The sequence below is a fragment of the Butyrivibrio sp. ob235 genome, from assembly GCF_900109475.1.
Lineage (GTDB): Bacteria > Bacillota > Clostridia > Lachnospirales > Lachnospiraceae > Butyrivibrio.
Genome location: NZ_FOBE01000003.1, coordinates 115,343 through 173,013, shown reverse-complemented (window position 1 = coordinate 173,013; position 57,671 = coordinate 115,343). Strand labels below are relative to the sequence as shown.

Genomic DNA, 57,671 nt, shown 5'->3' with positions numbered 1-57,671 from the left:
GACACTCAAAAAATCAAATATAAATGAGATTTTGTGATACTACATAATTGTATCAAGTTTTAATCATTTTGTGTTATAGCACATTGACGAATATTTCTACATAAATTGTCTAATTTGACGGATAATTAAAACTAATATAGAGAAAACGTAATTATTCACTTGTTTTAATCAAATATTTATAGCAAAATAAGGATAGTAGCGACAATAACAATATGAGTGAATATTCATGGATAAAACTATAACTCTGGAGAAATTTGTTCAAATACTTTCCGGTACGGAAAATACCATGGAGGCATGCGGTGATGCCTTTTCTCTTATTGCTCCCGCTCTTCAGATTTCCCGAATCACTCTGGATATGAATATTCCGGAAACCAGGCAGACTCCAACCGGTGAAGTCAGACATTTGACCATTTACTCAGGCGAAATGCTTTCGGATGAGGAAACGGAAATTGTGTGGCTGGAAGAATCCCAGCGCACTTTTGAAAACGGAATGATAACTGCCCGTGTGTATGCTCCAATCGAGACAAACTGGAGCCCGGATGAAAGGCAGTTTATTTTGTCTGCCATCAGAATATTCCTCATACATATCGGCAGATTCAGACTGGTTGAACTCGTTCAGAAAAGCGCTCTCACTCAGTATCTTACAGGCCTTCCGAATTCAGGAGGGTTTCTGGCTTTTGCCACAAGAAAAGTCATTTCCGGTGAGATAACAAAATATAACTCCTATTATTTTAATTTGAAAGGCTTTGGGCTTATAAACAGACGCTTCGGCGCTGATGAAACAGATAATATTGTCCGCAGATATGCAAGAGCACTTTTGGAATTCTGTGAAGAAGACGAAGTAGTCGGTCACCTCGGCGGAGATAATTTTGTTGCGCTTATTCGCAAGGAACGCACCGGCGACTTTCTGAACCTGCTTCAAAAAACAACCGTATACGGAATACGCGACGGCGAACAGGTACCTGTGACTATAAGTGCCGTTGCCGGAGTTTACGATATTGATGACTCTTTGAAAAATCCCGGTCAGATTCTTGGACGCAGTTCTATAGCTCTTAGCGTTGCCAGATCACTTTCAAATGAGCCTTTCCTCTTTGTAACAAAGGAGATGAGCACCAGGGTTTACCGTGAGAAGCAGATTGAAGATCGCTTTGAGGACGGTCTTTTGAATAATGAATTTAAGGTATATTACCAGCCTAAAGTAGACACCAGGACACATACGCTGATCGGAGCAGAGGCACTCTCCCGCTGGCTGTGCAAAGGTGAATATGTCTATCCGGCTGAATTTGTTCCCGTACTTGAGAGAAACAGTTTTTCGATCGGTCTTGATATCTACGTCATTGAGGAAGTTTGTCGCACTATCCGCAAATGGCTGGACGAAGGTCTTGATCCTGTCCCTGTTTCCGTCAATTTCTCCAGGAGCGATCTCACAGACGAGAGACTTGCAGATCAGATTCTTGAGATAATAAATAAATATGATTTAGATTTGTCTTATATTCAGATTGAAGTTACCGAAACTGCGACTTCAAAGGAAAAAGGTCTTATCACTCATTTCCTGACGAAGCTGAACGGCATGAATATTGCCAGCTCGATCGATGATTTCGGAACAGGCTACTCTTCTCTGGGAATTCTAAGAGATCTGCCTGTATCGACCATCAAGATAGACAAGTCCTTTATCGATAATGAGGTTCTCACTCGCCGCGATGAGATTGTTTTAAAAAATATCATTCAGATGGCAAAGGAGCTCGATATTGAGGTTATAACCGAAGGTGTCGAGCGTCCCGACCAGATAGAATTTCTGCAACGTGTCGGCTGCGATCTGGTCCAGGGGTTCTTCTACGACAGGCCCCTCACCCGAGAAGAATTTGAGGATCGCCTGAAAAATAAGACCTATAATATCTGATAACCCTTTAATCCAAAGCCCCATACATACTATATTGGTATTAGAGTGCTACATAAAGAATAGATAGAACCACTTGGATAATTACAAAGCGGAGGACTACCTGGGTGTCGGACCATCCGAGGTTTTTGCGAACATGATCGTGGATCGGTGTTCGAAGGTTGGTCATTACTTTGAGCTTGAAGAATCTGATAAGTGTTATCTTGAGAAGGCCAAGGCCGCCATCGATTATAAGCACCAATGATAACATCAGATATGAAAAAGGATGACCGGACTTCATTGCCAGAATTGCAATGAAGAATCCCAGTGCTCTGGAGCCGGCATCTCCCATCAGCATCGAACTCGGCGAACAGTTGAAATAAAGGTATGCAAGAAGCACAGCCACCAGCAGTTGTCCTGCTGTTCCAACGCTTCCCAATTTTTCGGAAAATAAAATAACAAACGACATTATTGTTACAATAACAAGTGATGCACAAAGTCCATCCACTCCGTCAGAACAATTGGTGACATTGATTGCCACCCAGATCAGTGCTACTCCCAGCACAAAATAAACAGGGTAGGGTATGCTCAGTTCAAATGCCAGAAACTTTATTGTCGTGCCATTTTGCGACAGGAAGGTAACCATAGTCGCTACTGACAGCACAAAATCAATAAGTCCTTTTTTATATTCATTCCACGGCTTTTCTGCCGCATCATCAAGATAACCGCTAAGCATTATAAGAAAAAGCAGTCCCAGATAGATCAACATCTCAACAGAGAGTGGCAAAAAAAGAACAGAAACAAGTATAAAATCTATAACAAAAACAATTCCCACTCCGCGCAGCTTGCCTTTAGACAAAGCACCGTTTATGGCAAAAGCGCGCCCCTGATCCTGCGGAAGAAATGAGAACCTCATATTCAGCGTGACAAACGTCAGAATAAATGAAACTACCATTCCTATAGCTGCTGCCTGATGTGGTGTGAAAAAACCTAAAAAAGTATCATATAACATTACAATTTCTCCTCTGTAAGCCGTTGTTTCAGCTCATTTTTATTCAGAATTATGCATATTTGTGATATAATTTGCTTTGGCTTATGTATTTTTGTGTTTTCAGCGAGGGGCGTTCAAGCACATACCGCCTTTATCATTATATTATCGAAGGTAGGAACTAATGGCAACTTTTTCCGAGATCAAAAAAAATGTATTGAATTATATTAATCCATATATTCACCCTTCCATAAAGGAAGGTCTTTACCGAATCAATTTAAAGTCAGCAAGAGATATTTCCTTTGCTTTTACAATCATGGAATTACTGGCTTTAATTTCCTATTTTATATTTTTCAGAGATGTTCTTTCCGAACCGGGTGTTATTCCTAATGCACTTTATTCAATAGGTATCAGTGCCATAACTTTCCTTGTTTCAAATTACGGACTTAAGGATTCAAAACATCCATTCAGCACTTACAGACATATCAGCATAATCTACTATATCCTTATCATCATCTTTGGTATCGCGACATCCTTCTATCATTACACCAACGGAAACCAAATGTTTGTATTTTTTGCTATAGTATTCTGTCTGGTCAATTTCTTTTTGCTGCCGCCGATAACCAGTTTCATTTTGATTTTTGGCTCTTATATTGTTTTTTACCTGATACTGTATGCCTATGACGGCGCCATAAGGATCAATCTTTTTAACTACTCTCTGCTTGCAATACTTACAGTCATCGGTGCCTTCAACAAATACCGTATGCAGGCAACAGAGCTTGAGCGTATTCACCGCATTGAAACCATGAACGACATGCTCCAGAATGTTCCGGTACATGATAATGTCACTGATATGAAAAACCGCTATGCTCTACGTGATGATTTCGATTCATACCAGAACCACCATATAATTGTTGTTATGCTTGATCTTGACGAATTTTCCAAGGTAAACGAAGAATACGGCCTTGATGCAGGTAATGCAATCCTCAATCAGGTGGGCAAATATATTAAAACTCACCTCACGGACAGTCATTCCTACAGATATGGCTCTGACTCATTCCTTATAATACTTCAGGACATGGAACTTAGTGATGCGCTTCAGCGCCTGTCTATCTGGGAGCGCAGTATGGCCACACTCAGTATCCCCGAAATAGATAAACCTATTCACTATACAAGCGGATATTCACACGGAACCCCCAGAGACGAGGATGAGCTGAGAATGCTTATAGAAGCCGCTGATCGCAAGAGAAGAGACTATTCATCATAAGATTTTTTATTATATTTTTCATTTTTTACTTTTTCCGTAATATCTTTTCTGTTAAAATAATGAAGGTGTGTCTTTTACGCACATTTTTAAAGGAGGATTCTATTATGAAATTTAATAAACGAATAGTAAGTGTCGCACTTACAGCTATGATGCTTACAGCTGCTGTTGGCTGCGGTAAGTCCGACAAGACAGATGAAGCTGAAGAAGGACTTACATGGGAGTCCATCGAGGATAATGCAGGAGAAGAAGAAAGCACCGAAGAAGCTCCTGTAGAGGAAGAACCCGCTGAAGAGATCGTTTCAGCCGAGATACCTGCAGGAATGTACAGAAGTGAGCTCACAGGTGAGCCCATCAGCGAGTCTCTTAAGGATCAGCGTCCCATCGCTGTCATGGTAGATAACGAGTCCGCTGCTCTTCCTCACTTTGGAACAGCAGAATGTGACGTTGTATATGAGATGATGAACAGCACACAGAACGGTCGTATCACTCGTCTTATGTGCATGATGAAGGACTGGGGCTCAATCAAGCAGCTCGGTTCCATCAGAAGTACAAGACCTACCAACATTATTCTTGCTGCTGAGTGGAATGCAGTACTTTGTCACGATGGTGGCCCGAAGGTTCACATCGATCCCTATCTTGCTAAGGAGTGGGGAACAAACCACTTCTCAGGAACTTTCTCTCGTGTAGATAATGGTAAAAAGAGAGAGTATACAGAGTACATCCTTTCAGGTGATCTTGAGAACAACTTCTCAGGAAGCAGTTTCTCAACTACTTACAACGAGTTCACACCTGACGGTGTGAAGGAAAATCACTTCAATTTCACTCCCTGGGGTAACGAGATCAACCTCCAGGATAAGGGCTACGCTAAGTGCCTTGATGCTACAACAATTGATATCATTCCTTTCACACACAATAGCTCAAAGCTTGTATATAACGAAGAAACCAAGGAATATGAGTACTACGATTACGGCAACATCCACAAGGATGGCGAAGATGGAGAAGTTCTTTCCTTCAAGAATGTAATTCTTCAGAAATGTACCTTCAACCAGCTTGATGATCACGGTTATCTCATTTATAACTGTATCGATATTAACCAGCCCGGCTACTACTGCACAAACGGTAAGGCAACCGATATCGTATGGACCAAGACCGGTGAACTTGTAAAGACACAGTTCTTTGATTCACAGGCTAACGAGCTTGAGATCAACAATGGTAAGACATATATCGCACTTGTTCCTGCAGATACTTGGGATCAGCTTGTTATTCAGTAATTAAGCATAAAATAATTAAAGCCATGGCACAGCACATGCCATGGCTTTTTATTATACCTAGTTCTCTATGATCATCCTCTTAAATTCTTCTGCGGGTACAGGTCTCGAGAAATAGTAACCCTGAATCATCTCACATCCGATGGATTTTAAGTACTCGTACTGTTCTTCTGTTTCCACTCCCTCAACGACAATTGGCATATCCAGCTTTTTAGTCATCTCAACAATTGTGTTTATAACTATCTGGCCCTTCTCTGAGGATTCTATTCCATCCATGAACTTCATGTCGGCCTTGAGCACATCAACATGCGCATCCTTGAATGTATTAAAACTGGAATAACCGCTGCCAAAGTCATCCATAAGGATTCTGAATCCAACTTCCTTAAGGACATCAACCGTGCCAAAGAACTTTTGATTTTCAGCCACGAAAGCACTCTCCGTTATCTCAAGCTTAATATCTAGCGGTGAGAGGTGATATTTCTTAATCAGATCCAGCATCACCTCGTAAAGATTCTCCATCTGCAGATCTCTTCTTGATAGGTTAACCGAAATCGGCGGAACAAGGATCCCTTCATTCCTCCAATCAGAAATTTGCTTACATACAGCTTCCCACATGTATACATCAAGCTTAGTGATAAAGCCATTTCTCTCAAATATCGGAATGAAATCCCCGGGACTGATAAGACCGTATTGCTTATCCTTCCAGCGAATCAGCGCCTCAGCACTGCAGATTTTCTTTGTCTTTGCATCATATATTGGCTGGAAATATGGCAAAAAATCATGCTCATGAATCGCCCTGTCGCAGTTGTGAAGCATGTATGCCTGCATCTCGAAGGAACGGTTCAATCCTTCATCAAAAAGCCTCTCATGCTTGTCATACTCATAACGAATCGAATCCATCGCAAATCTTGCTCTGTCGCACATAAGGATGGGATTCATGGTCCTGTCAGTTATAGGATAAACGCCGGAGTAAAGAGACAGATTATAATCCATATCCTCACCCGGATACATCTCGTTGAGTTTAAGCGTTCCCTGCAACATCCAGTAAGAACCTTCAGGAAACAGCCCTACAAAATTATCCTCTCCAAGATAGGCGAGCTCCACTTCCCATGAAAAGCTCTGTCTCATGGCTGCAGCAATACGCCTAAGAATATCGTCGCCCTTTTCGAAGCCAAATCTCTCGTTTACATCCTGGAAATCTCTGATATCAAGCAGGCACATTTTATACTCAGTCTTGGGATTTAATATCAGATCCTCTTTAACCGCTCTCATAAAAGCAGTCTTGGTATATAGACCCGTCTTAGGATCCGTAGGGTTATCAACAAGATATAACATAACCAGATTAAAGGTAACCCCGGCTGCAAAAGCAGCTCCCATGAAGCCAAAATCCTCAATCCTGTAGTTCAGTATAAGCATTAAAAAATCAAGGAAGACAATAAATGTTATAACCGACGGAGCGAATTTTCCAAGCCTCCTGTGATGTCTCCAGGCAAGGGAGATTGAAGGAATAACATATAACAGATTTATAATCGTAGAAATAACTATATATGCCAGTCTCTCTATGGTAACGGTGCCTCTTACTTCACTGTAATAAGCAATATGATTAATTGGATTCAGCACCAGAATGTAGATCAGCGTGATGGCGAAGGGCACAATAGATAAAAAAGGCGCTTTTTCCCTATATCTGACGAGTCCCACCGTGATCTTGTAGGCGCAAAGAAGATATGTATTTAATGTGATAATAAAACCGGTGACAGCAGTGACGTAGTAAAAATTTTCATTTAAACCAAGGTACTTATAAAATGTATTAAGCACCCAAATAAAGATGATATATGCAATTGTCACATACACTTCAAGACTAATCCAGACAATACCCACTGTGCGGCTTAGACTTCTTACGCGCATAGCAAGGATACCGACAGCAATAATCCCAAGACTGAGTAATGTGATCATGACGTGTCTCCCCTATCTATACATATCCAACTTCAATTATACATTAAAATATTTCTCACACCCGTCACTATCTGTTTTTTCAGAATTTCTTTATAAGTATTTTACATTCTGAAGCATTACTTAAAATTTCAACGCTCTGCGATATGCTATAGTTATCTTGAGAAAATATTTCACTTGATAAAACCTGTTTGGGAGCGCATATGCAAGACAGCAAAAAGGTCATCATATCCCTGAGGGATGTAACAAGAGAATTTAATACAGGTGATGGAAAACTTGAAGCGCTGAAGGCAATCTCCCTTGATATTTACGAAGGAGAGTTTGTCGCAATCCTTGGCGAAAGCGGCTGCGGCAAAACTACAGTCCTTAACATTATGGGAGGCATGGATCACCTTACAAACGGGACCATGATACTTGATGGTAAAGACTTTTCCCACCCATCTCCCGATGAATTAACCGCCTACAGAAGAAATTATATCGGCTTCGTATTTCAGGACTACCACCTCATGCCCAATCTGACAGCACTGGAGAATGTGAATTTTATTGCAGAGCTATCTCCAAACTCGATGCCCGCAGAAGAAGCGATTGAGATGGTAGGTCTCTCAGATCGAAAAAACAACTACCCTTCTCAGATGAGCGGTGGTCAGCAACAACGTGTTTCCATTGCCAGAGCTCTTTGCAAACACCCCCGTCTGATTCTCGCTGATGAGCCCACAGCCGCACTGGACTTTAATACCAGCATAGAAGTACTCCAGGTCTTTGAAGACATAGTAAAACGCAATCAGACCACTGTTGTGATGGTCACTCACAATAACGAGATATCCAAAATGGCTAATCGTATTGTAAAAATCAAGGACGGTCAGATAGATGAGATTATCACCAATCCCTCGCCTACTCCCGCCGCTCTTTTATCCTGGTAACCCCCTCATCTCAAGCGTTTTTGGTGATTATTATGAAAAAAACCCAGCTTCTGGACACTTTCAGAAACATCAAAAAACAGCTTGTTTCATGGCTGTCAATTATCGTCATTTCTTCCTTTGCCCTGGCTGCATATCTTGGGCTCACTTATTCTGCCTACGGACTTGAAAAGGCAGGACAAAATCTCTATGATTCCACAAATTTCAGAGACATTCAGATAACCTCAAACTGCCTGATCTCCGAATCCGATCTGGAACAGATAAAAAAAGTGCCTGGAATTACCGGCGTAGAGGGGCTTCTTCGCACCTCAGGCAGAATAAGCGGAAATAATATCACAAAACCGGTTTATATTACCTCTGTCCCAAAGCATATCGGTCTTCCCATCCTTCAGGAAGGGCATCTCCCCGAATCCGATTCCGAATGCATCATTGAACAATATCTTGCGGACAAACTCGGTATAAAAATCGGCGATAGTCTTTCCATTAAAGATGCTTATGATGAGGACATTCCGGAACTAAATCTAAATTCCTTTATAGTCACAGGTATTTTTCTTCACGCGGAGCACGCCAGCTTTGACCTTGAAGAGACCTACTGCATACTTGTAGATAATTCCGCCTTTGACAGCTCAAAATTCGATAATTGCTACTGTCTTGCTGATGTAACCTTTGATAATCCTGAGCATTTCAGGACCTTTAGCAGAGATTATTTTAATCTCTCCGATACTTATATCGATTCTCTGGAGACACTAGGAAAATCCCTATCTTCCGAAAGGTATGACAAATACACCAAATTCATGGATGAACAGCTTAGCGATAGCGAAAAAGATCTTTCCGACGCGGAAGCTCAGCTTAGTCTTGCTGCAAAAACAGTACCGTCTCTTAAGGGCAAAACCGGAGAAATAATGGCTGATATGTCAAACATGCTCTCCGTAATAATAAGCACAGACCCTTCTGAATATAAAACAGCTGATGAACAGATTACAGCTTACGAAGATGCAAAAAAAGAATACGATCATGCCGTGAAAAGAGTTACAGATACCCGTAACGGGCTTAATAAAATACTTGGGATGGGCAAATCAAAGTGGTACGTATTTAATAGAAATGCAAATCCCTGCTTCGTATTTCTTAAAAATAACACAGAGAACCTTCGTGCGCTGAACCTTTCCTTTTCTCTTTTGTTTGTAGCCATCGCCATCATGGTCATTTTTGCTTCACTTTCCAGAATGGTATATGAACAGCGTTCGATTATCGGAATCTCAAAAGCACTTGGTCTTCACCAATTTGAGATTTTCTCAAAATATCTGATTTTCGGATTTTCCGGCGCAGTACTCGGAATCATCCTTGGCATAGCATTGTCTCTGTTCATAATCGAGTGGATTGTAGCCATTGGTTACGGTGATCACTTTATTTTCGGACCGTTCCCTTTTGCAATAGACATTATACCCACCGTTGTTTCTGTACTTGTAGCAGTCATCGTTGCCATCCTTTCCATAAATGCATCCTGTTCCTCGCTCTTAAAGGAAACTGCCAAGAAGCTGTTATCTCCCAGAATCCCCAAGGGACATGCAAAAGCTTTGGAAAAATCGCCTTTTCTTAAACGTCTGAATCTCTACAACAGAATGATTCTTCTTAATATGCGCTCCGACATTGTAAGGGTTATCGTTACAATAATCAGCGTTGCGGGCTGCTGCTCCCTCGTGGTTATAGGTTTTTCGCTCAGAGCCTCGATTATGGGCGCTATAAAATATCAGATAAGCGATTATACCCATTATGACGCCAAAATAAGTTACAGCAATGAAATCTCCCCTTCCGCATCCGGGGATATTAAGGATATCCTAAAGGGACATAATATCTCATATATAAGCTTTCTGAATAAGCACGGAAGCGTACAGGTGGACGACACTCTCGAATACATGGAATTCCTTATCTGCGATGACCTTAAGTCCTTCTCCAACTTCAGACCGCTTACAAGTCTTGGTGAAAAAGAGGGTTTGATAATCACGAATCGTCTGGCGGAAATATACGACCTCGGAGAAGGAGATAGTATTTACGTGATAGACGATATGGGCTATAAGCATAGCGCAAAAGTAAGCGCAGTTGCCAAAAATTACATAGGAAGATATGTTATATGCACAAAGACATACTATGAACAGATCATGGAAGACACTTTTGAAAACAACACCTTTTTCATTAAACTAAACTCTTCTGTGGACGAAGCTACCCTTCAGGATGAACTGCTGGGTATACAGGGTTATGAGGCATATACACCGGCCTCCGAGCAAGTGGAGATGTTCAACAATCTGCTTATAGTATTAAACCTTGTTATAGGGCTTCTGATTATCTTATCAGGTGTAATGGCACTATTTGTGCTCCTTAATCTTGCAGATATGTATCTTCTCTCGAAAAAGAACGAACTTACAATAATGAGAATAAACGGTTTTACTGTAAAAGAGACTGTTCTGTACGCTGTAAGGGAAGTATTTTTCACCACCACAACAGGAATTATTCTAGGAGTCATCATAGGCTGTGTAATCGTATATTCCATCATAAGGACTATGGAACAGGTTCACCTCATGTTTGTTCGAAGCCCCAGCATTCCTTCATGCATACTGGGAACTGTTATAACTGCCGGTTTTACGATTGGAATTTATTACTTATCGATGAGAAAAGTTAAAGACCTAAGCCTTAAAGATATTTAGTCAGATTTCTTAGAAAAGGACTTCTCGCATATACAAAAAAGGGCTTTGCCCGGATAATGACAAAACTCATTTCCGAAGCAATAGCCCTTTTATATTTTCATATAATTATTTATAGAGATGACATCTTACTACATGTCCATTGCCCATATCCTTTGCCACAGGCTCCTGCTCCTTACAGCAATCCATGCAATGAGGACATCTGGTATGGAACTTACAACCCTTCGGCGGATTAGCAGGTGAGGGAATATCACCCTCAAGAAGTACTCTCTCCTTCTTGATATCCGGATCCGGCATGGGGATCGCACTAAAGAGTGCCTTTGTATAAGGATGAAGAGGATTTGCAAAAATATCCTCTGTTTTCCCTGTCTCTACAAGATTTCCAAGATACATAACACCTACCGCATCTGAGATATGCTCTACGACAGAAAGATCGTGCGAGATAAACAGATATGTAAGGTTGTTCTTCTCCTGAAGATCCTTCAAGAGGTTGATGATCTGTGCCTGAATAGAAACGTCAAGCGCTGATACAGGCTCATCACATACTACGAACTCAGGCTTTACGGCAAGAGCTCTGGCAATACAGATACGCTGTCTCTGTCCACCGGAGAACTCATGCGGATAACGATCCTTGTGATAGGGCTGAAGTCCGCACTCCTTCATGATCTCTGTAATGTAATCATCAAGCTCATTTTTCGGAACAAGTCCATGCTCGCGAACAGCCTCTCCGATAATCTCACCGATAGGAAGACGGGGTGAGAGTGAAGAATAGGGATCCTGGAAAATGATCTGCATCTTCGTACGAAGCTCACGGAGCTTTTTCTTATCGTATTTACTGATATCTTCACCGTTGAAAAGGATATCACCCTCAGTCTTGTCCAGAAGTCGCAGGATTGTTCTTCCTGTTGTGGACTTACCGCAGCCTGACTCTCCAACAAGTCCCATGGTTGTTCCGCGGGGAATTGAAAATGTTACATCATCAACCGCTTTTACATTACCTGTTACACCACCGAAGAAACCGCCCTTGATAGGGAAATACTTCTTGAGGTGCTTTACTTCAAGTATATTGTCGCTCATTACTTTGCACCTCCTTCTTCAGTCATTGCACCATTTGCGAAATCCTCGCATCTGTAGCAGCTTACTTCATGAGTGGGAGAAATCTTGTAAACTCCGGGATACTTTCCGGAACACTTCTCTACACACATCTCGCATCTGTCCTTAAAATAACAATAATCAGGCATATCGATAGGGTTAGGCACATTTCCGGGGATATTGTAAAGCTTATCCGCGTGCTTACCTACAACGGGCTTAGACTTCATAAGACCGATTGTGTAGGGATGTCTGGGATCCTTGAAGATCTCTCTTGCAGTACCTTTCTCAATAACACGACCTGCATACATAACAACGACATAATCTGCCATCTCAGCTACAACGCCAAGGTCATGAGTGATAAGCATGATTGAGCTGTTGATCTTGTCCTTGAGGTTTCTCAGGAGGTCAAGAATCTGAGCCTGAATTGTAACATCAAGCGCTGTTGTGGGCTCATCCGCAATTATAAGCTTGGGGTCGCAGGCAAGAGCCATAGCGATCATGATACGCTGACGCATACCACCTGAAAGCTCATGAGGATACATCTGATATACACCCTCTTTATTTGCGATACCAACCATCTGAAGCATCTCGATGGTTCTTGCCTTAACCTGCTCGGGTGTCATATCGGGATTGTGAAGTGCAATAACCTCATCAACCTGAGCACCGATTCTGAAAACAGGATTAAGCGATGTCATGGGCTCCTGGAAAATCATTGACATCTTGTTTCCGCGAAGCTTCTGCATTGCAGAAGCGGGAGCATTTACAACATTTATTGTTCTGTCACCGTCATTGAAACGGATCTCACCTTCAACAGTCTGTCCTGAAGGTCTCTGAACGAGCTGCATGAGTGAAAGACTGGTAACTGATTTACCGCAGCCGGACTCACCAACTATACCTACTGTCTTACCCTGGGGCACCTCGAAGGATACACCGTCAACAGCTTTAACTGTTCCTATATCTGTGAAGAAATATGTATGAACATTATCAAACTCAACACAGTTATCAGGGTTCTTCATCTGTGTAACATATTCGCTCTCGGGAATATGCTTTCTGTTTCTCTTTTTCTCAATCTCGGATGTGATCTTACGATTCTCACGTGAAATTCTTCTTGACTCCTTAGCCGAGATGTAATTTGAATTCTTAGCCATTTTTCTATATCTCCTACTTATCTCTTCATCTTAGGGTCAAAAGCATCTCTGAGTCCATCACCAATAAAGTTAAACGCAAGAACTGTAAGAAGGATAAATGTTCCTGCAGGAAGCCATACAAAGAGGTAATTGGTCATAACATATGAATCGTTAACCGCATTTATGATACTTCCCCATGAAGCAGCCGGATACTTGATACCAAGTCCGAGGAATGAAAGTGATGCCTCAGAAAGGATAACCTCACCAAGTCCCATACTTGCAAATACGATAAGCTGAGGGATTACATTAGGTATAAGGTGCTTGAAAATTCTGCGATATGTGCTTATACCAAGTGCCTCTGCAGCTACCATGAACTCCTGCTCACGAAGTGAAAGAATCTGGCCTCTTACGATACGGGCAATACCTACCCAACCGATTACGGCCATAACTACGCAGAGAAGGTAAATACGAGCTCTGGGGCTTGCCTGATAGTAGTCCATGATTGAACCGAGGATCAGGTACAAAGGCATGGCAGGAATACAATAAACCACGTCGACAAGTCTCATCAGAAGGTTATCAACCCATCCTCCGAAGAAACCTGCGACACCACCGATTACCATACCGATGAATACTTCGATAAATACAACTACAAAGCCGATAAGCAATGAAATACGTCCACCATACATAAGACGGGCAAGAAGGTCCATACCATTTGCATCTGTTCCTACAGGATGTGCTTTGGAAGGAGCTGCGTATATATCTATAAGTCTTGTCTCCTGGAACTTCTTGATTGTATACTGACCGGTTTTAACCTCAAATCTGTATTCAACCATATTGCCGTCAGCATCGGGATATTCAAAGGATCCTGAATTACCCTGAGCCTGGAATGCCTCAAGTGCTGCAGCCTTATAAGAAGGATCAAGGAAGGTTCCGGGATCAATAGCATTGAAGTTCATGTTGGAAACAACTGCATAGCCCTCGCCGTTTGTCTCAATAACCCCGTCACTTATGCTGTATGTAGTACCGTCCGCCTCAAAGCTGGACGCATTTGTAGCAGCAGCTACGAGAGCATTACGATAAAACTCATAGGAAAACTTTGTATCCTTGCTGTAACCGGTAAAGGATCTTTTTGATGCAACGGCCACTTCTGTAGCTTCATAAACATCTGCTTTGAAGTCCTCGCCATCAAACATATATACTTTTCCATCCTGCTCGAAATCGCTTCTTCCTGCTTTTACAGCAGCGTCAAATTCCTTGTTGCCCTTAAGGAATAACTGTGCAGGCTCAAGCGTGTATATGAGATATACGTCTGAATCCTCTGCAGCAGGTGACATTCCCATCATTGAGCCGTCACGCGTCTCGAAAACATACTTTTTCTTTGAAGCAGCAATAAGTGCTTTAGAATTTATATCTGTAGGGAGCTTAACTCCGTCAGCTACCTGGAACTGAAGCTGATCTATCTCGGTAGCTCCGGCAAAATCCTTCATTACCTGCTCTGTCTTGTAGAACACCTTACTCTCAGAATAGGGATAAAGTGCTCCTCCCACAAATGCAAAAACGAACATTGCAACAATAATGACCATTCCGACTATCGCGAGTCTGTTTCTAAGGAATCTCTTAAGAACCATCATTCCCGGAGAGAGGACACGGACTCTGTTGGCATCATCAAGATGCATCTCGAATTTAACATCTAATTCGAAACCTTTTTTGTCTTTTTCATCTTTAACTTCTTCAGTTAAGTTTTCTTTCTTTTCTTCTGACATTTTATCCGCCTCCTTTCCTTAGTTTACTCTGACTCTCGGGTCAACTACCGCATAGAGAATATCAGCGATAAGGTTACCCAGCAAAATGAGCACTGCCATAAATACCATATAGAACATAACGAAGGGAATATCTCCCTGCACTACGCACTGATATGATGTATATCCGATACCGGGGATCTGGAACAGTGTCTCAGTAATCATAGCTCCTGAGAACAGTCCCGGAAGTGATCCGCCAAGAAGTGTAACAATCGGGATAAGTGTATTTCTGAAAGCATGGTAGTTTACTACTCTGTCCTCAGAAAGTCCCTTTGCTCTTGCTGTTCTGATATAATCTGCATTCAGAACCTCAAGCATGTTAGTTCTTGTATAACGCATAAGTGAACCAACACTTACAACAGTAAGTGTGATAACAGGCATGATCATATGACGAGCCATATCAAGGATTTTACCTGTTGTTGAATAGCTCTCATGCATTCTTCCAACAATACCATAAAGATCAAGCCAACCCAGCTTTACTGAAAGTATATATTTCAAAATCGTCGCAAAGAAAAAGCTCGGAAGTGAAATTCCGATAAGTGCGATTACCGTTACAGTGTAATCAGTTGCAGAATACTGTTTTCTTGCAGCGGAAACACCCGCAGGTATAGCGATTATAATTTCCAAAATAAAAGTTACAAGGCCAAGTGCAAATGAATACCAGATAACGCTGCCAAATTTCTGTAATACAGGCTGATTCCAATACCAGGAATCACCGAAATCAAGTGTTATTGCCTTTGAAGCCCATTTAAAGTAGCCCTGGATTACCCCCGTGTCCAAGCCATATTGTGCATTGAGCTGTTCTACCCATTCAGAGTAACTTTTAGCACCGGGCTTTGTCGACAAAGCCATTGCCTGCTGTTCAACGTATGATGTAGGCATACACCTCATGATCGTGTAAATGATCATAGATACGAAAAACAATAATACTACTGATATGAGTAGACGTTTAAGTATGAATTTCTTCATTGGTGTCTATACTCCTTCTAATTAAATATCTTCTACCTATTGTGTCTGCATTACTCGGGGAGTCATGCCATCTATATATAAAATTTCACTTTGCGAAATATTATTTTCAAGGCCAATTATATAAATTGATAATTCTATTCTCTACCGTTTTAAAGCTGTGAAGTAAAAAAGTACATAACATGTCCGTGGGAGCCAAAGTGACCCCCACGGACAAAGTTATGCGTATTCTGTTATAAATACGAATTACTTAGTCATAAGTGACTGAATGCCATCATGTGCACTAGTGCTTGCAAAGAAGTTATAATATGTTGTCTCATCGTGAAGCATCTCAGAATTATCAACATCTACACGCTCTGTTGCATAAATTGAGCAATTCTGTCTCTGATATACAGGAATCTCAACAGCATAGTCAACTACATAGTCAAGGGCTTCCTTATAGATAGCCTTACGAACTGCCTGATCAGTTGTTGAACGTCCTTCAACTACAAGATCATCAAGCTCCTTCTGGTTGATTCTATACATGTAAGCAGAACCGCCATCTGAGTGGTAAACCTGATACATATCAGGATCCATTGATCCGCCCCAAGCTGCACACCAGATCTCAGCTGTTCCACCTTCAGTTGATGTCCAAAGAACTGAAGAATCTGAAAGGTCATTGATGATAAGGTCAAAACCGATCTTAGCAAGGTCTTCCTTAGCTGCTGTAAGGATACCGAATGAAGGGTGATCACCCTTACCATCAGCAGGGATCATAGCCTCGTATGAAAGCTTAGCACCCTCGGGAGCTGCTGTAAGCTTGCCATCTGATACTGTATAGCCGGCCTTCTCGAAGAAGCCAAGTGCTGCCTGAATAGCTGCATCATACTTCTCATCTTCGCTCATGCCGTCTGTGTAGATAGGATTTCCGTCAACATCTGTTGAGAAAGCAACCTTGTAATCAGGATCTGAAGCCTGAGGTGCTGCCCATGATGTGTTGGAAATAGGATAGTTGATAACGTTAGCTGCATCGCCGTAGTAAGAATCAACAACTACGTCTCTGTGAACAGCGAGAACAGTTGCGATAGCCTTACGAAGAGCCTTAGACTCTTCACTTCCGGGATCTGAACCAACCTTAACGTTCTCAGAGTTCATTCCGATGTAACCATAACCATTATTATCTACAAGTGAAGTAGAAATCTTATCACCTGTAAGCTCGCCGTTTGAGTTGTCACCAGCGATCTGCTCAAGTGTGGACTTGTTGGCTGAAGGCTCAGCAACATCAAGTGTGCCCTGTACTATAGCAGGCTCAGCATCAGACTGCTGTGTAACCTTCATCTGTACTTCCTTGATTACAGGAGCGCCAAGATAGTAGTCCTCGTTTGCTGTGAAGTAAACGATCTTGTTCTCATACTTATCAAATACATAGGGGCCTGCGCCAAGAGGCTGAGTTGTCTTTGCTCTTACGCTTGAAAGGTCACCCTTTGTGAAACCAAAGCTATTGTTGTCATAGTCAAAGAGAGACTTATCACCATAGTAGTGAAGAGGAGCGATCTCTAAGCAAAGGCTGTAAATAGCTGTAGCATCAAGCTTCTCCATATGTACTACCATCTCTGTGTCGCTGATTTTCTCAATACCCTCAATTGAAGCAGCTGAATCACCAGTCTCAACTGAGTTCTTATACTCGTCACCAAGCATATCAAGAATGCCGTCGCCAGCCTTCTCAGTATCTGTAGCTGTCATTACGTCATTGTCATAAGCAGCCATGATCTCATTCCAGAAATCATCAACTGTAGGAGCTGTGCCACCCTTAACATCGAAGGTTGCACCTGAAGGAGCTGTAAGAACGCCGCCTTCTGCTTTACCATAGCCCCAGTTAGCCATTGCGTTTGCAATAGGATCCTTAGCGATATCCTCATCATCAGATACAGCGCCATTAGCTGTGCAGTAATCAGCGATATCATTGATGAACTGTTCCTTAGCTGCAGGGAAGTCTGTCTCCCAGAACTTCTTCTGCTCATCCTCTGTGAAATATGTGAAGTCTGTGTTATCCTCACCAGCCTTGATAAGAAGGTTGAAGAGTGTGTCAGAACCACTTCTGTATGCTTCCATTCCCTTGATAGGAAGTGCATTGAATGTTGCTGATCCATCGAAGGAAGGATCTGAAAGTACATACATTGTGAAAATAACGTCGTCGATAGTAACTGGTTCACCATCAGAGAACTTAATATCATCACGCATCTTAAATGCGTAGTCTACTGTGCCATCCTCATTCTCAGTAATTACGCAATCAGCAGGACCCTTGTACTCATAAGAGTTACCATCATACTCTTTGGTCTCACCCTCGATACCATTCATAATAACTTCACCGAGACGATCAACCTTAAGTAACGGGATTGATGTCATCTGCTCTACGTTGATATCGTAAGCAGTGTTTGCAAAGAAAGGACTGAACTTCTCAGAAAACTCTGACTCTCCGATTACAAGAGGAGCTCCGCTTCCTGTGCTCTCAGTAGCCTCTCCTGCTTCTTCTGTGGACTCTGTCTCTGCCTCTGTAGCATCAGCAGCTTCCTCAGTTGAAGCTTCTGCAGTAGACTCAGCTGTGTCTGCAGATTCGGTTGTTGTAGTGTCTGCGCCTGTGTTAGCATTGCCGCCACAACCAACAGCTGAAACAACCATTGTTCCGGCAAGTCCTAATGCCAGAAATTTGCCTAACTTTTTCATGTTACCCTCCATTCCGGGGTTTACTCCCCCTGGTATTTATGTGCATCCACACTCGTGGCTGTCACCAATAATTATTTACCGGATTCAACCGATATTCCGGAAAACTTCTTATTGTAATATCTCGCAAAAAAGCACGCCAGAACAATCACCGGCACATGCAGAAACAAGTATATCAGTTCACGGACGATATCATACTGTCCTCTCCTGATAATCAGATAAACAACTTCGCATACAGTGCTGAGAGCCGCCATCACGATCACGGCTATACCGCAAAAATGCATACGCCCTACGCCCTTGTCATACTGCTGTCTTGTCATTCTCGGAGTAGCGCCCGCAAATTCCACAATTCCTATAAGGAAGAAAAGTACCGGCAAAAACTGACAGAAATAAGGCAGCACCACCCACAATGTACGTGAAGAGGTCTGATTCACAAGGCCCTGTACCACAAGCGCAGCTAACATTCCTGCTCCGAAAAGCAGGCATGGCAAATAGGTCTTTTTCTTTTCAGTTTCGCCATAAGGAAGCACATAGATATCCCCTTTATAGAAGAATCTATCACGAAACCTCCCTTTTTTATCCATCTCGGGAACATGATCGTAATCGCCCTTGTACGGATTGTGCAGAATACTCATTACCCCCAAAATCCTGTTTCTGTATAAATATAATAAGCGCTCCCGCACTTACACCCTGCAAGTAGGAACGCCGTTGTTCTTAATGTAAGCATTACAATATTGATTATTTTAAGTCTTAACCGAGATTAAATTATATCAAATAGATAAAATAAGTCAAGCACTCGCGCACTTTTGTCTTTGTGTGGCGGACACTCTGTTATAGTAACGTGCTACCTTGGAAACGCGATGAAATCTACGTTTTCTTATTTTCCCATAAAAATGGCTTTCCAAATAAACTTTATATTTGACTCAAAGTATCTCTTGAAAAGACGTTTTGGATCCTGGAACAATCTGTAGAGCCATTCCATACCGATTTTCCTGACCCACCTCGGTGCTCTTTTTATATTTCCGGCAAAAAAATTGAAACCGGCACCCACTCCGAGCATAACTCCATGTATCTTTCCTTCATGCGCCGCCATCCATTTTTCCTGCTTCGGAGCACCAAGTCCTATCCACACAAGGTCCGCACCGGATGAATTGAGCATCTCCACAATCTCTTCATCCTCCGCTTCCGTCAGTTCTCTAAACGGCGGTGAATAGAAGCCTCTGATATCCATTCCCGGAAATCTCTCCGGAAGTTTTTCCTTTAAAAGCGCTATAGTCTCCTCTGACGAGCCGTAAAAGAAATGCGACAGTTTTCCGTCCATGGTGGAGTTAAACATTGCCTCCATGAAATCCGGTCCCGCTATTCTCTCCGCTTTGACATAGCCCGCCTTCTGAATCCTGTTTACTATAGGCTGTCCGTCCGGAAATGTCAGTGCCGAAGAATTCTGTATTTTCATGTAGTCTGCATTCTCGCTTGCTTCGACAGTTGTATGTACATTACAGAAGCAGATATATTTTCCGAAGAAATCTCTGATGTGGCTTCGAACATACCGCACTGCATTTTCTACATTAGATACAGCAAAATTGACACCCAGTACATTACATCTTTTTACCATAGCGGTATAGTAAGTCGCCTGATAATAGCCAAGCTCTCTTATAAGATTGCCTGTAATCCACTGCCCGTCCATGGACAATGCATAGTAAGTGTTAATACCGACGTTACCAAATCTTCTAACAAGATCATTTCTGACAAAATCTGCCAATTCCAATTTATCGGGAATACATATAAAGACATCACTGCAACCGGAATTTCGAACCGCATCAACCAGTTCTTCCCGTTTCTTTATGACCGCATCCTCATTGGAAAGTCTTATACCCGCCTCAGGGTATGCCTCGTCAAGGGGATGTATACCTTCCAGTGAAAACTCGAGCCCAAGTTCCTTTTCAAGATGGGCCCTTGCCGCATTAATATCCGGTGAATAGACAAGTGCGGCAATCTTTCTCCTGTGGAATTCAGGATTACCGCTTTTGATAAGAATTGCTCTATAGAGCATTCTGAATGTGAAAACAAAGACAAAATTGGTTATAACCAGAATACCCATTGCAAGTCGTGATACCAGCTGGGTATTCTTGGTAGCCATAAGAACCACCAGCATAAACACAAAAAGTATCACCTGGTTCTTAAAAAACTCAACAAAAACTTCAAGGGGATCGCTGTCCTCTATCGGCTTATAATCAAGGCTTCTTCCTCTGTAAACATTAACCAGTGTGGCAAACAGAATTTCCATGATGAACAGCATGGAATAGAGCGGTATCATCCACTCCCTCTTAAAATACCACTGAAAACGCAGAGTAATCATGACAATATAAGAAAGCGTAAGCGATACGCCATCAACAAACAATAATATTCTTCTTCTTTTATGTGAGCGTGACATGCTCATAGCAAACGACCCTCATTCCTTGATTATTCGGAGAATCTTTTATTTAAAACATCTGTGGATAATATCAATAACGATGTCCTGCTCCTCCTCAGTCATCTTGATATCCGAAGGAAGGCAGAGTCCCCTCTCAAAAATATCCATACTGATATCGGCGGCAGTTCCCTCATCAATATACGCATTACTGCGACCGCGAAGAATACCCTCCGCTGTCACAAAGATGTTGTTCCTGTAAATCGGCTGCATATGCATGGGTTTCCAGATAGGTCTTCCCTCAGCGTTAAAGCTTGCAATTGCATCCAGAATCTCTGTGGGACAAGATTTCCCGGCTTCGTGATTATAAAGAGCTTTTCTCTCAGACCTCACGTGAGGGCACATGGCGTCCTTATCAATAATCATGCAGCTAAGCCAATAGTTGGGCTCACAATTATCGGGAACAGGATTCATTGATACGGGAAGATCCTTAAGTCCCTCTTTGTATCTGTCATATACTTTTTTCTTTAAAGCGATATGCTCATCAAGATACGGGATCTGTCCCCTTACAACACCGGCAACAATATTGGACATGCGGTAGTTGTATCCAAGTTCCTCATGCTGATACCAGGGAGCATCCTCTCTGGCCTGTGTGCTCAGTTTCCTTACCTTATGACAGTCGGCTTCGCTGTCCGTAAGCAGCATTCCGCCTGAACTTCCGGTAATAATCTTATTTCCGTTAAAGGAAATAACGCTGTAATCTCCAAATTTTCCGGTCTGTTCGCCTTCATAGGTTGCGCCAAGCGATTCAGCGGCGTCCTCTATTATAAGAGCACCGTGTCTGTCGGCAATCTCTCTGATCTCACTTATCTTGCCGGGAGTTCCGTACAAATAGGCAACCACTATCAGCTTAACATCGGGATATATCTCAAAGGCCTTCTCCAGAGCTTCGGGGCTCATGTTCCAGCTGTCATATTCCGTATCGATAAAAACAGCTTCTCCGCCCTCGTAGGCGACGGGATTAACAGTTGCATCAAAAGTCATATCGGAGCAGAATACCTTATGCCCTGCCAGAGTTCCGACATTTGCGGGCTTTGGCCCGTAGAGCTTTTCACCGGCAAGTCTCATTGCAAGATGGAGAGCAGCAGTTCCGGAGCTCAGTCCTATTGCATACTTTCTTCCGACCTTCTCCTGAATCATTCTCTCCGATTCATTGATGTTCTCGCCAATGGTTGATACCCAGTTGGCCTCAATTGCTGCATTTATCCACTTAAGCTCGTCTCCGTGCATAGTGGGAGATGAAAGCCATACTTTGTTTTCGAATCTTTTTATTCCTTCAAATCTGTCCATATATACCCTCATCCGTCAGCTTCGCTGACACCTGTCTCCGTTCCACTCCGGTCCGCGCTGAACCGACGTCCCCCGGACGTCGAGCTGTCTCCGTTCCACTCCGGTCCGCGCTGAACCGACGTCCCCCGGACGTCGAGCGCCCCAGGGGAAGGCTTTTTAATATCTAATCATTCCGTCTCATTAATGAGCTCCGCTGCACGTTCAAGCGCTTTCTGGTGCTCGATCGAGTGCGAATCTGCATTATCCTCCGGGTGATAGGTTGTTACTATTTTCTGAACAATCTCTCGTATCTCGTCGGCATGCTCAGCCTTGGACGCTCCGTTCAGCTCCTCAAGCTGTGAAAAGAACTTCATATCATCCATATTTATAGGCTTGCCGATATGTATCATTCTGTTCGCGGTATCCTGAAGACCCTCTTCATCCATGAGCATCTCCTCATAGAGCTTCTCTCCGGGTCTAAGTCCCGTGAACTCAATCTTGATATCCTCACCTACCTTATATCCCGAAAGCTTAATAAGGTTTTCTGCCAGGTCAAGAATTCTCACAGGTTCTCCCATATCGAGGACAAATATCTCTCCACCCTTTGCATAGGCGCCCGCCTGCATTACGAGGCTGACAGCCTCCGGTATAGTCATGAAATATCTGATAATATTGGGGTCCGTAACTGTTACGGGTCCTCCTGCCATAATCTGCTTTTTGAAAAGCGGAATAACCGAACCGTTGGATCCAAGCACATTACCGAATCTGACCGCAACAAACTCCGTATCATAGTGCTTGTTGAAGGTCTGGACTATCATCTCACAGATTCTCTTGCTGGCACCCATGATATTGGTCGGATTTACAGCCTTATCCGTGGAGATCATGACAAACTTCTGACATCCGTTCATAGCGGCTGCCATCGCTGTCTTAAAGGTTCCGAATACGTTATTTTTAATTGCCTCGTTCGGGCTGTCTTCCATGAGCGGTACATGCTTATGAGCCGCAGCATGGTACACGATCTGAGGCTTGTACTCCTCAAAAATCCTGTTGATTCTGTTTGTGTTACGCACAGAAGCTATAAGGACCACAAGGTCAAGCTCCGGGTGGTTCCTCTTAAGCTCCTGCTGGATATCATAGGCATTGTTTTCGTAAATATCTACGATCACAAGTCTCTCGGGTTTGTGATTTGCGATCTGTCTGCAGAGCTCCGATCCGATGGATCCGCCGCCACCTGTAACAAGTACGGTCTTGCCGCTAACATATCCTGCAATCTGGTTCAGGTCAACCGCAATTGGATCTCTTCCGAGAAGATCCTCAACCTCAACCTCACGAAGCTTACTAACATTAACTTCGCCGTTAACCAGCTGATATACACCGGGAAGTGAACGAAGCTTACAGTTTGTCTCCTTACACAGATCGAGAAGTTTTCTCATCTCACTTCTTGAAAGTGAAGGTATAGCTACTATAATCTCATCAATATCATAGAGATCGGCACATTCAAGGATCTTGTCTCTGCCACCGACTACGCGGATTCCCTGAATATAATGTCCCCACTTGCTTCTGTCGTCATCGATGATACATCTGATAACCATGGTGGAGAAATTGCTGTTTACAATCTCTTTGATAATTATATTGCCGGACTCACCGGCACCTATCACCATTACAGAGATAGTGTTTTTCCTGTTCTCGGTCTTATGCTTTACGCTCCTGAAAAACCTGTAGCTGAATCTGCTTACAAAAATAAGTGTGATCAGAATAAAGGTGTACAGAAAGTAATAGCTCTGCGGAACAGGCTGTCTCCCGACTCTGAAAAACTGAAGGCCGACGGCATTCATAACACCGGAAGCCACACATGCCATAACCAGATTCTGAAGTTCTGTCTCCCCCGCATATGCCCACAAGCTGTTATATAGTCTGAAAAAATAGAAAAACAACAGCGAGAGCACAACATTGATGATAAGAAAGTTCGAAACCGGTTCCATAAATTCATACGGAACAAGATCAATATTGAACTCATATCTCATCAGGAGTGCAAGGTAACTGGCAATTATGATACTGAGAATATCATAGATGATCAGACCCGTTCTTCTATAAAATTTTGCAAAATTAAATGGTTTCTTTTCCTGTTTCATATCATTTTATAATATCATAAATCGATTTTTTATCATACCTTATGCCGATTTTCTATCCTTAAAGGCAATTGGCATAAGCGCCATCAAAAGAGCTACAGCCATGGGATTACTGAACTGGAACACCCACTCTGACAGAGCTGCCACACCCACTCCAACTATCATGGCAAAGGCAAACAATGCTCCGGGTGCATAATCCCTGTTCTTTAAATAGAATATAATCCCGCTGAAAAATGCGCAAACAAACATAAGGAAAAATACGATTCCCGCCAAAATTCCGTTATCATACATCACCTGAAGGTATGTATTATGTGCATGAACCGCTATCTCTCCGGATGGAAGTTCAGCTCCCATCTCATCATGTCCAAAAGGCGTCATCTGCTTAAGATATGCCTTAAAAATAGTTATCCTTCCGTTGGAAAATTCCTCAATTCCGTCCTCCGGTGTTCCGCTGTTTTCTTCAGCGTTCTCCTCCTGAACTTCGTCAGTATTCTCTCCACTGTCTGCGGACACCATAGCTTCCGCTGCAGCTGCCTCTGCTTCCATTCTGGCAAAGAGCTCATTTCCTCCGGTCTCCATCAGGTATTCCTTTATCTCAGGATCGGTCTGCTTGGAAGCAACTATTTCCGGAAGTGTATACATCATCCTGTCTGACTGATCTTCAGTAAGCGGAACTCCGTTTTCACCTATAGTTGACTTTCCTTTGCTATTGTAGTTCTCGATATCCTCCGGATAATTGTAATCCATCACATCTATATTCAGTATCTTTTCAGCGAAAAGATCCACAAATCTCTCGATACTCATATAGAGATGGCTGTCCGGCTGTCCGCCTCCGTAAAGTCCGAAATTGCCGGTTTCAACCAGGAATTTTTTCGGTCTTGCCACAATTGCCGGCATAGTTCTCTGTAGCATAAATGCTGCCGGAAAACTCAGTATTACAGCAAGTGCCATGGTTCCTATCTGAATCCCCAGATAGCGAAGCTTACCTTTTTTGCAGTCACCCGATGTGAGCACAAACATGCAGATAAACATCACAAGGCATGCAAGGTAGGATGTTCTGGAAATTGTAAACATCATGTAGGATGTCACAAAACCAAATAAAATGAATTCCTTCCAGAGATATTTAATTCTTGCTGCGAAGGACGTCATTTCTCTGGTCAGATATATCTTATACAGAAGAAGCACAGCAGAAGCGCATTCCATCACAGTCATATACTCTGCGGTTATGGTTACCGTATGAAAAACGAAAGCATATCTTCCTGTATTGAATGCCGCAAAGCTTCTATACATCCAGCAATAAAGCATGGAAACTACAAAATTCAGAAGAAGTCCGCCTATGATAAGCTCCGAATACTCCTTAAATCCGTATAACCAGTAACTGAGCATAAGGCCTATGGCAAAAGCTGCAAGTGCAACTCCCCACCATCTTGTATTCCTGAATACTACCAATACTGCAAATAGCACCAGAAGAACTATTCCGAAAATACTGATCTTATATTGGGATATCGCTTTTTTCTCAGCCTTCTCATGTACTCTGTGATATAACTCCACTGCAAAATTCAGCAATATGAAGCCCGCAAGTATAACCACAATAACCCCATAAGTCATTGCAGCATTATGAAGGTCATACTCCTTCTCTGTCTCCGGGAGAAGATGCATGATTCTGTAGATCACTCCAAGCACGATCGCCGCCGCACAGTAGTACACATTATGTTCCTTGAATATCCTATCCGCAGGGAATAGCAGACACAGGAAAATCAGGAGACAGATCATCTCCTTTCTCTCTGCCAGAGTCTGATAAATAGTATAAAGAGCATTCATGTACTCACAGCAAAACCATATCGCAGCTGCAATTGCAGACATCTGAAGAATGTTTTTGACATTATGCCAGAGCTTTACGTCAAGAGTCGCATCACTTTCATGGTTTATCGCATAAAATACAAATCCTGCAGCAATTATCACCCCTAACTCAAGGAAAAGATTTTCAACAGGCCTGATGTCAAAATATTTCATCGGCCAGATCAGTATCATCATCGCAAGAGTCATTACGGCAGCAATGGGATTGCCGACATATTTAATAACTTTATGAACAGAAATAAGCGGATCTTCCTTATCTGCAAATATCAGCTTTTGCAAACCTAACAGCGCAGCAGCAAGAAGAATGACCACAAGTATGATAAAGCCCGAAACCTTCTTGGAAAGAGGCTGAGTGTAATTATACTTTGCTGCAAGCTGAACGCCTTCAACACCGGTATCATGATATGCAAAGGATACGAAATAGGGTGATGTATCCTCGCCGGCATGCTCATAGGCTACATAATAGGTAGAAAACGCTCCGTTAAGTATCATAGTGTAGGTCTCACCGACATTGAGGTCAAGCCCCACTCTCACATTAAGATACCCCGGAAGCTCGGCATCCCTCAGATACACAAACCTCTGGTAGACTTCCTCCATATTTTCGTTATAGAATACCAGGCTCATATAATTGCCCAGCTCGACACTGTCAACATATATGTCTATTGATTCAAGCCTGTCATACTGAGCAATAAATTTCTGAACCACATCGTGATAATCATTTACTCTGTCCGAAGTCTGGACGATATCCCCACCACCCCTCTCGGTAATGGTTCTTTGCCATATTCGTAGCGGGAACACGGAAACAATTGCCAAAAAAGCAAATATAAGAATTACAGCTCTTATAGCTGCAGATCTGTAAACAACTTTTCTTCTCATAAATCCTCCACTGCATCATTATTATGCAGTAAAACAGTATATATCAGAATCGGAACCGCATACCACAAATAAACTGTATATCTCACAAGGTAAGTCGGCCCAAGCAGTACCGTCATCCATACAAGTCCCAGGAGTATCCAGGGATACATACCCGATTCTCTCCTTATCACGGCAGCTGTCATCATAAGATACAAAAACACCCAGAAATAAGCGGCCGGCGAAAACAAAAGTGAAAGGACCGGTATATTCTGCTGGAATTTCTCTATTGAAAGCTTTCTGTAAAAAGCATCTATAAACGGAATCGCACTGTGTCTTTTTCCCGGAAGTTCAACCTCATATCCGAAATAGGAACTGTCCTCATAGGTAAACGTAAACACCGTATTTCCCTGATAAACATTGATAACCGCGCCGGGATACCAGTATCCATAAGAAGTCAGAAACCACCCGTTCAAATAACTCATGGGATTCTCCATTCCCTTCTTTGCCCAGAGCTTCCAGAAAGAGGCCTTATCCTCCTCATAGGCTTTGTTATCAAAATACATTTTTAATATATCCGAGATTCTGGGTGTGTAGTGTGAAAGAGCCTCCTCGCTCAGATATTTATGTAAGGTCTCCTTCTCCTCCCCGGAAAAATTCTCCGGGTTGTAGTAATAAACTCTCGAAATCTGCTGTATCGGCACAGTAAGCATCTCCTGATGCTCACCCGTCTCGGCAGAGAGCACTGCTCCTACAGCAGTGTTTATGCAAAAATATATGATCACCGGAGCTATAAGAAAAGTTGCTCTGTGGAACCGATCTTTTTCTCTCATTATCTTTGCCGATATCATCACAACAAGAGCAAAGACAATATAAGCATAAAATCCGTTGTGCCTAAAAAGCATCATCAGCACTGCAGACACAATGATTTCCCAGGCTTTCTTCTTTTTCTCTCCGCGCCCCGTAAGCTCTTCCCACTCCAGCATCAGAACAATCGTCAGCACAAGAAATGACGAGAATAGCCCGTCCTTACAGGAACACAGGGTATACATGACAATTGTGGGGAAAAGTCCGAAAAAAGCTCCTATTATCCTTCTGGCCTTTACTCCTGCCCCGTGTTTTTTGAGGAAATTCAAATAATACGTAAATATATGTGTCATCAGAAGCATCTGACAGAGAATATAGAAGAATATTCCCGCATTATAGTTTCCCGTAAACTTATGGAAAAATGCCACACTTCCGCCTAGAAGAAGCACATGTAAAAGCGGATGATGAGTATTGAAGCTCCTGCTTAAAACCTCGATAACCTCTGTCTGAGCATCATAGACAAAAAATCCGGGGAAAACTCCGAGTAGCACCACAAAATTGCAGGCCGCCAGCATCATCCACACCTTGAAGAACTCTTCTCCGGTATAGCCGCGCCTACGCGCCGCCTGCAGCATAGTCCTCGCCCCGGTAATTACCGTTATGCCACCCGTTTCCTTATTTTTTCCCGCCTCAAGCCTGCACCAGCTGTACTTAACCGCAGCCGCAATCACTGCTGACAGAAGGAGAAAAATAAGCAGCATCCCGATATTGCCTATATCTATATGATCCGATGTCTCAAGCTGGTATCCCCAAACCAGAGACAGGGACATGCCTACACCAAATAAGACCGGCATCAGCCAGGTCTTATTCTTACTCTTCTGATTTCTCATGCGAAACCTCATCCCGGATAACGTATTGAGGATTGTTATTCTGGGATATATAGATTCTGCCTATATACTCTCCAGCCATTCCCACCATAAGCATGAGCATTCCGCACATGAAGGTTATCGCTGACATAAGTGCCGAAAAGCCCACAGCCGGCAGATCCGGGTACATAATCTTTTTAATCACGGTATATATTCCATACAAAAATCCGATAGCTGCAAATATACCGCCCATCAACGTTCCAATACGAAGCGGCTTAATACTGAACGCAGTGAAGCCGTTTATCCACAAACCCATGAGCTTGGAAAAAGTATAGCCGCTTTCGCCTACTTCCCTTGCTCTGTGGGTAACATCAACATTAACGATATTTCTGGTGGTTCGAAGGACCAGTCCTATGACATACGGATAAGAGCTCTTATACTTGATCATCTCATCCACCACAAATCTTCTGACCGCAAAATAGCTCGACACATGAAGATCCTTGGGCTTACCCAGCATAACATTAGCCATCCACTCATTCATGGCCGTGCCGAAATTCCTGAAAAAGTTGTGCTTTTTATGAGCATATCTTGCATAGACAACATCTGCCCCCTTCTCAATCTGATATAGGAGCTTACCAACCTCATCCGCGGGAGTTTGTCCGTCGTCATCAAGGCATACCACAATATCACCCTTGGACGCATTAAGACCCGCCATTATAGCTGCATGCTGTCCAAAATTCTTAGCAAGATTAAAGGCCTTGATTTCCTCATGCTCCTTTACTAGCTCACAGATTTTCCCCCAGGTGTTATCGGGAGAACAATCATTCACAAGAATGATTTCGTAGCTGTAAAGAACCAGCATGTCCATAGCGCCTTCAATTTCATTTATTACGTCTTCAATTGTCTGTTCCGAGCGATAGCAGGGAATCACAAAACTCACTAATTTATTTCGCATATCGTTATTTTACACCATTTCACAGTATCTTTTCCATCCGTATCATGTCCCCGGTCTCTCCATCGGAGCACAGCACCTTCGGCAGATCCTCTGTCTTCACAAAGCCTGCATGTTCATAGCTTTTAAGTGCAGAGATATTATCCGCAAAAGCCCTGAGTATAAGCCTCTTCAGGCCAAGCTTTGATGCTGCATACCTGCACATGAGCTCTGCCGCTTCATTACCATACCCATGACCTGTAGCATCATCCTCGCCGATGAAAATCCCGTACTCAGCGGTTTTCTCCTTCATATCTATGTCTCTTAAATATACGCTTCCCACCGGGTTATCTTCATTATCTCCAACGCCTCTTCCACCATCCGCAGCATCCTTTGGACAAATGATAAGCTGTACCACTTCTCCGGTCTCCACCTTGGTCTTCATCCAGTTGTTGTGAATCTCATCAGTGAAAACTTCTCTGTATATAAAATTGTTTCTAACCCTTGGGTTATTTCTCCATTTTACAACCAGGGGCGTATCATCATAGGTTATCTCCCGCAGATAAACCTTATCACCTTCTATAACTTTCATATTTATTCTTCCTTACCTCACATCCCACACTAAAAACTCCCCGGCGACTTCAACAACCTTCTCAGCACTGATCGCCCTACCTGCATCGGCGTAGTATTCCTTCATCCACTCAAGGTCCGTATCCTTATCCGTTATCACAAGAGCTTTATCATCAAAAATCGCATTCCCCATGTTCTCACTAAGCCCAAAGGTGCGAAGCTTTTCCTTCTCAATGGGGCTCTTGGATGCCCAGCCTCCCATCAGCGTAACATTGCTGACAGCATTGCTTTCTCCAAACATCTTCTGAGAATAGGTATACCCGGTATCCTCGTAGGCAACCGAAGTATAGACATCCATAAAATAAAAGTTATCACTGTGCATACTGCAGTAATCATAAAGCTCTTCGTAGGCTTTGTTATATTCTGCTCTACCCTCACACTCCGCCTCGGTTACGGCCAGAGACGGTCCCATAAACCAGAAACACATTGAAGCAAATGCCACAAGACAGAAGCCCGCAAAAATATGAAGAACCTCGGTCACATAGAGCCTTGGCATATCGCTCTCACTGTCCCTTTCGCGGATAGGTCCTGTCACGACTCTCCTTAGCATTTCTTCCGCAAGCACCACAAGTACTGTAATTTCTATGAGATATAGTGAATGAGTTATCCTTATCGGATCCCTGCCTCTGACCAGAATATAAAGCCATATCAGGGTTCTTCCGGCAAATAACAGCGCAGGTCTCCATGCTGCGAAAAGTAGCCTGCTCACGGTCTTTTTATGCCTTTTGCTCTCGTATAAAAGCAGCATGACATAGGTGACAAGATACATGATCCACGTCACTATATTCCAGGGAGAATCCGTCATAGGATATTCAAAACCCGCCGGTTTTGCCACACTTCTTAGTCTGTACAAATATGGTGAAATACATCCTGCCAGTCTGTAGAAAACAGATTTCTCATTATATAGCTTTTTCCCATAGGCGGCAATTTCCGCCATCTTTTCCGCATCTATGGCATCATCCAGGCCGAAATTGTAATTGACCAAAAGCTCATACTCACTTTCCTTAAGGCCGATGCTGTCATAGAAATCCTTGTTCTCATCATAAGAAGGTATCTGATAAAAATCGTACACCTCGGTTCTGCTGTCAAAAAAAGAATTAAACTCTCTCCAATCTTTAGTGGAATATCCCGCAAAATGAAAGAGTTCGCATATTATCAGCCCCGCTGCAATTGCTATCACAGGCAGAGCATTTTTCTTTAAACCATTTTCCCTAAAAAATCCATCATCCTCAAATCTGTAAAAAATCACAAGAAGCACAAAAGGAAGCATCAAAAGTGTCATCTCTGACCTTGTAAGAAACGCCAGAATGATTAAAGCCGTCGCAGCAATATCCTTCCTCTCAAAGAATAGAACCGCTGCCGCACTGCACATCATTGCTACCACAAAGGTGTACTGAACAATAACAAAATGTCCTCCTACAACAGTAAGGAAAACGGCCATAACCACTAAAATGCATATTATGCGCATCGCTGTCGCCGCTATCTTCGGCGCCTTATGTCCTACCTTGTCTACAAGGATATCCGAAATAACTCCCGCGAAGGATCTGACAAGCACAAACAAGCTCACATATTGACAAAGCAAAAGATATATCCCGTAGCAGTCAATTTTCCCGAACACCTTGTAAACAAGGCTTATCAGGAAGCTTATCGGATAGAGCATCTGGATATTGTGTCCCTCAGGTGTACCCGTGAAAACTCCCGCGAGAATATCCTTCATCAGGACGTCATCGTTTAAGTCAAACCAGTAAGAGTACAAAAGTCCCATAACAACAGCAAAAACAATTGTTATGAGACCTGTAATTATAGAATTGGCTGATGGGAAGCTCTTTTTATTTTCCATGTCACTTATTTTCTACATTGCAATTATATAGCTTTGTAATACTCTTTTACTCGCATTACTACTTCATCAAGATCTTCGTTTGTAAGACTATAGTACATCGGCAGTCTAAGGAGTCTTAAGCTTTCCTTGGTCGTATACTTATCTTCGCCATGGAATCTGCTGTACTTAAGGCCGGCCGTGGATGTATGAAGCGGCACATAATGTGAAGCAGGAAGGATATCGTTGGACTTAAGGTACTTTATAAGTCCCTCTCTCTCCTCGAAATCCTTGCACTTTATATAGAACATGTGCGCGTTGTGCTTACATTCCTCCGGAACATAAGGAAGCTCTATTTTACCGGCATCCGAGAGATCGGCAAAAGCCTCCATGTATCTGTTATAGTGATCCATTCTCGCATCATTTATCTCATCTGCCATCTGAAGCTGTGCATAGAGATATGCCGCATTCATATCACTCGGAAGATAGGATGAACCGGGCTGAAGCCAGGTATATTTATCAACCTTTCCAAGCTGGTAAAGTGTTCTGTTGGTTCCCTTCTCCCTTATGATGATCGCATCGTTTACAAAAGTCTCATCGCGAAGAAGAAGCGCTCCGCCCTCTCCCATACTGTAATTCTTGGTCTCATGGAAGCTGTAATTTCCAAAATCACCTATCGCGCCAAGGGCTCTTCCCTTATATGTTGCCATAACGCCCTGCGCCGCATCCTCAATAACAAAAAGGTTATGACGCTTTGCGATGTCCATAATGGTGTCCATCTCACAGCCAACACCCGCATAATGAACAGGAACAATTGCCCTGGTCTTAGGTGTTATCGCTGCCTCAATCAGATTTTCATCAATATTCATCGTATCCGGTCTGATGTCGACGAATACCACCTTCGCTCCACGAAGTACAAAGGCGTTTGCTGTGGAAACAAAGGTGTAGGAGGGCATTATCACCTCGTCCCCCTCCTTGATGCCCGCAAGGATTGCTGACATCTCAGTGGCATGGGTGCATGAAGTGGTCAAAAGACACTTATTAACACCTGTCTTCTCCTCAAACCACTCGTTATCCTTTTTGGTGTACTCACCGTCTCCGCAAATCTTCTGGTTTTCCACACATTCTTTTATGTATTCCATCTCCTTCCCGGTATAGGGAGGTACATTAAAATTAATTCTCATAATCTCTCACCGATCAGTTTCAAAGTTGTCTGAATCAATTGTCCTTTTGTTCAAGAAAAATCTTTCGTGTGATAAAGTTATATACCATTACTATGCCTGTAGCTCCGAACTTGAAGAACAGGTTCTTTGCAAAGCTTTCGCTCATGATGCTCTGGAGCCATTTCCAGTGCATGTAAATAAGGTCAACACCTACGTAAAGGCAGAGCTCATTAAGTCCCATACCGATAATGCTGAGGATAAGGAAAATTGTAAACTCCTTTTTCCTACTCATATCGTCTCTGCGGACAAAAACAAATTTAAAGCTCAGAATATAGTTCACAACCACCGACACCGTAAAGCCGATAAGTCCCGAAACAAGATAATAATACGGGAAAACCGATGCGATACCTGTCTTAGTAAATACAAAGTTGGCTCCGAGATACAGAAAGTAATCCACAAAAAAGCAGAATACTCCGACAAGTCCAAACTTCATTATCTGTTGCAATAAATTGTTCATAATTCCTCCGTTAAATATAGCTTCTTCGCGGAGAAATCCGTCTCCACTGTCACTTACCTCGCCGCATAAACTTCAAAGCGGTCACTTTCAAAGATTTTATTATACTTCAGGGTTTCAAGGAAGTCCAATAACATGGTGTATTTTTTGTCTGCCGTGACTTCTCCCTCAAAATTCGGGTTCACGATAACTACAGGAAGCTCCGTACTATCGCCCGTCTCAAACCCGGAAATAGCGTCTTCAAATTTTTGTATTGTATTCGAATCAAGATTTGGCCATGTACTGAAAATGGCCGGCTCCATGTCAAGGAGATACGAAAGTCCCGGGGCATTTCCGAACTGTAAAAGCTTTTTATCCCTAAGCCCCTCTTTGCTTAATAGACTACTTAGCTCCGCAAGGCTGTCAGCATTTTCAGGTGTCGTGTACATACCCGCTGCCTTGGAAAGCTCCTGCGTTCCAATAAGAGCGGATCTCTCCGTTCCGTCAGTCCCATCCACAAAGCTGTATTTATAATGAAAGATCGTGCTCTGGAAAAATATCAGAACAAGAATCGCCATATACATAGCCTTCCAGGTAAAGTGCAGTTCCTTTGCACCTGCTGCCTGTCTCACTCTTCTGAACATCCACATGATAAATGGCGCAACAATGAAGAGATTGTTAAGAAGCGGGTAGGTATAGTTATTGCTTCCAAGCGGTGTAATTATCATAATCAAAAGGCACGCAAGGCAAAGGCTTCTCTCCGATGCCTGTCCGCGAAGGCCCCTGGTAACACCGAGAGAAAAGAAGCAGATGCCGCATATCAGGAACATCATCGCCGGTTCAAACATTGAGTCATAGTAAAAATAACTCCTGGTAAATACGCTCTCCTGATAGTAGTAATAGAGCAGCATAAAAATGCCGGCAATATATAATATTCTCTTAATCCAGTAAAATCTTCCGGGCTTCATAAAAAACATGATTGAGCCCACGATCATGCAGGGTATCATGATTACCATATGCTTAAAGCTTGTATACCATGCCGCTAAGATTGCTCCTGCCATTCCTCCTGCCGAATAATCCGTTGCTTCGGCGGACATTGAAAACAGCGAGGAAATCATTTCGGGATAAGCTCCAAATCCGTAGGTAATACTGATTGCAATAAAAGGAATGATAAAACCTATCAAATATCCCGCAATGCAAAGTCCGGTTTTTCTCATAATTTCCTTGAAGCTATTTTTATGGATACCCTCGTAGTACCACAATATAAGTATCATTGCCGCTTCGACAATATTGGGAAATCTCACCATTACGGAGATTCCAAAGAAGAAACCGGCCAATACAAATTTCCATTTTGTGACCTGATAATCGGTCATGGCATGCATCAAAAGAAGCGTGCCTGTGGTGAAGCAAAAATATGTCAGATAATTATAAAGAATTACTCTGGGACACCAGCAAAGATTTATGGCGATTATTTCACCGATGAACATCATCCAGCCGGGCATCCATCGCTGAAGCAGATAATACGCCACGATTGCAGTCGCACTGATCACAAAGGAGCAGTAAATGTTCATCCCCAGCATGGTTTTTCCGCCGGGAAGCGCCATAAATAATCTGCCCACCATATTGGGAATGTATGTCGCAATGATCCACATGGGATCAAGGTTTCCCGTATACTCGTAATTCCCAAGGCTGTAAGTTGTGTCGGTTGTATCAACCCCCTGCGCCACTCCGATAAGAGGGTACAGAAGCAGAATTATAGGAAAAACCCACTTTTCGAGCGGTTCCTGATATTTTTTAAGTCTGAATATTTTTTCTCTGACTGCGCTCAGTGTAAGCATACCCTCACCTCTGTTGTGTTACCTTCTGGCTGTCAACCCTGTATACCATGTCGCACTTCTCGATGGTCTGAAGTCTGTGCGCAATTATTACAAGTGTCTTTTTTCCGTGCAATCTGTTTATGGAATCCATAATCGCTGCCTCGGTCTCATTATCAAGCGCACTGGTCGCCTCATCGAGAACCAGAACCTCGGGATCCTCAAAGAGCGCTCTTGCGATACCGATACGCTGTCTCTGTCCGCCGGAAAGCCTGATACCTCTCTCACCGATAGTGGTATCAAGTCCGTCGGGAAGGCCTCTGACATATTCATCAAGCTGAGCCTCCTTAAGAGCTGCCCAGACCTTGTTATCATCTATATCCTCATCCGGAATACCAAAGGCAACATTTTTCCTTATGGTTGAATCCAGCATGAAAATTGTCTGCGGAATGTAACCTATATTCTTAAGCCACTCCGGATAATGTTCTCTTATCTCAACGCCATCAGCCAAAATCTCACCGGTCTCGATTTTTAATAATCCCAGCATGATATCAACGATTGTTGTCTTACCGGCACCTGAGGTTCCGACAATACCGATTGACTTTCCAACCGGAATGCTCATGTCTGCATTTTTCAGGACATAAGCCTCGGAATTCGGATAGTGGTAGGTAATGTTTTTAAGCTCTATACTCTTATGAACAGGAAGCTTTTCAACCTGCTTCATCACCCTGTAATCCTCAGCTTTATAGGAAACAGAACCGTCGTTGATCTCCTCCTGGAGGTTATCACTTACGTTCATGAAAAACGGCTCAAAATAAGCTATCGAAGTGAGGTAGTTGTTGATTCTGTTTGCACTGGGAAGGAGTCTTGCCGCAGCTGCACCAACAACGGTGATTGTTCCCACCATGTCATTAAGATCCTTACCGTACGCAATCATAACCAGCATATATCCGATCATTCCGGCTATTCCGATAGTCTCTATAAGAAGTCTTGGCGTTGAATTATAAAGATTGTACTTCTGAACTGCATTCACATAACCGGCACCACAATCTGCATAGCCGTTTATGAAATAATTCTCTTTGTTGGCAATCTTTATTTCCTTGATTCCCATAACAGACTCTTCAATCCACTTAAATAGTCCGCTGTAGTAGTCCTGGTTATCCTGACCGGCCTTAACCATGATTGGCTTGATAATATATTTGATAACCAAAAGAACCGTAACAAGTAATACTGAAATAAACAATGTCAACTTGAAATCCTTAATAAGCAACATGATAACAAGACATGTAAACACTATTACTTCAGAAATAAGCTGAAGACAACTCAAAATAAGACCATACATATTGTTAACATCAGAGGTTATATTTCTCTGAATTATTGATGTATCAGCATTTAAATAATACTCATAGGGTCTTTGCATGAAGTTGATCATCATTCGCCTTGAAGTAGCAAACTGATTTGTATATACAAACCGAAGCTGTATAACATTTATGATAAAAAGCACTATATTCTTAACTATAAATATCAATATAATGGACAGGAATATCAATATCGCAAACTGCTCTACGCTGCTACATCCAAGGAAATTGTAAGCAGCATAAAGATTTTTGTGTTCCGGTAAATTATCCTTCTCTAAAATCGTCTGCATAGCCGGTATCAGCATTGCAATTCCAAGTGTCTCAAGAATACCGCCCAAAAGCATCATCAGTACAATGAGCACCATCTGCTTTTTCTGACGGCCATCCAATAAGACCATCATCTTGTTATAAATCTTTTTCATGTTTCTCCTATTTAGTCATCAATTATCTGTTCGTTTAGTCGGTGGATCTCAGGGGCTTCGTATTTGTCCATGAAATCATCGCCGAGGAAAAGTTTTTCGTCGACGAATTTAATAGAATCCACAACTGTATAAACAGATACTAGTTTATCAAATTTCAGGCCATCGATAAAGTTTAACATCTCCATCGGGAAGGTGCCTGCAAGGAGGATTACCTCCGGGAACTTTGTCTTGTAGTCAAGATAGTCGCGGGGATGTTGCTTAATCATCACTATGGCTTCCTTGCCGTTAACGGTGCCGTAATCTCTGACCAGGTCTTTAAAGAGTCTTTCTCTTGTTTCCAGGTCGCAGAGAGGCTCCGATAATATCAATACCCTCGGCTTGTCCGCGCCTTCCTCAAGCTGCTTTTTGAGCTCATCCATATTTTCAACAAAGAGCTTAAGCATAAGGTCCTTATCGGACTGTGTGAGTTCCTGAACCAGCGACTCGCGCGGAACTTCAATGTATTTAGGACAGGGGTAGTCGAGAATAGAGATATCGTTGACCTCCATGTCTATGCAGTATCTGCCCCATCCGTTTTGAATGAAGATGAGTCCGGTTGAAGCAAGCCACGCCTTGAACTTAAAATGTCCGTTGTTGTCGTAGCGCGCCTGATCACCGTATTTTATGCAGTTAAGTCCGTCCTCAAGGGCATGATATCTGATCTTCTTGTAGTTGAGATAATAGCCGATCGGATCGGAGTCGCAGAACACATAGATGTCCTTGTACTTTGTGAAATCCACAGGGACATACTTCTCCTGCAGCTGCGCAAATCTCTTACAGAATTTTATTCTGTTTATCATGTTCTTCGGAAGGCTTCCGGTATTGGTACGGAGCGGTGCAAGCTCAGGGAAAAAGGTATCAACTTTTTCATCGTACTCGATGACCTCCTCAAAAAGGCCGCAGTCCCTGGCTCTGTCCACCATACTTCCAAACTTGTTGCTCATCTTGGAGAGCACAAGCGTGGCGCGTCCCGCCATCTCACTTCCCGCGCCGGCTTTGGAAGCTCCGATTATAGCTCCCGAAAACTGATGTAATATATGAAATTCCTTAAGGCATGCCACATACACATGATAAAAAGTGTGGCATACATATATTCTCTCGTGCAATTTTTATCTCTTCTTTCTCAAATTCCTGTAAAACCACAACAGCCTGTAATAAGCATAAAACAGCAGATGCGACTTCATCTGCATGCCGATCAGCTTCTTTTCCTCTGCGTGGATTCTCTCCAGATAATAGGGGTTATTCTGAAAACCAGGAAAAGCCTCCTTCATCTCTAGCCCCATCTTCTTAGTAAAGTCATAACACCCCTCGATGTGCTGTTCCTTCGGCATGGCTGAAAACAGTGTGTTCACATAAAACAGCACTGTGTACATAAATTCTATCTCGGGTTTGTACTTCTCAAGATATCCGTTCTCCTTAGCCTCAGCAAGTATCTGTCTGCCCGCCGTCATTCTGTCCTCAAGGTTCTTTTTGGAGACAGTATGAACAGTTGAGGCGTTATGCTGAAAATAGAAATAGAGCGGCTCCTCAATATATTCGAAATGCTTTACGCGAAGCATCCATGTATTGCTGACAGCATTATCCTCGTAGAAAATATCCTCGGGAAAGACGTAGGCCTTTTTCAGCGTACTTCCGTTCTCGGTAACGGAAACCGGCTTTGTATCTCCCATAACAATATTTCTTTTGTAGATCTTCACCACCAGACTTCCGGTGTCCAGAAGGAGCTTCTTATACTTCTCCTCATCCATCACACCTGTCTGCTCTTCATTATTGTTGTGAACAATCTTCCCGGGAGTAAAGGTATAACAATCCACAAGGCTGTAATCGCAGCCCACCATGTCTGCGCCGGTTTCATCCGCTTTCTTAAGAAGTCTCTCGTAATAATCCGGAACCACCCAGTCATCAGCATCGATAAAGCCAAGCCACTCACCCTTGGCAATTCCAAGTCCTATGTTCTTGGCTCCGCCCTGGTGATGGTTGACCGGACTGTGAATTGCCACAAATCTTCCGGGATAGCGCTTCTCATAATCCTGCATCAGCTCAAAGGAATTATCCGTCGAGCAGTCGTCAACCGCAATTATCTCAATCTCCCCGTCAGGCAGGGTCTGCCCCACAAGTGAATCCAGACAGTGTTTCAATTTATCCTCTCCCGCCATATTGTAAACGGGCACAATTACGCTAAGTCTCATAACCTGGAGAGCTCCTCCCCAAGTACCGCCGCTATCTGCTCCATATCAAAACGGTTATAACGCTGATCTATCCAGAAAGCGAGCATGTTATCCGAAAAATGAGCCGAGGTTTCGCAAGCTTTTGCCGCATCCGGAAGGATCGGCCAAAGTACCGGCGCATAGACACCTTTTTCCGCAAGCATTCTCTCAAAACCATCGCGGGTAATATTCTTGCCCGCTTCCGTGATAGCACTCCTTCTCATAAAATCAATATCAAGCACAATGGGAAGCATAAACGGAGTGTATTTATACTCTCCATCATAAACCTCCGGAATCTCCGGAAGAAGACTGAATGCTTTCCCACAAAGAGGCAGCTCCGACAACAATTTATACAGATTCCTATAATTGGCCCTTCTTCTGTCGCTCATTTTGTAGGTATCAAAATCGCTCAAAAGTTCTGCGCTCACATCCGACATATGATAGGGATCAAGTCCGTCACTAAGGCTGTCCTCAGCGTCCGAGAGAAGCTTTCTGAAATGCACCTTAATCTCCGGATCTCCTTTTTCAAGATATTCACTCTTCTCAGTGAGAGCCTCAAGCCTGAGCGCGGTAAAATCTGTCTCTCCGGTAAGAGCCCCCATCAGAAATTCACTTTTACTAACCGCAAAGGCTCCGTCCGGAACTCCAAGCCATTTGCGTATGCTTCCCACCTGATAATCCGGGATAGCATTCTTTGTTAAATAGGCTTTATCATCAAACAGAATATGCGTGACGTCCTCAATTATCACAGCATCACTGCATCTCTCTCTGATGCTCTTTGCAATATCCGCAGTATCTGATACTCCGAAATAATTCATTATAAGAATAACCGGCTTAAAAGAGCCTTCGCCCTTTCCTTTTTCAAGCTTAGAAAAAAGGTCCTCTGCATCTATACTGAGATCTTCCTTAACCTTGTAATACACAAGCTTAAATCCGCGCACTTCAAAAGGGAGAACCATCGAATCGCATGCAAGTGCCGGCAAAAACGCCGTAAGCGCTCCTTCTTCTCTGGGATTTATGCCATCATCCTGAAAACGGGCGATAATATCGTCTGCCACAAAGCCGATAGCATCCCTTCCGCATCGCAGAAACTCTATATAGCGTCCCGCTTTTTCGGCAACTTCTGAAAGTTCAAAGGTCAAATCCTTTCGCTCTGTAGTTTTTTCTAAATTGAATTCGCTTCCGATTTCGTACATTTTCACTCCCCGATTTCTAAATAATTACTGCCGCCGATTCATAAAAAGATCACTCGTAACTTCCGTGGTAATAGGTCTGTCTTACTTTTCCGTTCTTATATTCCCACACATAGCCTATACCCGTTGAGCTCAAGGCTGTAGGTCCCTGTCTCAGCCCCTCAACATAAATATAATACGTACCTGATTTCTTAAATCTGCTGCCCTTGAATCTTTTTATGGTTTTCTGACTCTTCTTTTTTGATGCATGCCCAACCAGGGTATATCCCTTGTCGCGATTCTTCGACACATAGATATTATAACCTTCATTGGCATATTTCACGCGGTCCCATTTGATATTAAGTGATCCGCCAGAGATTTTCACAGCAAAATCATTCCCATAATTATATGACTTTATCATGGGCTGTGCAAAGAGATATATCCTGTCGGACCATTCACTCTCGTAGGTCTTCCCGCCCACAAGCGCCACGGACCTGACCTTGAACGAATAGCACTTGTTGTTATCGATCCTTCTGCTGAAAGAATTCTTAAAGGAAACTCCCTCTCTTATGCGCCTTCCGAACCTGTCCATGAAAACATATTTGAAAGTCGCAGCCGTCTGCTTATCCCAGGTGACATATACGGTCTTCTTGTTCGAATACCACTTCGCCTGGGTGAGCCCCGTCACCTTCCCGGGAATAGTTTTCATTATCGCCGTGCCTACGGTTTCTTCCTTATCCCCCTTGGAATCCGTATACAGACACCTTAGCGCAACATAATAGATTGTCCCGGGGTTCAGGCTGTTAAAAGTATAGCTGATTTCAGTATCTCCAAGGACCACTCCGTGCTTTTTTGCTGCCTCCTCAGCTTCACTTTTACTCTCAGCAATCGCCGGATAGTACTCCTTTGCTCCCGGAACCTTAACCCAGTGCATGGTCACGCTGTCGGTGGAATACATAGTCTGCGTGATCACCGTAGAAGCTGCACTTACAGGAAAATTGTTTGCAAAGACAATGGAGAACATTGCCAGCACATTCGCGGTCATTATGAAAAACAGCCTTTTAAAATTGTACTTTTTCATGTCAGCTCTCCTTATCTTCTTCTATTTCTTCCTTTTCTGCTCTTTCTTCTTTTGTTCTTAGATGCTGCAGTTCCTACGTTATCGGCCTCTTCCTTCAGAAGCTTGTTGACCTCGGGCTTTTTCTCCTCTTTTTCTTTCTTCTCCTTACCCTTCTTACCGACAATTCTCTTCATGATCAAATTGAAAATGAAGGCTGCCAGAACTATCAGGACAATGAATATCGCCAGTTTCAGGATTTTCTTTATCAGTGTATTGGTATCAACTATAGCATAAACAGCTTCCTCACCGTCCATGTCCACTTCGACATAACTTCCGATCTTTTTGGAAGAAGTGTCCTTCCACTTTCCATCCTTATAGATCTTTACTATAGGATTCTTGTAAGGACTGTAAAGTCTGATCTTCCTGTCTGCAGATTGAATATAGGAACCCTCATGAACATTGATCCGATATACCACCGCTCCTCTCTCGGTGAGTGGCATCTCGGTATTATATGAAGGCTCGTCGACAACCTGTGCATCGATATAAGCATCATCCCCGTAGCTTCCGCCAAGGATTGCTATCGGCTTTCCGGATTCATCATCCTTTCCTTCACTCTCGATTGCTTTGTTTGTGGCAACATATTCACCTGTTAAAATATAGGTTCCTTCCATGACCAGATCGGATACATCCGGCCATTTTACATAGTAGCCTTCCCTGAGCTCTTCCTCAGGGAACTCAAGATTGGCAAGGCTCTCTCCATAAGCAAGCTCCTGCTCACCGATTCTTATACCTTCTACCTCAAATATAACCTTAAGATGTCTGAAAGCATCACCTATTCCGTCCTTTTCTAAAAATTTCTTGTACTCCACAGGCTGCGCAATAGCTTCAAAGTTTATGTCATCAATTCCGCCGACCTTGTTCTCGACAAAATAGTTGCCGCTGATATTATCAAGCTTTGCCTTCCTTGTTTCGGAGTCGGAATTAACTATTCCTGCTATTGAACCGAATCTTTCACTCGGCTCCTCGTGCCATGTCGCCATGGCATTACAGCCCGTTATGGTCGTTCCGTAGCCGGTTATTCCGCCCACATACTTATTACCTTCAAGGAGGCATAGAGAATCACAGTCCCGAATAATGGACATTGACTGCCCTGCAATTCCGCCCGTATAACTTCCTTCCGTACTTCTGGCGTAGCCGATACCCTCGCAGTTTGACACAATTCCCTGCGCCATATATCCGACGATAAGTCCCGCTCCGTCCTTCTTTGACTCAACCGTTGCATCATTCGTGCACTCGAAGATTATGTTCTTAAGAGTATATTTACTTCCTCTTCCGATATTCAGATTGCCGGCTGCATTCTCCTCGGGATCCTCCTCGTCAATTGCCATGGAGCCCGCAATTCCGCCTATATCAATGTCTCCCTTGACCGTGCCCTTATTCTTGGAACTGTCAACACGGCCTGTTCTCGCCTGCTGTATATCTTCATCCGATACATCAGTAAAAACAGACGCATCATCGTTATAGATGATATCCAGTCTGTCAGACAGAATATGGTAGATTTCGTTAACCTGATCGTTTACCGCTGCCAGGTTGGCATTGAGCGTGTGGGAAGTGGACTTCCCATCCTGGTTTATATTTTCTATAGAACCCGATATTCCTCGCAGATTCGCATGCAGTGAATCAAGGCTTGCATCCCAGTCGCTTCCAAGTCCCGAAAGTCTCAGCTTTTCCTGAGAATTCAGATAATCAATAATACTTCTGGTGCAGTTTGTTGCTTCACGAAGCTCGCCTTCCGCATCCTGCAGCGCATGAATCGCATTCTCGGTTTCTCCGATAACAGCGTCCGTAGCAGAGCTCGCGTAGGGTTTATAGGTCTCAAGAATAGTGGAAGCTCCGCCAAACATTCCGGACACATTGCTTCCCGTCTCGGATGCAAGCTGCTGAAGCTCGGCAAGATAAGCATTCAGCTGCGCCTGCTCTTCAGCTGTCAGCTTCCTCAGCTTTCTGTCTCCGTTTTCATCATAGACATAATTACCGTTCGCATCAGTCTCATACATTAAACGGTTAATGGCTTCCGACAGACTCTCCATCCTCTGAGTCTTCTCGTTAGTGTTGGCCATTTTGTCATAGATATCTCTTTCACTGCTCTCGATCGCATCTCTGTCTTCATCCGAAAGCTCGCCTTCGACGTTGATGTTCTCGATAGCTCTGGCTAGCGCATTATTAAAGTAATACATCTTATCCGATGCACTTGACATATGATCGAGTACCCCGGGGATATTCTGCATAACATATTCAAAGCGCTCAATTACAGCATTAACAACACGGACATTGGCATTTACAGAGGTTGTCAGTTCTCCCGTAAGTGCGCGGCCGTCATCCACAACTCCGTTCGCGTAGCCGGTCAGATCAGTGACATCAGAGGAAATGACATCCACGTCTCCGTCCATATCCGTGAGAGTTTTATTAACAAGGTCGTGAAGCTTATCAGCTGCTTCAGGAAGTGTCTGGATATCCTCCGGCTCAAGGTAAGGTTCCATCTGACCTACGATTCCGCCGATATCCTTTCTTCCGTAGATAATTCCCATGTTTTCACAGTAGGACACGATGCCCATCTGTCTTCCGACAATTCCGCCTACATTGTAGCCAACATGCTCATATCCGATATTTCCTTTATTCTTACACCTTGCGATATTTCCTTTTGAGTAGCCTGCAATACCGCCGGTATCAATACCTGAGCGAATTTTCGTCTCATCACTGCTGTCTGAGGAAATGGACTGGATTATACTTTCGCCCTTCTCATCATCCTTTACAACCCACTCAGCGTTATCATTTATACTTCCGTTATTGACGGATTCCGATACTATTCCGTAATTTTTGCCGGTGATTCCTCCTGTGTAGTAATACCCCGATACATGAGCATCATTTGTACACCCGCTTATAAGGCCAGTGTTTTCATTGATGGCTGCTATTGCGCCAACTGTATTATTGCCCTCCAGAATTCCGTTGTAAGTGCAGTTTTTGATAATGCCGAGATTCATTCCGCAGATTCCGCCGGTAAATTTCAGCTCATCCTTCATTCTGACTTCACCGGATACATTCAGATTCTGCACTATACCGTTTATTCCTATATATCTGAAAACTCCCGTAATATAGGGATCTTCGGCATTACTGTATCCTTTTATCTCATGACCTTCGCCATTGAAGATTCCGTTAAAAAACGGGATCATCTCAAAATCGGAGCCAGTAAGATCAATATCTGTCTTAAGGCTGACTGTCTTATCAAGAGACCATGCATCGCTCTTACAATTCTTTGAAAACTCAAGGAAATCCTCAAGACTTTCAATAGAAATACTCTTATAAACAATTTCCACCGGTTCATCTTCACCGGCAGCCGCATCTCCGGATGTGACTTCAGAGCCTTGGCGAAGCCTTATCTGATATGCCTCCTCATCGGCAAGCTCATCGCTGCTTTCCTTCTCGCTCTTTTCAAGCATGGAAGTAGTGGCTTCACTTTTAACCCTGTTTCGAAGCCCCTCTATCAGCTCATTTTCAAGTTCATTTATTGCACTTGCATCTATGTGCGATGTGCCTGCAAAAACAGCAAACGCCAGTACAGATGCAGACAGTTTTTTCAGAATGAGTCCGGAATTTTTCTTTTTCATGCGTTCTCCTCCTCATTCACTGCGTCTCTGCCCTCAAGAAGCTTTTCGAGGTCCTCCGCGGTAATCCTGGTCGCATCAAGTCTCTCAAGATTACCACTCTGGATGAAGGCTCTCACATCGCCTCTTACAACGGCATGCATCTCACCTATAACCGTTCCGTTGATCTGTCCCTCTATTATGCCGTCAACTCGCATAAGGCCGGTATCGCGCTCCATGGTAAGAGGCAGCGTAACAGCGAATGAAGTTTTGTCTATAATACTTGCTCCTATAAGAAGTATCTGGGGCAGTACGAACATTACCAGAATAATGGATATGACCGTTCCCCGTCCGAGGCACTGTCCGATGCCGCATATAGCGCCATCCGAAGTCAGCTGTCCGATTGCAAAGCCTGCAAGCGCCAGCATTGATCCCGAAGTAATAATTGTAGGGAACGCGAAGTTCATAGTCTCAATTATCGCATCCTTATGGGACATCTTATCCTTGAGTTCCATAAATCTTCCGGAAATAACGATCGCATAGTCGATATTTGCACCCATCTGAATTGAGCTGACAATCAGGTAGGTCATGAAGAAAATATTGTTGTTTTCAATGGTCGGGAACGCAAAGTTGATCCAGATAGCTCCCTCGATTACCAGGATAAGGAGCACCGGCATACCCGCTGACTTAAAGGTAAACAGAAGGACTACTAGCACGGCCAGAATTGAAATAACGGTAACCACCGTATTATCCACGGAGAAGGTCTTCTGAAGGTCAAACTGGCTGGTGGCTTCACCTATTACCAGAATTTGACCCTCATAAAAATTGTTCGCCATGGTGTGCATCGAATTAAGGAAATTAAATGTTTCCTCGCCCTCCTGGGGGAGATTTAAGTACACAAGAATTCTGCTGTAGTTTTCACCCTGCAGCTGTTTTTTGACGATATTCATCTGCTCATAAGCATCATCAAGCTTTTCCTGCATGCTCTCATCCAGCGTTACATATCCCTCATCCACCTCATCGTGGAGGAACATGATCATATCAATGAGAGGAACTCTGTAGGTTGATAGTCCGTTCACAAGCTTTGCATAATTCTTGTCGTTTACCGCATAGGCCATGTAAAGAAGCTCTGCCACCTCATAATCAAGCTCCAAAAGTTCGGAAAACTCTCTCACTGTCAGCTTATCCGCAAGGCAGTAACCACCCATCGCTTCGATGTTGGCAAGACCCTGCGCAGACTTTACCTCCTCGCACTTGAGATAGGTCTGAATCAGTCTCTTTTCCTTGTCATAGTTGCCCGCGGGAACCACGACTGCAACCATATTTGAATCCCCGAAGGTCTCGCTTATGAGTTCGCTCGCTATCTGTGTTTCATTCTTAATCGGAGTTTCAACCTTGGAATAGCCATAGACAAACGGACATTTATTCTGAACGATAAATGCCCCGATGATAAGTACCAGGAAAATCGGCGGCACTATAAATCTTGTAAAGAAATCGAATTTTCCAACGAATGGAATCTTGGGAACAAAGCTCTTATGTCTTGTCTTATCCATAAGCGATCCGAATATCATGATAAGACCCGGCATAAGAAGGAATACTGCCACAAGGCTTAGAACAATAGCCTTGATAAGGCATATAGCCATATCGCGCCCAATGCCGAACTGCATGAACATCATGGCAACAAGACCGCCAATGGTGGTTAGGGAACTTGAGGAAATCTCAGGAATTGCTTTACTGAGGGCTATGATATCCGCTTCTCTGATAGGCAGATTTTCATGCTCCTCTTTATATCTGTTACAGAAAATTACCGCATAATCGATTGAAAGCGCAAGCTGAAGTACGATTGTAACGGAATCGGATACAAAAGAAATTGTACCCAGAATGAAATTGGTACCGGCTGACATTACAGCCGCAGCTCCGAACGTAAGAAGGAGAACCGGTATCTCAGCATAAGTCTGTGAAGTAAGGACCAACACCACAAGCACAATAACCACAACCAGAGCACTTACGGTTTTCATCTCCTTGGCGATAGTCTCCGCAGAGGCATTGCCCATTGTGGTCGACACGAAAATATCGTAGGAAGAGAGCATTTCTTTAATCTCTTCGAGTCCCTGAAGCGCCCTTTCATCCTTCTCTTCGTACTTGAAAGTAACGTCAAAGAGCGCGGAAAAATTGTTGTAATGATCCGGAGTCTCGTCAAACTGAAGCATCGAGACGTCACCGCGGGCACGAATATCCTCTGCCAGTTTTTCAGCGTCCTCATAGACAATATTGGACACCATAATCTTGGCAGATCCGTAGGTTGTAAACTCTTTTTCCATGAGATCAAGACCGATACTGGTCTCAAAGGAGTCGGGAAGATAAGCCGAGAGCGCATTCTCGACCTTGACCATCCCCGACGCGATAGCACAGAAAATCAGAACAATTCCGAATATCAAAAAGAAAAGGTTACGTCTGTCTACGATAAAGGTCGCAACCTTGATCATGACATTGTCATCTTCCTTCTGAACAGAAGCCTTAGAACGAACTTCTCCTTGTTTAGCCATATTCAATTCCCCCTCAAAGCCTTTACATACAACAAAAAAGTCAGTTAACAGCTATAGTATTATGATACCACAAACTCCTGTCAATTCGTTAAAAAACGAATTAAAAATACCGCTTCTTCCGCTTTTTTTGCGGCATCCTCAGCGCTGTCACCCTCTGCTATCACATGCCCCCATCTGTCACCGCTGCTCTTTAACATGGTGGCCTCATCTCCGGGCTTTTTATAGATGACAACTTCCGTAACACCGGGCATCTTTTTGGCTTCTTCCACGCCTGTAACCGACAAAATGGTCTTAGCCGCATCACCGGTTTCTCCGGATTCACTGACAGCCTCTTTCGCAAATAAAAATCTTATGGCTGAGCCGGCATTCTTGGTACTCTGCCACTTTACCTCTTCCCCAAGTGTAGAGGACAGACAGCAGTCAATAAGATCAACTCCCGTGGAGAGCGGCACCAGCTTAGATGTGATAAAATCACCGCCAAGGCGCGCTGCTATCTCAACAAGCTTTGCTCCGTCCTTCGTTACCTTGATCTCTGTGTGGGAAGGACCGTTCTCTATTCCGACAGCCTCAATCGCTGCCCTTGCTACATTCCTGATATCCTCCTGTACTTCATCAGACAGTCTCGAGGGTTCGGTATGTCCGGTTTCTACGAAGAAGGGCATCTCTGTGACCATCTTATCCGTTATGGTGATAATATGTGTCTTCCCATCAACTGTGAAGGACTCCACACTGACTTCAGGCCCCTCCATGAATTCCTCCAAAAGGACCTCTCCGCTTCGTGAGTATTCCTTTGTGTAGGCAAAGATATTTAAAAGCTCATCCTCTGCTGTACTATTCTTATCTACAAGTACCACGCCTCTGCTGGCTGCATTATCCGCAGGCTTGCAGACAAATCTCTCGCCGAGCTTCTTAGCGGCCTCAAGGAATGCTTCTTCATCGGAAACCACATGAAACTCCGGAATCGGCACACCCTTTTCCTTCATGCGTCTTCTCATGGCTGCCTTATCCGTTGCGCAGATGGCATTTTCGTAAGAGATATCATTTTTCCTGCCTAGCTGCTCATTCACCCAGGACACGGTCCTTACCGGCATGTCACTGGTAGAAGTGATAATATAGTCAGGTTCATACTTCTTTGCGGCTTCAAGCACAGCTTCCTTATCAATTGTGCTTATGCACAAAAACTCATCGGCATCCTTTATTCCGACTGCCTCCGGATCATAATCCAGAGCATAGACATACAGTCCCTTTTCCTTTGCTTTTTTTATGGCAGGCACCTGAAGTGCACTCGCTCCAAGTATAAAAATCTTTTTCATCGTAGTCACATCTCCGTTAGTACTTCCGCAATTCTGTCAGCACCCTGTCCGTCTATAAGCTTTTTCAGCTTTCCTGATATTTCAAGGCGCTGTGAAGTGTCCATAGATAACACTTCCTCAAGATATCTGAGTATGGCTGTCAGCGTCTCATTGGCATCGTCTCTGAAGTCACCCGCATAAGGTATGTAGCCCTCGTTAGCAAAAAACAGCGCATCAGGTTCCTGGTTTTCCGCAAACACATAGCTCACGGATAGAACACCCACCGCACATAATTCGTACAGCGTGGTCCCGGCAGGTGTGATCGCCACATCGCAGGAACTCATGATATCCGCAACATTCGATACATTCTGATGAAGGACAACATATCCGTCCTCTATAAACTGCTGAATCTTCTCCGTCACACGGTAAAATCTTCCCGCGAGAAGATGAATCTTTTTATCCCTGCTTCCTAAAAAGCCGAGCTCTTTATCTCTAAGAATCGCTGAGACAATAACCTCGGAAAGCCCCATGGTATCTGCGCCTCCGGTGGTCAGGAAAATATTTTTTATCTCTCCCTTATTGTATCCGTAGGTTCTGTGAGCGCCTTCGAAAGCCTGCGCATTTTCACTTGCGACAAGGTCAATGTTTTGCAGGATCTCACCATCGGTTCCGTATCTTTGGGAGTCACCGGTTATCCCCGTGCCTTCGCTTTTCCTACTCTGTCTCACAAACTGTTCACGGATGGGAATATACTTGGTCCCCAAAAGAAGCTTTGGAGCTTCGCCCTCGTAAAACTCCTCGTAACCAAGTCCCGGTGCTCCAGGGCTGTAATTAAGGAGAACCGAAGCGGGGTATTTTTCCTTTTGCATGTCATCTATGTACATGGTCCTGATGCCATTGGATTCCAGCATCCTTATATACTCGGGCGTTGCATAATAGCTGTCTACAAGCATGCGATTAATCCCCTCCTCATGCAAAAAATCAAGAAGGGTTATTATTTCCTGCTCCATATTTCGCCAATTCGTTTCAAGAATCTGATATTCAAATTCGTCCTTTATGTAGGGCACAATATTATCATCCGCAGACACAAAAACGACAAAGCATTCCAGCTGCAGGAGACTGTGTGCTATTGTCCTGCAGCGCATGATATGCCCTGTCGCCACTATTTCATTTGCATCTACGCGAATTGCAATCTTATTCAATACAACTCCAATCCAGCGGTGTTCCGCGTGTCAGCTTTTGTTTTGCCTTTTTCCCAAGAACCTCTTCATAATACTTGGGCTTCATGCCCTGAATGTTGTAAGATCTAATGCTTCGCACATTTTTATCCGTAAGGACCTCGCCCTCTTCAACATCCTCTACTATGAAAAGTGATCTGCGGTTGGTGTACTCTCCCGCCTCAGCCTCTGTCGGTCCGTAGAAAATCTGTCCGAGAGCCAGCTCCGCATCGTGAACACCCTTTACCATTTCGGCGAATTCCTGGGGCTCCATGGAAAAAGCGGAATCCGCGGAAGGAATTTTTCTGTCAAGGCAGAAGTGCTTCTCAATGACCACAGCCCCGAGCGCCGCTGCTGCTATCGCTGCGGTCCCGCCCATAGAATGGTCCGAGAGTCCTATCGGCACCCCGAACTTTGCTCTCATATCAGGTATGGTTCTGAGATTAAGATCTGAAGATACTGTGGGATACACACTACAGCACTTAAGCAGAATAATGTTGTCATTACCCTCGGATCTGATAGCTTCAACAGCCTCTCTTATCTCCTCCTCGGAGCCCATTCCGGTTGACATGATTATGGGCTTTCCGGTTCTCGCGATATACTTTATAAGCGGGATATCCACCAGCTCGAAGGATGCGATCTTGTAGAATTCTTCGCCTATGTTTTCAAGATAATCTACTGATGTTGTATCAAAGGGTGTGGAAAGAAAATCAACCCCGCACTCCTCGCACTTTTTCTTTATGGGCTCCATCCACTCCCAGGGAGTGTAGGCTTCCTTATAAAGGTCGTGAAGATTGTAGCCGTCCCATAATCCGCCGTGAATCTTGAAAGCCTCGGCATCACAGTCTATGGTGATGGTGTCCGCTGTATAGGTCTGTGTTTTCAGACAGTCTGCGCCGGCCTTTGCAGCCGCTTCAACGATCTGCAGGGCATTATCAAGAGAGCCGCCGTGGTTGGCGCTCATCTCTGCGATTATATAGGCGCGATTTTTGTTTAAACATTCTTGTAGTTTCATATGAGTCCTCTTTTCCCCTCATCCGTCAGCTTCGCTGACACCTTCCCCCCAAGGGGAAGGCTTATATTTTTTCTTCCCCCCAAGGGGAAGGCTTATATTTTTTCTTCTCCCAAGGGGAAGGCATATTATTTCAGTATCCCCTGCTCTGTAAGGAAGCGGTACTTCAGCTCCGCAAGTAACCAGTCGCTCTCGTTATCAATATCCTGTGATTCCACCGGATCTATGATGTAGGGTATGGATTTCTCCATGGTTGTATCCTTCTGAATTCTGAAGGCATCGTTTCTGAAAATGTAGAACTGTCCGCACTCGTGGTACTGTTTCTGAAGGTCCTGGCTTCTGGTGGTCGCATACTCCGGATGAAGCATCTTCACAAGTCCCTTATCATCTATGAAAAGACCTCTCTGAGGAGGATAGGAAAATTCCTGCATAGGAACAATTGACTCCGCTCCCGACTTTACAAGCTCGTCCATTGCTTCCTTTAATTTCCTTGCAGTTACAAAGGGTGCTGTGGGATAGATGCAGCATCCGTACTCAAAACTCTGTCCCCTCTTCTCATATTCGTCAAGGACTTCGAGAAGAACATCTGCGGTTGTTGCGGTATCGTTTGAAGTCTCTGCTGATCTAAAGAACGGGACCTTCGCTCCGGCTTTTTTTGCAATCTCAGCAATCTCCTCATCATCAGTGGATACCATGACTTCGTCGAAAATTCCGGAAGCAAGCGCCGCCTCTATGGAATAATTTATTATCGGTTTACCGCAGAACTCTTTTATGTTTTTACGTGGTATGCGTTTGCTGCCACCACGAGCAGTTATTATTGCAATTGCGCTCATTTTTTGTAATACTCCACAATCTTAGTCACCGCTGCTATAACATTCTCCGCATCCTCATCAGTCATGGCTGCATACAGCGGTATCGTAATCATCTCATCATAGAGCTTCTCTGCATTGGGGCAAAGACCCTTTTTATATCCCATCTTCTCATAATAAGGGAAATAGTAGGTCGGGATGTAATGTACGTTGCAGATGATATTTTCTGCTCCGAGAGCATCGAAGAACTCTTTCCTTCCAATTTTCAGCTTCTCGGGAACTATCCTTAAGATGTATAAATGTCTGCAGGAATCGGAGTTCTTATCCTCCTTCTGCACGAACAACTCCGGTATTTTGGAAAAAGCTTCATCATACTTCTTCCTGATGGCCTTCCTTCTCTCCACAAATTCGGGAAGTCTGTCGAGCTGACTGCATATAAGCGCTGCCTGAATATCGGTAAGTCTGTAATTCGGTGCAAGCAGAAGCTGCTCATAATACCACGGTCCGTCGCTCTCATGCTCCATAAGGGATTCATCCCTTGTGATTCCATGGGTACGAAGAAGCATCAGCTTTTTATATAACTCCTCATCATTTGTGACTATCGCGCCACCCTCACCGCCTGTTATGGTCTTCACAGCATGAAAACTGAAGGTTGTCATATCAGCCAGTGTTCCCACATGAACTCCGTTATATTTTGTACCGATTGAATGCGCAGCATCCTCGATCATTACAAGACCATGCTTGTCGCAGATATCCCTTATTGCCTGAAGATCAGCTGTCTGGCCGGTGTAATCCACAGGAATAACTGCCTTGGTCTTATCGGTGATCTTCCTTTCAACATCTGCGGGATCTATCTGATAGGTCTCCGGATCGATATCAGCAAAAACCGGTCTGCCACCGCAGTAAAACGCACAGTTGGCACTGGCCGCAAAGGTAATGGGAGTTGTTATAACCTCATCACCCTCACCGACTCCGGCAGCGAGACATGCGATATGAAGTGCTGCAGTATCATTGCTTATAGCGACCGCGTACTTTGCTCCTGTTATCTCGCAAAGCTTCCTCTCCATCTCAGTAATGGCAGGACCTGTTGTGAGATAGTCACTTTTTAATACCTCAACAACCGCTGCGATATCCTTATCATTTATATCCTGATGCGAATAGTATAATTTTTTGTCCCTAACGGGCGAACCCCCGCAAATTGCAGGGATTCCGTTTTTATCATTATTCATTTTATGCTCCGATTTTAGTGGTCTACTGCCTCGTGAAGTCTTGCCTTGATATCTTCGACACTCATCCACTCTGTGTTATTGCCTGAACTGTAGGAGAATCCTTCCGGAACCTTCTTGCCTGCAGGATCAGGGGTCTGTCTGTCATTGAAAGTAACCTGAGGATATACTATAAAGTGCTTATCAAACTCGTAGGTAAAAGGCGCATCCTCCACTGTTACCATGATCTCATCAAGCTTCTCACCCGGACGGATTCCGATCTCTTTTGTTGCAATTCCGGGGCACATAGCCTCTGCCAGATCCGTAACCTTGAAGGAAGGAATCTTGCTGATGAAGGTCTCTCCACCCTTTGCCTCGTTAAGAGCCTTAAGTACGAGCTCAACGCCCTCGGGAAGGCTTATCCAGAATCTTGTCATTCTGTAATCGGTTATAGGAAGCTCTTTTTCACCCTTCTCAATAAGGTTCTTGAAAAGCGGAATGATTGAACCGCGGCTTCCCGCAACATTACCATATCTTACAATCGAGAAATTTATGTCCTTATTTCCGGCATAAGCATTAGCTGCGATAAACAGTTTATCTGAAACCATCTTGGTTGCACCATAGAGATTCACAGGGTTAACAGCTTTATCTGTACTGAGCGCAACTACACGTTTAACGCCTGTATTAAGAGCTGCATTAATTACGTTCTGCGCACCGTTAACATTGGTCTTTATAGCCTCGTCCGGATTATACTCGCAGGCAGGCACCTGCTTAAGAGCAGCGGCATGGATTACATAATCAACGCCCTCCATAGCGCGCTCCATACGGGCACCATCCCTTACATCACCGATGAAAAATCTCATCTGATCAGCGTGCTCTTTATACACCTTCTCATTGGCCATGGTATATTGCTTATACTCGTCACGTGAATACACAATAATCTTCTTGGGATTATAGTTCTCGAGAAGATACTCGGTAAAGCAATGTCCAAAAGAACCGGTTCCTCCTGTTACAAGTATGGTTTTATCATCTAATTTCATTTTTTACCTCTTTTCAAAGCATAATTCTAATAGATTATACTATAATCAAGGAATTCCTACAAATTATTGCATCTCATATACGGTCCACATATCCTTCTGTGATATTTGACCGCTCCATGACAAAATCGGATTACATTTCATCAAAGAATTCAGTATCTCATCCCTGTTTTCATGATCCGCAGCATATATTGCAAGTATATCCGCGTTCGCAATTTCGCTGTCTGTTATATCCTCTGTATTATCCGCATCTATATAGTAGAGCTTGTCATACACGAGCAGCTCATCCGCAAGTCTCCAGATGTTATCGGGAGTAGCACTGTTATATATAACCACCGCCCTTGCATCCTGCGTCTTCATATCCTCTGAGAATTCGATTCTATCCTTGTCCTCCGGATATAGGAAAAGCACATTCCGGTCGATGAACAGTCCCTTTGCTGTTATAACCGCAAATATTAAAAAGGTACCCAAAACCGGTATCGCTATTTCTTTTATTTTTCTGGCTCCCACTATGACTCTCAGTCCGATTCTTGTGAAATAGACCGCAAGTAAAAGTATTATCGGATAAATCGGCATCTCATAACGGTTTGAAGTATCGCCAAGAAGAAGCGCGGTTTTGGCAACCACAAAAAAATAACCCGCCGAGGCCGCAAAAAGGCTTCGGATATTTGCGATATGTAGTTTGTCTTTCTCTCGTTTTATTCTAAAGAAAAAGAACAGTCCTATCAGAGCAATTACTATCATCACGATAATAAGCCATACCATACCCGACATAAGGTAATCATTCGCAAGACCAATAAAAAATCCGAATCGCTCTATGATATTGGAGCCATCTGCAAAGGCAGCCTGGGCCTCCTGTCCCCTATACCCCCTGAAGATATGTGAAAGTGACGCCGGATATACAAGAACGGCGCAGCCAAGAGCAAACGCGCAGCCGATACCATATACCAGAATGTATATTAACCGCTTTGCCATAGATGCAGCCTGCCGGATAAACTCGCCGTTCTTTGGCATAAGGAACAGGAACCATATTCCGAACGCAAGCCCCATCATTACCATGAAAATCAGGAAATAGTACTGTGTTAGAAATCCCAGGAAACTTATGGCAGCAATGTCCAAAACTCTTCTTACGAATTTACTCTTAAAGTTTTTGTCAAAGGGCTTTGCGAGAGTATATCCTGTTATCTCGCTTCCATCGTAATATTTTTTTATAAGATTTATCAGTCTCATGTGACACAGCGCCGAAGCGAGCACGAAAACCGTGAGCCACATATACATCCTTATAAACATAACACAGGATATCGTCATGGGATTAAAACCGTAAGCAAACATAAGGATAAGCCTTAATCCCTTGCTCATGCCCACACTTTTCGCAAGACTGTTTAACAGAAAGAAACTTATTATGAACGCAATTATATTGACGATAAGCCCCTGCCACTTTGAAAAGACCTCCGGTGTCAGTGAACAAACCGTATGAAGCATATCATAAAAAAGCGGAGGATGGACATCCCAGGACTGCACAAGATGAACGAGTCCGTAATTAAATCCCTCGCCCTTTTTCACTACAAACTCATCCCGAAGAGTATCTGTATCCACCCATTCCCTGTCAGGATAGTAGAACCCCAAGCTTCTGTTTGTAGAAAAATATGAATAATACTCATCCTGATGAAATCCCTCTTTTTGTACGCCAAAAAAGCAGATAGTAGCTATCTGCAAAACCAGGATAACCAGTAAAAGTAAGTTGTATTTTTTTGCGATTATTTTCATCAAAGTCCTCGAATTTTAGCGTGCACAACCCTGATTGTTTTTGGTGCTATTACAAAAAGAGTAAGATATGTCTTATCCCTTTTAGTCATATACTCATTATTATAGATGTTACTTATATGCTTTCTCAAAAAGCCCACCACGTTCTTTTTATAGAAACGGTTATGGCGATTCATCTTACTGATCGGTATGTGCAGCAGATAATCAAGCCTCTGAATGAGGCAGAATCGCATAGCTTCTTCCTTAAGTTCAGGGAAGTTCTTTTTCACAAGGTTTCTTGCAACATCCGAATTTCTTACTATATCCGTAAATACCGGCGGGAAGTAATCCTTCTGATCAGCTTTCTTTCTTGAGTTACTTCCGCTTCTGTAAAAAACATGATAATACTGCTGCGGAAGAATGACGAGCTTCTTCACTCTTTTCAGCATGTGTATCATGAGATAAAAGTCCTCGTTAAGCTCACCCTCCGGGAAGCCTTTGCACTCTCCCTGAAAAAGCTTCCTGCTTGTCAGCTTGGTACAAAATGAGGCGTCACCTGTATGCATAAGAAGTGTCCTCATATGCTCAGCACCGGTCACAGTGTTTTCCGTAACAGGCGGGATGCAGACATCCGGAAGTCTTGTACCATCCTCTGCAATCTCATCCCTTGAAATCTGAGCCATCAGAACAGGTTCCTTTTCAGTGCTGTTTTTGATTATGGCTTTCATCAAGGTCTCATACATATGCGGGTCCACATAGTCATCCGCATCGACGAAACCTATATAATCGCCAGTCGCCGCACTGAGCCCCAAATTTCTCGCCTTACTGCTGCCGCCGTTATCCTGGTGGAGCAGGAGGATGCGTGGTTTTTCTCCGGCTGCTGCGTTACTGCTATCCTGCGTGGAACTATCTTTTCCGTCAGCATTAAAGCCATGTGAGTCAATGTAATTCTGGACACGAGCGTAGGTATCATCGGTAGAGCCGTCATCCACAACTATGATCTCCAGTAGTTCATCGGGGTAAGTCTGGGCACAGACTGACTCTAAGCAGCGGACAATAAGGTCTTCTATGTTATATGCGGGTATGATTATGGTGATTTTCTTTGTAAACAAATTGTATTCTCCTGTCCCCTCATCCGTCAGCTTCGCTGACACCTGTCTACGCTCCG

Annotated in this window: 39 protein-coding genes; 5 read left to right on the top strand and 34 right to left on the bottom strand. The window is 43.5% G+C overall.

What is annotated here, in order from left to right:
* The first annotated feature begins 226 nt into the window (after positions 1–226).
* Positions 227–1,900 carry a putative bifunctional diguanylate cyclase/phosphodiesterase gene (locus tag BMW61_RS04885; protein WP_091820103.1) on the top strand — a complete coding sequence of 558 codons (1,674 nt, stop codon included), beginning with the start codon at positions 227–229 and terminating at the stop codon, positions 1,898–1,900.
* A gap of 40 nt (positions 1,901–1,940) precedes the next feature.
* On the opposite strand, the gene BMW61_RS04880 is transcribed toward BMW61_RS04885, so the two are convergent.
* The gene (locus BMW61_RS04880; RefSeq protein ID WP_091820101.1) at positions 1,941–2,888 is read right to left on the bottom strand and encodes an MraY family glycosyltransferase; all 948 of its coding nucleotides are present in this window, start codon (positions 2,886–2,888) and stop codon (positions 1,941–1,943) included.
* Positions 2,889–3,048: 160 nt separating this feature from the next.
* Between BMW61_RS04880 and BMW61_RS04875 the strand changes: the two genes are divergently transcribed.
* Positions 3,049–4,131: a GGDEF domain-containing protein gene (locus tag BMW61_RS04875; protein WP_091820099.1), complete on the top strand. Its 1,083-nt coding sequence runs from the start codon at positions 3,049–3,051 to the stop codon at positions 4,129–4,131.
* Positions 4,132–4,235: 104 nt separating this feature from the next.
* Positions 4,236–5,402 carry a DUF3048 domain-containing protein gene (locus BMW61_RS04870; RefSeq protein ID WP_022760271.1) on the top strand — a complete coding sequence of 389 codons (1,167 nt, stop codon included), beginning with the start codon at positions 4,236–4,238 and terminating at the stop codon, positions 5,400–5,402.
* A gap of 57 nt (positions 5,403–5,459) precedes the next feature.
* On the opposite strand, the gene BMW61_RS04865 is transcribed toward BMW61_RS04870, so the two are convergent.
* Complete coding sequence (locus BMW61_RS04865; RefSeq protein WP_026498287.1) at positions 5,460–7,352, bottom strand: bifunctional diguanylate cyclase/phosphodiesterase; 1,893 nt, start codon at positions 7,350–7,352, stop codon at positions 5,460–5,462.
* Between the two features lie 200 nt (positions 7,353–7,552).
* Here BMW61_RS04865 and BMW61_RS04860 point away from each other — a divergent pair, with 200 nt between their 5' ends.
* Complete coding sequence (locus BMW61_RS04860) at positions 7,553–8,269, top strand: ABC transporter ATP-binding protein (RefSeq protein WP_091820098.1); 717 nt, start codon at positions 7,553–7,555, stop codon at positions 8,267–8,269.
* Positions 8,270–8,301: 32 nt separating this feature from the next.
* Entirely contained in the window at positions 8,302–10,965 is a 2,664-nt protein-coding gene (locus tag BMW61_RS04855; protein WP_091820096.1) for an ABC transporter permease, read from the top strand.
* A 105-nt stretch (positions 10,966–11,070) separates the two neighbouring features.
* Here BMW61_RS04855 and BMW61_RS04850 read toward each other — a convergent pair whose 3' ends face one another.
* From BMW61_RS04850 to BMW61_RS04695, 32 genes are all read right to left on the bottom strand, one after another.
* Entirely contained in the window at positions 11,071–12,039 is a 969-nt protein-coding gene (locus BMW61_RS04850) for an ABC transporter ATP-binding protein (RefSeq protein ID WP_091820095.1), read from the bottom strand.
* Positions 12,039–13,202, bottom strand: coding sequence for an ABC transporter ATP-binding protein (locus BMW61_RS04845; RefSeq protein ID WP_091820094.1), 1,164 nt, complete (start codon positions 13,200–13,202; stop codon positions 12,039–12,041). Before BMW61_RS04845 ends, BMW61_RS04850 begins: the two co-directional genes overlap by 1 nt.
* 17 nt (positions 13,203–13,219) lie before the next feature.
* The gene (locus BMW61_RS04840; RefSeq protein WP_091820092.1) at positions 13,220–14,944 is read right to left on the bottom strand and encodes an ABC transporter permease; all 1,725 of its coding nucleotides are present in this window, start codon (positions 14,942–14,944) and stop codon (positions 13,220–13,222) included.
* An 18-nt stretch (positions 14,945–14,962) separates the two neighbouring features.
* Positions 14,963–15,949 (bottom strand): ABC transporter permease, encoded by a 987-nt coding sequence (locus tag BMW61_RS04835; RefSeq protein ID WP_091820091.1) that lies wholly within the window; start codon positions 15,947–15,949, stop codon positions 14,963–14,965.
* A gap of 243 nt (positions 15,950–16,192) precedes the next feature.
* Positions 16,193–18,649, bottom strand: coding sequence for an ABC transporter substrate-binding protein (locus tag BMW61_RS04830; RefSeq protein ID WP_044959013.1), 2,457 nt, complete (start codon positions 18,647–18,649; stop codon positions 16,193–16,195).
* 71 nt (positions 18,650–18,720) lie between these two features.
* Positions 18,721–19,281 (bottom strand): hypothetical protein, encoded by a 561-nt coding sequence (locus tag BMW61_RS04825; RefSeq protein ID WP_091820089.1) that lies wholly within the window; start codon positions 19,279–19,281, stop codon positions 18,721–18,723.
* A 242-nt stretch (positions 19,282–19,523) separates the two neighbouring features.
* A complete protein-coding gene (locus BMW61_RS21550) occupies positions 19,524–21,086 on the bottom strand; it encodes a WecB/TagA/CpsF family glycosyltransferase (RefSeq protein WP_139176208.1) in 1,563 nt (520 codons plus the stop codon).
* A 39-nt stretch (positions 21,087–21,125) separates the two neighbouring features.
* The gene (locus BMW61_RS04815; RefSeq protein ID WP_175475100.1) at positions 21,126–22,406 is read right to left on the bottom strand and encodes a DegT/DnrJ/EryC1/StrS family aminotransferase; all 1,281 of its coding nucleotides are present in this window, start codon (positions 22,404–22,406) and stop codon (positions 21,126–21,128) included.
* 167 nt (positions 22,407–22,573) lie between these two features.
* Positions 22,574–24,517: a polysaccharide biosynthesis protein gene (locus tag BMW61_RS04810; RefSeq protein ID WP_022760283.1), complete on the bottom strand. Its 1,944-nt coding sequence runs from the start codon at positions 24,515–24,517 to the stop codon at positions 22,574–22,576.
* A 39-nt stretch (positions 24,518–24,556) separates the two neighbouring features.
* Positions 24,557–27,247, bottom strand: coding sequence for an O-antigen ligase family protein (locus tag BMW61_RS04805; RefSeq protein WP_091820088.1), 2,691 nt, complete (start codon positions 27,245–27,247; stop codon positions 24,557–24,559).
* Positions 27,244–28,920, bottom strand: a complete 1,677-nt coding sequence (locus BMW61_RS04800) for a DUF6020 family protein (protein WP_091820086.1) — start codon at positions 28,918–28,920, stop codon at positions 27,244–27,246. Before BMW61_RS04800 ends, BMW61_RS04805 begins: the two co-directional genes overlap by 4 nt.
* Positions 28,901–29,851 (bottom strand): glycosyltransferase family 2 protein, encoded by a 951-nt coding sequence (locus BMW61_RS04795; protein ID WP_091820085.1) that lies wholly within the window; start codon positions 29,849–29,851, stop codon positions 28,901–28,903. Before BMW61_RS04795 ends, BMW61_RS04800 begins: the two co-directional genes overlap by 20 nt.
* Before the next feature lie 19 nt (positions 29,852–29,870).
* Positions 29,871–30,419: a GNAT family N-acetyltransferase gene (locus BMW61_RS04790; RefSeq protein ID WP_091820083.1), complete on the bottom strand. Its 549-nt coding sequence runs from the start codon at positions 30,417–30,419 to the stop codon at positions 29,871–29,873.
* 12 nt (positions 30,420–30,431) lie between these two features.
* On the bottom strand, positions 30,432–32,297 hold the full coding sequence (locus BMW61_RS04785) for a hypothetical protein (protein ID WP_091820082.1): 1,866 nt from the start codon (positions 32,295–32,297) through the stop codon (positions 30,432–30,434).
* Positions 32,298–32,320: 23 nt separating this feature from the next.
* A complete protein-coding gene (rffA, locus tag BMW61_RS04780; RefSeq protein WP_091820080.1) occupies positions 32,321–33,457 on the bottom strand; it encodes a dTDP-4-amino-4,6-dideoxygalactose transaminase in 1,137 nt (378 codons plus the stop codon).
* Positions 33,458–33,491: 34 nt separating this feature from the next.
* Positions 33,492–33,953, bottom strand: a complete 462-nt coding sequence (locus BMW61_RS04775) for a GtrA family protein (protein ID WP_022760290.1) — start codon at positions 33,951–33,953, stop codon at positions 33,492–33,494.
* A 53-nt stretch (positions 33,954–34,006) separates the two neighbouring features.
* Positions 34,007–35,767, bottom strand: coding sequence for a hypothetical protein (locus BMW61_RS04770; RefSeq protein ID WP_091820079.1), 1,761 nt, complete (start codon positions 35,765–35,767; stop codon positions 34,007–34,009).
* Between the two features lie 4 nt (positions 35,768–35,771).
* Positions 35,772–37,523, bottom strand: coding sequence for an ABC transporter ATP-binding protein (locus tag BMW61_RS04765; RefSeq protein WP_022760292.1), 1,752 nt, complete (start codon positions 37,521–37,523; stop codon positions 35,772–35,774).
* Positions 37,524–37,534: 11 nt separating this feature from the next.
* Positions 37,535–38,668 carry a glycosyltransferase family 52 gene (locus tag BMW61_RS04760; protein ID WP_091820077.1) on the bottom strand — a complete coding sequence of 378 codons (1,134 nt, stop codon included), beginning with the start codon at positions 38,666–38,668 and terminating at the stop codon, positions 37,535–37,537.
* 3 nt (positions 38,669–38,671) lie between these two features.
* Positions 38,672–39,751 (bottom strand): glycosyltransferase family 2 protein, encoded by a 1,080-nt coding sequence (locus tag BMW61_RS04755; protein WP_091820076.1) that lies wholly within the window; start codon positions 39,749–39,751, stop codon positions 38,672–38,674.
* Positions 39,748–40,965 carry an aspartate aminotransferase family protein gene (locus tag BMW61_RS04750; RefSeq protein WP_091820075.1) on the bottom strand — a complete coding sequence of 406 codons (1,218 nt, stop codon included), beginning with the start codon at positions 40,963–40,965 and terminating at the stop codon, positions 39,748–39,750. The genes BMW61_RS04755 and BMW61_RS04750 overlap by 4 nt, the downstream gene beginning before the upstream one ends.
* Positions 40,966–41,014: 49 nt before the next feature.
* The gene (locus BMW61_RS04745; RefSeq protein WP_026498298.1) at positions 41,015–42,022 is read right to left on the bottom strand and encodes a hypothetical protein; all 1,008 of its coding nucleotides are present in this window, start codon (positions 42,020–42,022) and stop codon (positions 41,015–41,017) included.
* Between the two features lie 11 nt (positions 42,023–42,033).
* Positions 42,034–45,666 carry a hypothetical protein gene (locus tag BMW61_RS04740; RefSeq protein WP_091820073.1) on the bottom strand — a complete coding sequence of 1,211 codons (3,633 nt, stop codon included), beginning with the start codon at positions 45,664–45,666 and terminating at the stop codon, positions 42,034–42,036.
* On the bottom strand, positions 45,663–48,188 hold the full coding sequence (locus BMW61_RS04735) for an MMPL family transporter (protein WP_091820072.1): 2,526 nt from the start codon (positions 48,186–48,188) through the stop codon (positions 45,663–45,665). Before BMW61_RS04735 ends, BMW61_RS04740 begins: the two co-directional genes overlap by 4 nt.
* Positions 48,189–48,268: 80 nt before the next feature.
* The gene (locus BMW61_RS04730; RefSeq protein WP_091820070.1) at positions 48,269–49,501 is read right to left on the bottom strand and encodes an ATP-grasp domain-containing protein; all 1,233 of its coding nucleotides are present in this window, start codon (positions 49,499–49,501) and stop codon (positions 48,269–48,271) included.
* A 5-nt stretch (positions 49,502–49,506) separates the two neighbouring features.
* A complete protein-coding gene (locus BMW61_RS04725) occupies positions 49,507–50,682 on the bottom strand; it encodes a PseG/SpsG family protein (protein ID WP_091820069.1) in 1,176 nt (391 codons plus the stop codon).
* On the bottom strand, positions 50,675–51,712 hold the full coding sequence (pseI, locus tag BMW61_RS04720; RefSeq protein WP_091820067.1) for a pseudaminic acid synthase: 1,038 nt from the start codon (positions 51,710–51,712) through the stop codon (positions 50,675–50,677). The genes BMW61_RS04725 and pseI overlap by 8 nt, the downstream gene beginning before the upstream one ends.
* 125 nt (positions 51,713–51,837) lie before the next feature.
* Positions 51,838–52,542: a pseudaminic acid cytidylyltransferase gene (gene pseF, locus BMW61_RS04715; protein WP_022760302.1), complete on the bottom strand. Its 705-nt coding sequence runs from the start codon at positions 52,540–52,542 to the stop codon at positions 51,838–51,840.
* Positions 52,539–53,747 carry a UDP-4-amino-4,6-dideoxy-N-acetyl-beta-L-altrosamine transaminase gene (gene pseC / locus BMW61_RS04710; RefSeq protein ID WP_091820066.1) on the bottom strand — a complete coding sequence of 403 codons (1,209 nt, stop codon included), beginning with the start codon at positions 53,745–53,747 and terminating at the stop codon, positions 52,539–52,541. The genes pseF and pseC overlap by 4 nt, the downstream gene beginning before the upstream one ends.
* Before the next feature lie 14 nt (positions 53,748–53,761).
* Entirely contained in the window at positions 53,762–54,763 is a 1,002-nt protein-coding gene (pseB, locus tag BMW61_RS04705; protein WP_022760304.1) for a UDP-N-acetylglucosamine 4,6-dehydratase (inverting), read from the bottom strand.
* Positions 54,764–54,826: 63 nt separating this feature from the next.
* The gene (locus BMW61_RS04700) at positions 54,827–56,527 is read right to left on the bottom strand and encodes a glycosyltransferase family protein (RefSeq protein WP_091820064.1); all 1,701 of its coding nucleotides are present in this window, start codon (positions 56,525–56,527) and stop codon (positions 54,827–54,829) included.
* Complete coding sequence (locus tag BMW61_RS04695) at positions 56,527–57,657, bottom strand: glycosyltransferase family 2 protein (protein WP_242876621.1); 1,131 nt, start codon at positions 57,655–57,657, stop codon at positions 56,527–56,529. Before BMW61_RS04695 ends, BMW61_RS04700 begins: the two co-directional genes overlap by 1 nt.
* Positions 57,658–57,671 lie beyond the last annotated feature (14 nt).

Coding starts and splice junctions, on each gene's coding strand:
- BMW61_RS04735 (WP_091820072.1), bottom strand. CDS start 48,188: ATGGCTAAACAAGGAGAAGTTCGTTCTAAGGCTTCTGTTCAGAAGGAA.
- pseF (WP_022760302.1), bottom strand. CDS start 52,542: ATGAGCGCAATTGCAATAATAACTGCTCGTGGTGGCAGCAAACGCATA.
- rffA (WP_091820080.1), bottom strand. CDS start 33,457: ATGAGAATTAATTTTAATGTACCTCCCTATACCGGGAAGGAGATGGAA.
- BMW61_RS04830 (WP_044959013.1), bottom strand. CDS start 18,649: ATGAAAAAGTTAGGCAAATTTCTGGCATTAGGACTTGCCGGAACAATG.
- BMW61_RS04860 (WP_091820098.1), top strand. CDS start 7,553: ATGCAAGACAGCAAAAAGGTCATCATATCCCTGAGGGATGTAACAAGA.
- BMW61_RS04770 (WP_091820079.1), bottom strand. CDS start 35,767: ATGCTTACACTGAGCGCAGTCAGAGAAAAAATATTCAGACTTAAAAAA.
- BMW61_RS04765 (WP_022760292.1), bottom strand. CDS start 37,523: ATGAAAAAGATTTATAACAAGATGATGGTCTTATTGGATGGCCGTCAG.
- pseB (WP_022760304.1), bottom strand. CDS start 54,763: ATGAAATTAGATGATAAAACCATACTTGTAACAGGAGGAACCGGTTCT.
- BMW61_RS04800 (WP_091820086.1), bottom strand. CDS start 28,920: ATGAGAAATCAGAAGAGTAAGAATAAGACCTGGCTGATGCCGGTCTTA.
- BMW61_RS04870 (WP_022760271.1), top strand. CDS start 4,236: ATGAAATTTAATAAACGAATAGTAAGTGTCGCACTTACAGCTATGATG.
- BMW61_RS04730 (WP_091820070.1), bottom strand. CDS start 49,501: ATGAAAAAGATTTTTATACTTGGAGCGAGTGCACTTCAGGTGCCTGCC.
- BMW61_RS04855 (WP_091820096.1), top strand. CDS start 8,302: ATGAAAAAAACCCAGCTTCTGGACACTTTCAGAAACATCAAAAAACAG.
- BMW61_RS04805 (WP_091820088.1), bottom strand. CDS start 27,247: ATGAGAAGAAAAGTTGTTTACAGATCTGCAGCTATAAGAGCTGTAATT.
- BMW61_RS04840 (WP_091820092.1), bottom strand. CDS start 14,944: ATGTCAGAAGAAAAGAAAGAAAACTTAACTGAAGAAGTTAAAGATGAA.
- pseC (WP_091820066.1), bottom strand. CDS start 53,747: ATGAATAATGATAAAAACGGAATCCCTGCAATTTGCGGGGGTTCGCCC.
- BMW61_RS04815 (WP_175475100.1), bottom strand. CDS start 22,406: ATGGACAGATTTGAAGGAATAAAAAGATTCGAAAACAAAGTATGGCTT.
- BMW61_RS04745 (WP_026498298.1), bottom strand. CDS start 42,022: ATGAAAAAGTACAATTTTAAAAGGCTGTTTTTCATAATGACCGCGAAT.
- BMW61_RS04785 (WP_091820082.1), bottom strand. CDS start 32,297: ATGGAAAATAAAAAGAGCTTCCCATCAGCCAATTCTATAATTACAGGT.
- BMW61_RS04835 (WP_091820091.1), bottom strand. CDS start 15,949: ATGAAGAAATTCATACTTAAACGTCTACTCATATCAGTAGTATTATTG.
- pseI (WP_091820067.1), bottom strand. CDS start 51,712: ATGAAACTACAAGAATGTTTAAACAAAAATCGCGCCTATATAATCGCA.
- BMW61_RS04850 (WP_091820095.1), bottom strand. CDS start 12,039: ATGAGCGACAATATACTTGAAGTAAAGCACCTCAAGAAGTATTTCCCT.
- BMW61_RS04825 (WP_091820089.1), bottom strand. CDS start 19,281: ATGAGTATTCTGCACAATCCGTACAAGGGCGATTACGATCATGTTCCC.
- BMW61_RS04810 (WP_022760283.1), bottom strand. CDS start 24,517: ATGAAACAGGAAAAGAAACCATTTAATTTTGCAAAATTTTATAGAAGA.
- BMW61_RS04740 (WP_091820073.1), bottom strand. CDS start 45,666: ATGAAAAAGAAAAATTCCGGACTCATTCTGAAAAAACTGTCTGCATCT.
- BMW61_RS04865 (WP_026498287.1), bottom strand. CDS start 7,352: ATGATCACATTACTCAGTCTTGGGATTATTGCTGTCGGTATCCTTGCT.
- BMW61_RS04750 (WP_091820075.1), bottom strand. CDS start 40,965: ATGTACGAAATCGGAAGCGAATTCAATTTAGAAAAAACTACAGAGCGA.
- BMW61_RS04880 (WP_091820101.1), bottom strand. CDS start 2,888: ATGTTATATGATACTTTTTTAGGTTTTTTCACACCACATCAGGCAGCA.
- BMW61_RS21550 (WP_139176208.1), bottom strand. CDS start 21,086: ATGAGCATGTCACGCTCACATAAAAGAAGAAGAATATTATTGTTTGTT.
- BMW61_RS04790 (WP_091820083.1), bottom strand. CDS start 30,419: ATGAAAGTTATAGAAGGTGATAAGGTTTATCTGCGGGAGATAACCTAT.
- BMW61_RS04875 (WP_091820099.1), top strand. CDS start 3,049: ATGGCAACTTTTTCCGAGATCAAAAAAAATGTATTGAATTATATTAAT.
- BMW61_RS04755 (WP_091820076.1), bottom strand. CDS start 39,751: ATGAGACTTAGCGTAATTGTGCCCGTTTACAATATGGCGGGAGAGGAT.
- BMW61_RS04845 (WP_091820094.1), bottom strand. CDS start 13,202: ATGGCTAAGAATTCAAATTACATCTCGGCTAAGGAGTCAAGAAGAATT.
- BMW61_RS04885 (WP_091820103.1), top strand. CDS start 227: ATGGATAAAACTATAACTCTGGAGAAATTTGTTCAAATACTTTCCGGT.
- BMW61_RS04795 (WP_091820085.1), bottom strand. CDS start 29,851: ATGCGAAATAAATTAGTGAGTTTTGTGATTCCCTGCTATCGCTCGGAA.
- BMW61_RS04775 (WP_022760290.1), bottom strand. CDS start 33,953: ATGAACAATTTATTGCAACAGATAATGAAGTTTGGACTTGTCGGAGTA.
- BMW61_RS04700 (WP_091820064.1), bottom strand. CDS start 56,527: ATGAAAATAATCGCAAAAAAATACAACTTACTTTTACTGGTTATCCTG.